The organism is Pseudomonas violetae, assembly GCF_023072615.1.
Taxonomy (GTDB): domain Bacteria; phylum Pseudomonadota; class Gammaproteobacteria; order Pseudomonadales; family Pseudomonadaceae; genus Aquipseudomonas; species Aquipseudomonas violetae.
Map to the genome: position 1 here is coordinate 57,239 of NZ_JAKNRW010000016.1, position 52,932 is coordinate 110,170.

The 52,932-nt window shown below is 59.7% G+C and carries 49 protein-coding genes and 1 pseudogene (1 of these 50 running past the window's edge); 26 read left to right on the forward strand and 24 right to left on the reverse strand.

Annotation, left to right across the window (positions count from 1 at the left end):
• The 3 genes from L9059_RS18380 to L9059_RS18390 all read left to right on the forward strand — a co-directional run.
• Positions 1-1,050, forward strand: the 3' portion of a protein-coding gene (locus L9059_RS18380) for a DUF3999 domain-containing protein (protein ID WP_247292371.1). It extends 324 nt beyond the left edge of the window; the window shows 1,050 of its 1,374 coding nt (coding positions 325-1,374); the start codon falls outside the window, past its left edge; it ends in the stop codon at positions 1,048-1,050.
• A gap of 236 nt (positions 1,051-1,286) precedes the next feature.
• Positions 1,287-2,297, forward strand: coding sequence for a class 1 fructose-bisphosphatase (locus tag L9059_RS18385; protein ID WP_247292372.1), 1,011 nt, complete (start codon positions 1,287-1,289; stop codon positions 2,295-2,297).
• A gap of 2 nt (positions 2,298-2,299) precedes the next feature.
• Positions 2,300-2,902: a DUF924 family protein gene (locus L9059_RS18390; RefSeq protein WP_247292373.1), complete on the forward strand. Its 603-nt coding sequence runs from the start codon at positions 2,300-2,302 to the stop codon at positions 2,900-2,902.
• A 116-nt stretch (positions 2,903-3,018) separates the two neighbouring features.
• Here the strand turns inward: L9059_RS18390 and L9059_RS31030 are convergent, their stop codons facing one another.
• The 3 genes and pseudogenes from L9059_RS31030 to L9059_RS18400 all read right to left on the reverse strand — a co-directional run bounded on the left by L9059_RS31030 (position 3,019) and on the right by L9059_RS18400 (position 5,219).
• Entirely contained in the window at positions 3,019-3,783 is a 765-nt protein-coding gene (locus L9059_RS31030) for a methyl-accepting chemotaxis protein (protein ID WP_416236011.1), read from the reverse strand.
• 93 nt (positions 3,784-3,876) lie between these two features.
• A pseudogene (locus L9059_RS31035) lies at positions 3,877-5,016 on the reverse strand (HAMP domain-containing protein); the annotation flags it as partial.
• A gap of 50 nt (positions 5,017-5,066) precedes the next feature.
• Positions 5,067-5,219, reverse strand: coding sequence for a hypothetical protein (locus tag L9059_RS18400; protein WP_247292375.1), 153 nt, complete (start codon positions 5,217-5,219; stop codon positions 5,067-5,069).
• Between the two features lie 30 nt (positions 5,220-5,249).
• On the opposite strand from L9059_RS18400, the gene L9059_RS18405 reads away from it, so the two are divergent.
• Positions 5,250-5,504, forward strand: coding sequence for an outer membrane protein assembly factor BamE (locus L9059_RS18405; protein ID WP_247292376.1), 255 nt, complete (start codon positions 5,250-5,252; stop codon positions 5,502-5,504).
• Positions 5,505-5,535: 31 nt separating this feature from the next.
• Entirely contained in the window at positions 5,536-6,105 is a 570-nt protein-coding gene (locus tag L9059_RS18410; RefSeq protein ID WP_247292377.1) for a lipocalin family protein, read from the forward strand.
• A gap of 55 nt (positions 6,106-6,160) precedes the next feature.
• Here the strand turns inward: L9059_RS18410 and L9059_RS18415 are convergent, their stop codons facing one another.
• On the reverse strand, positions 6,161-7,525 hold the full coding sequence (locus tag L9059_RS18415; protein WP_247292378.1) for a formimidoylglutamate deiminase: 1,365 nt from the start codon (positions 7,523-7,525) through the stop codon (positions 6,161-6,163).
• Positions 7,526-7,671: 146 nt separating this feature from the next.
• Between L9059_RS18415 and hutC the strand changes: the two genes are divergently transcribed.
• The 18 genes from hutC (at position 7,672) to L9059_RS18505 (ending at position 30,098) form a co-directional block, all read left to right on the forward strand.
• A complete protein-coding gene (gene hutC, locus L9059_RS18420; protein WP_247292416.1) occupies positions 7,672-8,382 on the forward strand; it encodes a histidine utilization transcriptional repressor HutC in 711 nt (236 codons plus the stop codon).
• 10 nt (positions 8,383-8,392) lie between these two features.
• Positions 8,393-8,962: a HutD/Ves family protein gene (locus tag L9059_RS18425; protein ID WP_247292379.1), complete on the forward strand. Its 570-nt coding sequence runs from the start codon at positions 8,393-8,395 to the stop codon at positions 8,960-8,962.
• Positions 8,963-9,448: 486 nt separating this feature from the next.
• Positions 9,449-11,131, forward strand: coding sequence for a urocanate hydratase (gene hutU / locus L9059_RS18430; protein WP_247292380.1), 1,683 nt, complete (start codon positions 9,449-9,451; stop codon positions 11,129-11,131).
• An 86-nt stretch (positions 11,132-11,217) separates the two neighbouring features.
• Positions 11,218-12,690, forward strand: coding sequence for a purine-cytosine permease family protein (locus tag L9059_RS18435; protein WP_247292381.1), 1,473 nt, complete (start codon positions 11,218-11,220; stop codon positions 12,688-12,690).
• 69 nt (positions 12,691-12,759) lie between these two features.
• Positions 12,760-13,728, forward strand: a complete 969-nt coding sequence (locus L9059_RS18440) for an ABC transporter substrate-binding protein (RefSeq protein WP_247292382.1) — start codon at positions 12,760-12,762, stop codon at positions 13,726-13,728.
• Between the two features lie 71 nt (positions 13,729-13,799).
• Positions 13,800-14,651, forward strand: coding sequence for an ABC transporter permease (locus tag L9059_RS18445; RefSeq protein ID WP_010464518.1), 852 nt, complete (start codon positions 13,800-13,802; stop codon positions 14,649-14,651).
• The gene (locus L9059_RS18450; protein ID WP_247292383.1) at positions 14,648-15,478 is read left to right on the forward strand and encodes a quaternary amine ABC transporter ATP-binding protein; all 831 of its coding nucleotides are present in this window, start codon (positions 14,648-14,650) and stop codon (positions 15,476-15,478) included. The genes L9059_RS18445 and L9059_RS18450 overlap by 4 nt, the downstream gene beginning before the upstream one ends.
• Before the next feature lie 153 nt (positions 15,479-15,631).
• On the forward strand, positions 15,632-17,155 hold the full coding sequence (gene hutH, locus L9059_RS18455) for a histidine ammonia-lyase (RefSeq protein ID WP_247292384.1): 1,524 nt from the start codon (positions 15,632-15,634) through the stop codon (positions 17,153-17,155).
• Between the two features lie 117 nt (positions 17,156-17,272).
• Complete coding sequence (hutH, locus tag L9059_RS18460) at positions 17,273-18,805, forward strand: histidine ammonia-lyase (protein ID WP_247292385.1); 1,533 nt, start codon at positions 17,273-17,275, stop codon at positions 18,803-18,805.
• 125 nt (positions 18,806-18,930) lie between these two features.
• Complete coding sequence (gene hutI / locus L9059_RS18465) at positions 18,931-20,136, forward strand: imidazolonepropionase (protein ID WP_247292386.1); 1,206 nt, start codon at positions 18,931-18,933, stop codon at positions 20,134-20,136.
• Positions 20,137-20,146: 10 nt separating this feature from the next.
• Positions 20,147-20,947 (forward strand): N-formylglutamate deformylase, encoded by an 801-nt coding sequence (hutG, locus tag L9059_RS18470; protein ID WP_247292387.1) that lies wholly within the window; start codon positions 20,147-20,149, stop codon positions 20,945-20,947.
• Between the two features lie 223 nt (positions 20,948-21,170).
• A complete protein-coding gene (pip, locus tag L9059_RS18475; RefSeq protein ID WP_247292388.1) occupies positions 21,171-22,142 on the forward strand; it encodes a prolyl aminopeptidase in 972 nt (323 codons plus the stop codon).
• Positions 22,139-22,576, forward strand: coding sequence for a D-aminoacyl-tRNA deacylase (dtd, locus tag L9059_RS18480; RefSeq protein WP_247292389.1), 438 nt, complete (start codon positions 22,139-22,141; stop codon positions 22,574-22,576). The genes pip and dtd overlap by 4 nt, the downstream gene beginning before the upstream one ends.
• Before the next feature lie 276 nt (positions 22,577-22,852).
• Positions 22,853-24,667 (forward strand): glucan biosynthesis protein G, encoded by a 1,815-nt coding sequence (locus L9059_RS18485; RefSeq protein ID WP_247292390.1) that lies wholly within the window; start codon positions 22,853-22,855, stop codon positions 24,665-24,667.
• Positions 24,660-27,230 carry a glucans biosynthesis glucosyltransferase MdoH gene (gene mdoH / locus L9059_RS18490; protein ID WP_247292391.1) on the forward strand — a complete coding sequence of 857 codons (2,571 nt, stop codon included), beginning with the start codon at positions 24,660-24,662 and terminating at the stop codon, positions 27,228-27,230. The genes L9059_RS18485 and mdoH overlap by 8 nt, the downstream gene beginning before the upstream one ends.
• A 257-nt stretch (positions 27,231-27,487) precedes the next feature.
• Entirely contained in the window at positions 27,488-28,285 is a 798-nt protein-coding gene (locus tag L9059_RS18495; RefSeq protein ID WP_247292392.1) for a transporter substrate-binding domain-containing protein, read from the forward strand.
• Positions 28,286-28,411: 126 nt separating this feature from the next.
• Positions 28,412-29,371: an amino acid ABC transporter permease gene (locus tag L9059_RS18500; RefSeq protein ID WP_247292393.1), complete on the forward strand. Its 960-nt coding sequence runs from the start codon at positions 28,412-28,414 to the stop codon at positions 29,369-29,371.
• Positions 29,364-30,098, forward strand: a complete 735-nt coding sequence (locus L9059_RS18505) for an amino acid ABC transporter ATP-binding protein (RefSeq protein WP_247292394.1) — start codon at positions 29,364-29,366, stop codon at positions 30,096-30,098. Before L9059_RS18500 ends, L9059_RS18505 begins: the two co-directional genes overlap by 8 nt.
• 50 nt (positions 30,099-30,148) lie before the next feature.
• Here L9059_RS18505 and L9059_RS18510 read toward each other — a convergent pair whose 3' ends face one another.
• The 10 genes from L9059_RS18510 to ubiE all read right to left on the reverse strand — a co-directional run bounded on the left by L9059_RS18510 (position 30,149) and on the right by ubiE (position 38,301).
• Positions 30,149-32,065, reverse strand: a complete 1,917-nt coding sequence (locus L9059_RS18510; RefSeq protein ID WP_247292395.1) for a methyl-accepting chemotaxis protein — start codon at positions 32,063-32,065, stop codon at positions 30,149-30,151.
• 106 nt (positions 32,066-32,171) lie between these two features.
• Positions 32,172-32,879: a 16S rRNA (uracil(1498)-N(3))-methyltransferase gene (locus L9059_RS18515; RefSeq protein WP_247292396.1), complete on the reverse strand. Its 708-nt coding sequence runs from the start codon at positions 32,877-32,879 to the stop codon at positions 32,172-32,174.
• Entirely contained in the window at positions 32,876-33,670 is a 795-nt protein-coding gene (gene tatC, locus L9059_RS18520) for a twin-arginine translocase subunit TatC (protein WP_247292397.1), read from the reverse strand. The genes L9059_RS18515 and tatC overlap by 4 nt, the downstream gene beginning before the upstream one ends.
• Complete coding sequence (gene tatB, locus L9059_RS18525) at positions 33,667-34,101, reverse strand: Sec-independent protein translocase protein TatB (RefSeq protein WP_247292398.1); 435 nt, start codon at positions 34,099-34,101, stop codon at positions 33,667-33,669. Before tatB ends, tatC begins: the two co-directional genes overlap by 4 nt.
• Positions 34,102-34,111: 10 nt before the next feature.
• Complete coding sequence (locus L9059_RS18530; RefSeq protein ID WP_247292399.1) at positions 34,112-34,387, reverse strand: twin-arginine translocase TatA/TatE family subunit; 276 nt, start codon at positions 34,385-34,387, stop codon at positions 34,112-34,114.
• Between the two features lie 25 nt (positions 34,388-34,412).
• Positions 34,413-34,745 (reverse strand): phosphoribosyl-ATP diphosphatase, encoded by a 333-nt coding sequence (locus L9059_RS18535; protein ID WP_008047820.1) that lies wholly within the window; start codon positions 34,743-34,745, stop codon positions 34,413-34,415.
• Entirely contained in the window at positions 34,738-35,139 is a 402-nt protein-coding gene (hisI, locus tag L9059_RS18540; RefSeq protein WP_247292400.1) for a phosphoribosyl-AMP cyclohydrolase, read from the reverse strand. The genes L9059_RS18535 and hisI overlap by 8 nt, the downstream gene beginning before the upstream one ends.
• A 167-nt stretch (positions 35,140-35,306) precedes the next feature.
• Positions 35,307-36,911, reverse strand: coding sequence for a ubiquinone biosynthesis regulatory protein kinase UbiB (ubiB, locus tag L9059_RS18545; protein ID WP_247292401.1), 1,605 nt, complete (start codon positions 36,909-36,911; stop codon positions 35,307-35,309).
• Positions 36,908-37,531 carry a ubiquinone biosynthesis accessory factor UbiJ gene (locus L9059_RS18550; protein ID WP_247292402.1) on the reverse strand — a complete coding sequence of 208 codons (624 nt, stop codon included), beginning with the start codon at positions 37,529-37,531 and terminating at the stop codon, positions 36,908-36,910. Before L9059_RS18550 ends, ubiB begins: the two co-directional genes overlap by 4 nt.
• On the reverse strand, positions 37,531-38,301 hold the full coding sequence (gene ubiE, locus L9059_RS18555; protein WP_247292403.1) for a bifunctional demethylmenaquinone methyltransferase/2-methoxy-6-polyprenyl-1,4-benzoquinol methylase UbiE: 771 nt from the start codon (positions 38,299-38,301) through the stop codon (positions 37,531-37,533). Before ubiE ends, L9059_RS18550 begins: the two co-directional genes overlap by 1 nt.
• A gap of 154 nt (positions 38,302-38,455) precedes the next feature.
• On the opposite strand from ubiE, the gene L9059_RS18560 reads away from it, so the two are divergent.
• The 3 genes from L9059_RS18560 (at position 38,456) to L9059_RS18570 (ending at position 40,163) form a co-directional block, all read left to right on the forward strand.
• On the forward strand, positions 38,456-38,731 hold the full coding sequence (locus tag L9059_RS18560) for a polyhydroxyalkanoic acid system family protein (RefSeq protein ID WP_247292404.1): 276 nt from the start codon (positions 38,456-38,458) through the stop codon (positions 38,729-38,731).
• A gap of 171 nt (positions 38,732-38,902) precedes the next feature.
• Positions 38,903-39,325, forward strand: coding sequence for a phasin family protein (locus tag L9059_RS18565; RefSeq protein WP_045061956.1), 423 nt, complete (start codon positions 38,903-38,905; stop codon positions 39,323-39,325).
• 10 nt (positions 39,326-39,335) lie between these two features.
• Positions 39,336-40,163, forward strand: coding sequence for a phasin family protein (locus tag L9059_RS18570; RefSeq protein WP_247292405.1), 828 nt, complete (start codon positions 39,336-39,338; stop codon positions 40,161-40,163).
• Positions 40,164-40,272: 109 nt separating this feature from the next.
• On the opposite strand, the gene L9059_RS18575 is transcribed toward L9059_RS18570, so the two are convergent.
• The 10 genes from L9059_RS18575 to L9059_RS18620 form a co-directional block, all read right to left on the reverse strand.
• The gene (locus L9059_RS18575; protein WP_247292406.1) at positions 40,273-40,893 is read right to left on the reverse strand and encodes a TetR/AcrR family transcriptional regulator; all 621 of its coding nucleotides are present in this window, start codon (positions 40,891-40,893) and stop codon (positions 40,273-40,275) included.
• Between the two features lie 27 nt (positions 40,894-40,920).
• On the reverse strand, positions 40,921-42,603 hold the full coding sequence (gene phaC, locus L9059_RS18580) for a class II poly(R)-hydroxyalkanoic acid synthase (protein WP_247292407.1): 1,683 nt from the start codon (positions 42,601-42,603) through the stop codon (positions 40,921-40,923).
• 129 nt (positions 42,604-42,732) lie between these two features.
• Positions 42,733-43,587, reverse strand: a complete 855-nt coding sequence (gene phaZ, locus L9059_RS18585) for a poly(3-hydroxyalkanoate) depolymerase (protein WP_247292408.1) — start codon at positions 43,585-43,587, stop codon at positions 42,733-42,735.
• A gap of 157 nt (positions 43,588-43,744) precedes the next feature.
• Entirely contained in the window at positions 43,745-45,424 is a 1,680-nt protein-coding gene (gene phaC, locus L9059_RS18590) for a class II poly(R)-hydroxyalkanoic acid synthase (RefSeq protein ID WP_247292409.1), read from the reverse strand.
• Positions 45,425-45,679: 255 nt separating this feature from the next.
• Positions 45,680-46,057, reverse strand: coding sequence for a gamma-butyrobetaine hydroxylase family protein (locus L9059_RS18595; protein ID WP_247292410.1), 378 nt, complete (start codon positions 46,055-46,057; stop codon positions 45,680-45,682).
• Between the two features lie 155 nt (positions 46,058-46,212).
• Positions 46,213-47,553: an ATP-dependent protease ATPase subunit HslU gene (hslU, locus tag L9059_RS18600; RefSeq protein WP_247292411.1), complete on the reverse strand. Its 1,341-nt coding sequence runs from the start codon at positions 47,551-47,553 to the stop codon at positions 46,213-46,215.
• 55 nt (positions 47,554-47,608) lie between these two features.
• A complete protein-coding gene (hslV, locus tag L9059_RS18605) occupies positions 47,609-48,139 on the reverse strand; it encodes an ATP-dependent protease subunit HslV (protein ID WP_020801247.1) in 531 nt (176 codons plus the stop codon).
• Between the two features lie 275 nt (positions 48,140-48,414).
• Positions 48,415-49,122, reverse strand: coding sequence for an SPOR domain-containing protein (locus tag L9059_RS18610; RefSeq protein WP_247292412.1), 708 nt, complete (start codon positions 49,120-49,122; stop codon positions 48,415-48,417).
• A gap of 1 nt (position 49,123) precedes the next feature.
• Positions 49,124-50,860 (reverse strand): arginine--tRNA ligase, encoded by a 1,737-nt coding sequence (gene argS / locus L9059_RS18615; RefSeq protein ID WP_247292413.1) that lies wholly within the window; start codon positions 50,858-50,860, stop codon positions 49,124-49,126.
• A gap of 209 nt (positions 50,861-51,069) precedes the next feature.
• Positions 51,070-52,932, reverse strand: a 1,863-nt coding sequence (locus L9059_RS18620) for a primosomal protein N' (protein WP_247292414.1), incomplete at its 5' end; no start/stop codon positions are given.

The following is a 52,932-nucleotide window of genomic DNA, read 5'->3' on the forward strand; positions in this document are numbered from 1 at the left end:
CGAGCCCCGAGCGTGAAGGTGCAATCGAGCGCTAACGGCACGCTGGTGGAAGTGCAACCGTCCAGTCAACTCGAAGTGGGCGAAGAAGTGTTGCGCGGCTGGTTGCTGGATGCCAGCGGAATCAAGGCACCCCTGCAGCAGTTAGTCCTCGACTGGACCAGCGAGCGCGACGGCTTTCAGCGTTTCACCATCGAAGCCAGCGACGACTTGCAGCATTGGCAATCCTGGGGAGAAGGGCAGGTGGCTCGCCTGACCTTTGCCGACGAACGGGTGGAGCAACATGAAGTCGGGTTGCCGGGGCAATCGGCGCGTTACTTGCGTCTGCTCTGGAGCGCCGGGCAAGCGGCGCCCATCTTGACCGCGGCGCAGCTGGAAAGCGCCAGCCGGCGCAGCCTGCCGCTGCCGCTGGTGTGGTCGCAGCCGTTGGGCGCCAGCAGCACCAAGGCCGGTGAGTACATCTGGCAGTTGCCGACGGCGCTGAACGTGGAGCGCATCCAGGTCAGCCTGGATCAGGCCAACAGCCTCGCGCCGGTGACTGTGTCCGGGCGTCGGGACAGCAGCCTGCCCTGGCAGCCGCTGAGCAGCGGTTTGCTGTACCGCCTGACCCAGAGTGGCCAGGACGTGCTGCAGAACGAATTGCAGTTGTCGGGGCAGACCGTGCAGCAGTTGAAGCTGGTCGTCGACGAGCGGGGCGGTGGTTTGGGCGCACAGGCACCAACCCTGACATTTGCCGTGCGCGCCACGCAACTGGTGTTCCTGGCGCGCGGAGCGGGGCCTTATACCCTGGCGCTGGGGAGTGCGACGGCGAAGGCGGCGAACCTGCCGTTGTCGACGCTGATCCCGGATTACAGCGCGCAACAGTTGGCGGCGCTGGGCAAGGCGGCGGTGGATGGCGGTGCGGTAGTGGCGCCGATGTCTACCGTCACCACTGCGGCCACGGCCGCCACCAACTGGAAGAAGTTCGGGTTGTGGGCGGTGTTGCTGTTGAGTGTGTTGTTTCTAGCGGCGATGGCATTCAGCCTGCTGCGCAAACCGCCAACCAACTCCTGAGAATGGCCGGCGCAGCACCCATGTGTGAGCGGGCTTGCTCGCGAAGACTGACTTTCTGGCAAAGAAATTATCTAAACTGCCAGCCTGTCCAAGCTCACATCCCCACCCGTTTCGAACTACGCTAAACACGGCGCATGAACTCTATTCAGCATCTCACGTCTGATAGGAGGAAATGCGCCCCGACTCGCGTTAAACTGCGCGGGTTTCCAGCCCCCCCCATTCCACCGGAGCCTTCCATGTCCCGCGTTACCCTGAGTCGCTATCTGATTGAGCAGACCCGTAGCAACAATACCCCTGCCGATCTGCGTTTCCTGATTGAAGTGGTGGCGCGCGCTTGTAAAGAAATCAGCCACGCCGTGTCCAAAGGCGCCCTGGGTGGTGTTCTAGGCAGCATGGGCACTGAAAACGTCCAAGGCGAAGTGCAGAAGAAACTCGACGTGATCTCCAACGAAATCCTGCTCGAAGCCAACGAATGGGGCGGTCACTTGGCCGGCATGGCGTCCGAGGAAATGGACAATGCCTACCAGATCCCGGGCAAATACCCGAAAGGCGCCTACCTGCTGGTTTTCGACCCGCTGGACGGCTCGTCGAACATCGATATCAACGCACCGGTCGGTACTATCTTCTCGGTACTGCGTTGCCCAAGCGAATACCTGAGCCAGAACGAAGCCTTGAACGAAAAGGCCTTCCTGCAGCCAGGCACCGAGCAGGTAGCTGCCGGTTACGCTATCTACGGCCCGCAAACCATGCTGGTGTTGACCCTGGGTGATGGCGTCAAGGGCTTTACCCTGGACCGTGAAATGGGCAGCTTCGTGCTGACTCACGAAGACATCAAGATTCCGGAGTCCACCCAGGAGTTCGCAATCAATGCGTCAAACCAGCGTCACTGGGAAGCTCCGGTACAGCGCTACGTCGATGAACTGCTGGCTGGTGATGAAGGCCCGCTGAAAAAGAACTACAACATGCGTTGGGTCGCCGCGATGGTTGCTGATGTGCATCGTATCCTGACTCGTGGCGGTCTGTTCATGTACCCACGTGACAGCCGCGAGCCGTCGAAGCCGGGCAAACTGCGCTTGATGTATGAAGCCAACCCGATGTCGTTCCTGGTAGAACAGGCCGGCGGCGCTTCCACCGATGGTCACCAGCGTATTCTCGACATTCAGCCTGAAGGCCTGCACCAGCGCGTAGCGGTTTTCCTCGGTTCGAAAGAAGAAGTCGCACGCGTCACGGCTTACCACAAGCAATAAACATGACAGCGCCTTGGCAGTCGTTGCTCGAATGGTGGTTTGGCTCAGCCCAAGCCCCCAACGATGTAGCGGTTGACAAGGGCAAGTTATGGTTCGGCAAGCACGACAGCCAGGACCTCGAGGCGCAGACGCGTTTCGGGGGCTGGGTCGAGCAGGCACTGGCCGGTGGATTGACTGACTGGGCGCAACGCCCCGACGGTTGGCTGGCTCTGGTGCTGTTGCTCGATCAGTTGCCACGAATGATCTATCGCGACTCTCCCCAATCTTTTTCCGGTGACCTCAGGGCCCAGGCGCTGGTAGCCCAAGGCATTGCTGCGGATTTCGATCGGCAATTGCAGCCGATTCAGCGGGTTTTCATCTACTTGGTGTTTGAGCATTGCGAGAATCTGGCGGTGCAGAATGAGGCGGTTTCGCGGTACATCGATCTGGTTAACCAACAACCGGAGGGTGATCAGGCGTTGTTTACCGATTACCTGAATTACGCCGAAAAGCATCAGAAGGTGATTGCGCGGTTTGGGCGGTTTCCGCATCGCAATGCAGTGTTGGGAAGGGATTCGACGGCTGAAGAGTTGGCGTTTCTTTCGGGGCCTGGTTCAAGGTTCTAGATTTTCCTTGCGGCTGATGCCGTCATCGCCAGCAGGCTGGCTCCCACATTGGGTTTGTGTCGTTCACAATCCCCTGTGGGAGCCAGCCTGCTGGCGATGGGGCCAGTGAAAGCAGTTTAAATCCTGAAGCTACCCACCAACTGTTTAAGCCGCGCCGCCTGCTGCTCCAGATCCGAGCATGCCCGCAACGTCGACTGCAAATTCTCCACCCCTTCCTGATTCAGCATGTTGATCTCGGTAATGTCGACGTTGATCGACTCCACCACCGCCGTCTGCTCCTCGGTCGCCGTCGCCACCGACTGGTTCATGCCGTCGATTTCACCGATACGCTGAGTCACACTGCCCAGGCGCTCGCCCGCCTGGTTGGCGATGCCGACACTGCTTTCACTCTGGCGCTGGCTGTCGGTCATGGTGCTCACCGCTTCCCGGGCGCCGACTTGCAGCTCCTCGATCATCTTCTGCACTTGCTGCGCCGAGTCCTGGGTGCGGTGCGCCAGATTGCGTACCTCATCGGCGACCACAGCAAACCCACGCCCTGCTTCACCGGCACGGGCCGCTTCGATCGCGGCATTCAGGGCCAGCAAATTAGTCTGCTGGGAGATGCTGGTGATCACTTCCAGAATCTGCCCGATGTTCACCGTGTTGCTGTTGAGCGTTTCGATGTTGCCGCAGGAATCGCTGATCTTCGCCGACAACTGCTGCATCGCGGCGATGGTCTTGTCGACCACCTGCTGACCGTCTTCTGCCAGGGCACGGGCATCGCTCGAATGTTGCGAGGCGAGGGCGGCATTCTGGGCGATTTCCTGGGCGGCGGCCCCCAGTTCATTGATCGCCGCGGCCACGCTGCTGGTGCGCGATGCTTGCTGGTCGGAATTAAACATCGAAGAGTTCGAAGCTGCCACTACGCGCAGGGCGACTTCGTTGACCTGGCCGGTGGCGGACGCCACTTCAGTGATTGAAGTATGAATACGTTCCACGAAGCGGTTGAAAGAAGTGCCCAGCGCGCCGAATTCATCATGGCCGTGGATGATCAGGCGCCTGGTAAGGTCGCCTTCACCTTCGGCAATGTCATGCATTGCGCGGCCCATGGTCAGCAGCGGTTGCATCAGGAAGCTGATGAGCACGCCCAGCAGCGCAATGATGATCACCACCGCAATCACCATGGCGATGATCGCCGAGGTGCGGAATTCGCTGAGCATCGAGAACGCGGTTTCCTGGTCGAGCACCAGCGCCACGTACCAGTCCGCTGAAGGCACACCGTTGACGTGGGTGAAGGAGATGAACTGGCTTTTGCCATCGATTTCGACTTCTTTCATACCCGGGGTCACGGTTGGCGCGCCATTCGGGTAGGCGTCTGTCAGGCTCTTGAGGACAAATTTGCTGTCCGGGTGAATCAGGATCTTGCCCTCGGCGCTGACGATGAACGCATGGCCGTGGCCACCGAAGTTCAGCGAGTTGATGATTGCGCTGACGCTGGACAGATCGATGTCTGCACCGGCGACGCCGATCATCTGGCCCTGGCGCTGCACCGGAGTCGCGACCGTGATTACCAGTTTGCCCGAGGACGCAGCAATGTAGGGTTCGGTGACGACCGTCTGTTGCGCACTGTTGGCCGCTTTGTACCAGCCACGGGCGCGGGGGTCATAGTCTGCGGCGCGATTGCCGGCCGGGACCGAGAACATCACCCCGTCATTGCCCCCGAAATAGCTCAGCTGGAAGTTGCTGGTATAGGCCGGCAGGTCGATGGCACGCCCGAGGCTGGCCGGAGCGGAGCCGTCCACCGCGATCTGCTGGGACAGCGATTGCAGCAACTGAATGCGGCTTTCCAGCCAGGTTTGTATGTTGCTGGTGGTCAGGCTGCCCAGCTCCTGCATCGACGCGTCGGTACTGCTGCGCAGGGTCTGGCGCTGGCGATAGTCGTTGAACAGGATGAAACAGGCGAATGCGACAGCTACCACGAGGGCAGCAGCCAGCAGAATCTTGTGGCTGAACTTCATGTTTCTGGTCATTAAGTGAGCTACCGCGGAGGGGGCTGTTGTGATGGGGATTTGCCCGTGCGAAGGGTTTTGAAGACCGCGTGCAGTCAGTAGACCCGCGTTATCGTTGACGTCCATCGCGAGCGAGCTCGCTCCTACAGGATGTGTCGACCGTGCGGCGCCAAAGATTAGGCGTCTTGGTGTAAATTCGGTGAAATGATGGATGGCGCTGCAAAGTCACTGATTTTTCGGAAAATGGCAGACGAATGGCTCGACAAATAGCCTGCCTGCTGGGGAACCAGATTGGGGTTTTCTCTTCTAAGCTTCTGCTTGGCAGCCATGCCAACCCCCTTCGCCCCAGGAGCTACACCATGTCGCTGCGCTCTATCGCCCTGCTTTCGTTCTGCGTGTTGTTGGCCGCATGCAGCAAGGTCAATCAGGAAAACTATTCGAAGCTGTCCACCGGCATGCCCAAGGCTGAGGTTGAATCCTTGCTGGGTAAGCCCGCCGATTGCTCCGGCGCGCTCGGCATGTCCAGTTGCACCTGGGGCGACAAGAATAGCTTTATCAGCGTGCAGTACGCCGGTGACAAAGTGTTGATGTTTTCTGGCCAAGGCCTGAAATAAACCGGGGCTTCGCGCCCACGGGAGAAAAACAATGAAGCGGTTATTATTTGTTCTTTTGGCCGGCCTGGTATTGGCCGGCTGCGCCACTTCTGGCGATGATTCGTTGGCACCGAAGACGGTGGATAGCGTCAACCTTAAGAAGTATCAAGGCACCTGGTATGAGCTGGCGCGCTTGCCGATGTATTTCCAGCGCAACTGTGCGCAATCCGAAGCCCATTACACCCTCAAGCCCGACGGTAATGTGCTGGTACTAAACCGCTGCCTGACGGCGGACTGGCAATGGGAAGAGGCCAAGGGCACCGCTCGGCCGCAGGTCCCAGGCAAGACCGACAAGCTTTGGGTCGAGTTCGACAACTGGTTTTCGCGCTTGCTGCCGGGTGTAGCGAAGGGCGAGTACTGGGTGCTGTACGTCAGCGATGACTACAAGACCGCCATTGTCGGCGATCCGAGCCGTCGTTACCTGTGGCTGCTGTCACGCAGCCCCACCGTCAACGGCGTCGTGCGTGAAGAGCTGCTGAGCAAGGCGCGACAGCAGGGGTATGACACCACGCGTTTGATCTGGCGTGCTTCTGATACGCAGATGGCCAAGACTTCGAACTAGCGGCCAATTCACCACCCATGTGGGAGCGGGCTTGCTCCCACATTTTGCTTCCGGTCTAGCCCAAGAGATCGCGCAGGACTTGAGTGAACGCACGGCTGCTTTCTTCTTCGCCAGCATGACGCCCGTCGCGCACAACCCACTGGCCATTGACCAGCACATCCCGCACCTGGCGATCGCCACCGGCAAACAACCAACGATTGAGAATGGCGTCACCGCTGGCCGTTGCCAGGTATGGATCATTACCATCCAGCACCAGCCAGTCCGCTCGCTTGCCGACTGCCAACGCGCCAATCGGCTGACCCAGCGCCTGGGCGCCGCCGTCCAGCGCCGCGTCATACAGCGTGCGGCCAACCATCGGTTGGTCCGCGCCGTACAAACGATTACGTCGTTGATCGCGCAGACGCTGGCCGTACTCCAGCCACCGCAACTCCTCCACCACGCTCAACGACACATGGCTGTCTGAGCCGATTCCCATACGCCCGCCTTGAGCGAGAAAATCCACCGCCGGGAAAATTCCGTCGCCCAGGTTGGCTTCAGTCGTCAGGCACAGGCCGGCAATGGCGCGACTCCTGGCCATCAACGTAACCTCTTCCGGGTTGGCGTGGGTCGCGTGGACCAGGCACCAGCGTTGGTCGACTTCGGTGTTTTCGTATAGCCATTGCAGTGGTCGACGACCGCTCCAGGCCAGGCAGTCATCGACTTCCTTCTGCTGCTCGGCAATATGAATGTGCACCGGGCATTGGGTGTCGCTGGCCGCCAGTACTTCGCTGATCTGCTGGGGCGTGACGGCGCGTAACGAGTGGAAACACAAACCCAGGGACTGCGCCGGCTGTCCGGCCAGGATCGGCTGCAGGCGCGACTGTAGCTTGAGGTAGTTCTCGGTGCTGTTGATAAAGCGCCGCTGACCCTCGTTCGGCGCCTGGCCGCCGAAGCCGGAATGGCTGTAGAGCACGGGCAGCAGCGTCAGGCCTATGCCGGCAGACGCCGCCGCCTGGCTGATACGCAGCGCCAGTTCTGCAGGATCGGCATACGCCTGGCCGCTGGTGTCGTGGTGCACGTAATGAAACTCGGCGACCGACGTATAGCCCGCCTTGAGCATTTCGATGTACAGCTGACGCGCGATCACACCGAGCTGGTCCGGGCTGATTTTTCCGACGAGGCGGTACATCAGGTCGCGCCAAGTCCAGAAACTGTCGCTTGGATTACCCGCCACTTCCGCCAGCCCGGCCATTGCCCGCTGGAATGCATGGGAGTGCAGATTCGGCATGCCCGGCAGCAACGGCCCCTTTATCTGTTCGGCGCCATCCGCATGAGAATTGGCCTGGACATGGGTCAGCACGCCATCTGCGCTGACCTCAAGACGTACATCAATGGCCCATCCGTTAGGCAGCAGCGCGCGTTCGGCAAAGAAGGCGGACATGGTTCAGCACCCCATCGTGTGTTATTTGTATATACATATACAGACGTTTGCCTGCTCGGTAAACTCCGGCAAGCTAGCAATCTCTATTCAACAGACAAGGATTAACCGTGCCGACTCCGCCTGCAGTCTCTCCGTTGGCCGCGAACATGGGCGACAGTCCGGCGCCCTTGTACGCCCGCGTCAAACAGATGATCACCCAGCAAATCGACAGTGGAAACTGGCCGCCGCATTACCGTGTGCCGTCGGAAAGCGAGCTGGTCAGCCAACTGGGTTTCAGCCGCATGACCATCAACCGTGCCCTGCGCGAGATGACGGCCGACGGCCTGTTGGTGCGTATGCAGGGCGTGGGTACGTTCGTTGCCGAGCCCAAAAGCCAGTCGGCCCTGTTTGAAGTGCACAACATCGCCGACGAAATTGCCTCTCGCGGCCATCGTCACACCTGCAAGGTGGTCACCCTTGAAGAAGAAGCGGCCGGCTCCGAGCGCGCTCTGGCGCTGGACATGCGCGAAGGCCAGAAGGTCTTCCACTCGCTGATCGTGCACTTCGAAAATGATATCCCGGTGCAAATCGAAGACCGCTTCGTCAACGCGCTGGTGGCTCCGGATTACCTCAAGCAGGACTTCACCCTGCAAACGCCTTACGCCTACCTGAACCAGGTCGCACCGCTGACCGAAGGCGAGCACGTGGTCGAGGCAATTCTGGCTGAGGCCAGCGAATGCAAATTGCTGCAAATTGAAAAGGGTGAGCCGTGCCTGCTGATTCGTCGCCGAACCTGGTCAGGGCGTCAGCCGGTGACTGCCGCCCGTTTGATCCACCCTGGTTCCCGTCATCGCCTGGAAGGGCGGTTTCATAAATAGAGAGCCATAAATGAATGAGTTGAAGGTTTTACGCGCGGCCGATTACCCACGCATGCCGTGGAAAAACGGCGGTGGCAGCACTGAGGAAATCACCCGCGACGCGGGTGATGGCCTGGATGGTTTTGGCTGGCGCCTGTCGATTGCCGATATTGGTGAGTCGGGCGGTTTTTCTACCTTCGCCGGTTACCAGCGGATCATTACCGTGCTGCAGGGCGAGGGCATGACCTTGTCGGTGGATGGCCAGGCCACGCGGGCGTTGTTACCGCTGGACCCGTTTGCCTTCAGCGGTAAGAGCCTGGTGTCCTGCACTTTGCTCGGCGGGCCGATTCGCGACTTCAACCTGATTTACGCGCCGCAGCGGTATAGCGCGCGGTTGCAGTGGCTGGCGGGGGAGCAGCGGTTTTTCAGTGCGGCGGGGACTGTGCTGGTGTTCAGTGTCACCGAATCGCTGGAAGTGAGGGTCGGTAACATTGCACAGCAATTGGGCCAACATGATTGCCTGCAACTTGATGGTAGTGCCGGTCTGCTCGAAGTCTCCGTCAGAGGCCAATGCTGCCTGATTGAGCTGAGCGCACGCTGAGATTGCAACGCAAAACCCTGGAGCGAGCTTGCTCGCGATGAGCGCTAACGATCACGCTGGTTGTCTAAATGTACGCGTTGTCCTTGCGATTTTCGCGAGCGAGCTCGCTCCTACAGGGATGGCGCCGTTCCCTGATTCTTGTTTCTCTCTGCGCACCACTTTGTTACCGAACGCCCCAGCGTGGCGCAAAATTCCGCCCAAGTAACAAGGCCTCCGATCTACATAAGATCCCCTCCGAAAAATTCATATCCCGTAGAACCCCTGATTTAAAAGCCTCCCAGCACTCCACGAACTTTTCTTGAACGCCTATCCAACAAGTTGGCCGCTTGATTGCATATGCTTGTATGTACAAGTAAAGACGTATGCGTATGAGTCGATCAGGACTCCTCGCAGCGTCAACTGATTCGCTTGTGGCGCAACGACGCGCACAGGCTGGCTTGCCCACCGCCAGGGTTGGTTTGAATTGATCGCTGAGGAGTCTTTTTCGTGACTGACAACAAAACCACTAAGTTTCGTGACGTAGAAATCCGTGCCGCCCGCGGTAACAAGCTGACCGCCAAGAGCTGGCTGACTGAAGCGCCGCTGCGCATGTTGATGAACAACCTCGACCCGGAAGTTGCCGAGAACCCTAAAGAACTGGTGGTTTACGGTGGTATCGGTCGCGCAGCGCGTAACTGGGAGTGTTACGACAAGATCGTCGAGAGCCTGACCAACCTGAACGACGATGAGACCCTGCTGGTGCAATCCGGCAAGCCGGTCGGCGTGTTCAAGACCCACAGCAACGCGCCACGCGTACTGATCGCCAACTCCAACCTGGTGCCACACTGGGCGAGCTGGGAGCACTTCAACGAACTCGACGCCAAAGGCTTGGCCATGTACGGCCAGATGACCGCCGGCAGCTGGATTTACATCGGCAGCCAGGGCATCGTCCAGGGCACCTACGAAACCTTCGTCGAAGCCGGTCGCCAACATTACAACGACGACCTCAAGGGTCGTTGGGTCCTGACCGCAGGCTTGGGTGGCATGGGCGGCGCTCAACCTCTGGCCGCTACCCTGGCCGGCGCTTGCTCGCTGAATATCGAATGCCAGCAGGTCAGCATTGATTTCCGCCTGAACAGCCGTTATGTCGACGAGCAGGCTACCGACCTCGACGACGCGCTGGCGCGCATCGACAAATACACCAAGGAAGGCAAGGCGATTTCCATTGCACTGCTGGGTAACGCTGCCGAGATTCTGCCGGAACTGGTCCGTCGCGGCGTGCGTCCGGACATGGTCACCGACCAGACCAGCGCCCACGACCCGCTCAACGGTTACCTGCCAGCCGGCTGGACTTGGGAAGAGTACCGCGCTCGCGCCAAGACCGAGCCTGCTGCAGTGGTCAAAGCCGCCAAGCAGTCGATGGCCGTGCACGTCAAAGCGATGCTCGAATTCCAGAAGCAAGGCATTCCAACCTTCGACTACGGCAACAACATCCGCCAGATGGCCCAGGAAGAGGGCGTGGAAAACGCCTTTGACTTCCCGGGTTTCGTGCCCGCTTACATCCGTCCGCTGTTCTGCCGCGGCATCGGCCCTTTCCGTTGGGCGGCGCTGTCGGGCAACGCCGAAGACATCTACAAGACCGACGCCAAAGTAAAAGAACTGATCCCGGACGACGCCCACCTGCACAACTGGCTGGACATGGCGCGCGAGCGCATCAGCTTCCAGGGTCTGCCGGCTCGTATCTGCTGGGTTGGCCTGGGCCTGCGCGCCAAGCTCGGTCTGGCATTCAACGAAATGGTGCGTAGCGGCGAGTTGTCGGCACCGATCGTGATCGGTCGTGACCACCTGGACTCTGGCTCCGTTGCCAGCCCGAACCGCGAAACCGAATCGATGCAGGACGGTTCCGACGCCGTGTCCGACTGGCCACTGCTTAACGCTCTGCTGAACACCGCGAGCGGCGCTACCTGGGTTTCCCTGCACCACGGCGGCGGCGTCGGCATGGGTTTCTCCCAGCACTCGGGCATGGTGATTGTCTGCGACGGTACTGACGAAGCGGCCGAGCGAATTGCTCGCGTGCTGCACAACGACCCGGCGACCGGGGTGATGCGTCACGCCGATGCGGGTTATCAGATTGCGATCGACTGCGCCAAGGAGCAGGGACTGAACCTGCCGATGATTACCGGTAAATAACCACATACCTGTAGGAGCCCGCTCCCACAGGAAAACGGTTTCCACAGTTGCACCAACCCAGAATAACAATCCACAGAGGTTGAATCATGGCTGTTAACAGTGATCGTGCAAGCAGTAAACCGTTGATCGAGAGGCGTTCGATCGACTACATCCCGGAAGCGGAAAGACACGGTCGTCTGTTGAGCCAGTTCACCCTTTGGATGGGTGCCAACCTGCAAATCACCGCAATTGTCACCGGGGCCCTGGCCGTGGTGTTGGGCGGTGACGTGTTCTGGTCGTTGATCGGTTTGTTGATCGGTCAACTGCTCGGCGGTGGGGTAATGGCGCTGCATGCCGCGCAAGGGCCCAAGCTTGGCCTGCCGCAGATGATCTCCAGCCGTGTACAGTTCGGCGTTTATGGCGCGGCCATCCCGATCGTGCTGGTGTGCCTGATGTACTTGGGTTTCACGGCTACGGGAACCGTACTTTCCGGCCAGGCGCTGGGCCAGTTGTTTGGCGTCAGCGACAGCGTCGGTATTCTTATCTTCGCCAGTGTCATCGTGCTGGTCACGGTGCTCGGTTATCGGGTGATCCACTGGATTGGCCGTGTCGCCAGCGTCATTGGCGTGGTTGCCTTTGTCTACCTGTTCTACCGTCTGATGAGCCAGACAGACGTTGGTGCACTCCTGCAAATCCGCCACTTCAGCTGGAGCAGTTTCCTGCTGGCGGTGTCGCTCGCGGCGTCCTGGCAGATCGCTTTCGGCCCTTATGTAGCAGACTATTCTCGCTACCTGCCAAGCCGCACGTCTTCGGTGAAAACCTTTTTCGCCGCGGGTGCAGGTTCGGTGATTGGCGCACAGGTGGCGATGATCCTCGGCGTGTTTGCCGCCGCTTCGGCCAACGGGCAATTCGCCGGTCACGAAGTGGCCTTCATTGTTGGTCTGGGCGGTACCGGCGCCACCGCTGCGCTGCTTTACTTCAGCATCGCGTTCGGCAAGATCACCATCTCCACGCTGAACTCCTATGGCAGCTTCATGTGCATTGCGACCGTGATCAGCGGTTTCCGTGGTCATCTGCAGGTCTCGCGCTTGCAGCGTCTGGTCTTCGTGCTGGTCATCGTCGGCACCGCAACCCTGATCGCGTTGCTTGGTCAGCACTCGTTCCTCGGAGCTTTCAAGTCCTTCATCCTGTTCTTGCTGGCGTTCTTTACGCCATGGAGCGCGATCAACCTGGTGGACTACTACTGCATCACCCGTGAGCGCTATGACGTGCCGGCGCTGTCCGATCCGAAGGGTCGTTACGGCCGTTGGAACGTCCTCGGTATCAGCGTCTATGTCTTTGGTGTGCTGGTGCAATTGCCGTTCATCTCCACAAAGTTCTACACCGGTCCGCTGGTGGCAGCTCTGGGTGATGTGGATATTTCCTGGATCATCGGTCTGGTGATTCCCGCAGCCCTGTATTACGTGTGCGCAAAAAAATGGCACAGCGCAGTACCCGATCACCTGATTCTGCCGGTCGAGCAGGACAGTGTTGCAGCACCTAAAACAAGCGGAACCGGTCGCGCTGCGGCGCAGGCCTGATTGGACGTGGACAGGGCTGGATGCCTCTTGACTGCCGTAAGCCAATTCATGATTAGGAGCGTCATTACAATGAAATCGAATAAGACCCTGCTGACCACATTGCTTTCCATGGGCCTGCTGGCCGGTGCCGGCGCCACTCAGGCAGCGGGTTGGTGCGAGTCGGGCAAGCCGGTGAAATTTGCCGGCCTGAACTGGGAAAGCGGCATGTTGCTGACCGACGTGATGCAAGTCGTGCTGGAGAAAGGCTATGACTGCAAGACCGACAGCCTGCCGGGCAACTCCATCACCATGGAAAACGCCCTGGGCAGCAACGATATCCAGGTTTTCGCTGAGGAGTGGGTGGGCCGTAGCGAGGTCTGGAACAAGGCCGAGAAGGCTGGCAAGGTCGTCGGTGTCGGCGCTCCGATTACCGGCGCCATCGAAGGTTGGTATGTGCCGCGTTACGTCATCGAGGGCGATGCCAGCCGCAAGCTGGAAGCCAAGGCCCCGGACCTGAAGAATATTGCCGACCTCGCCAAGTACGCTGCCGTGTTCAAGGATCAGGAAGAGCCGTCCAAAGGCCGTTTCTACAATTGCCCTGCCGGCTGGACATGCGAGCTGGATAACAGTGAGATGCTCAAGAGCTACGGCCTGGAAAGCACCTACACCAACTTCCGCCCAGGCACCGGCCCGGCGCTGGATGCGGCGGTGCTGTCGAGCTACAAGCGCGGCGAGCCGATCCTGTTCTACTACTGGTCTCCAACGCCGCTGATGGGCCAGGTCGACCTGGTCAAGCTTGAAGAAAAGCCAGGCGTGGACAAGACCGTGACCATCAAGGTTGGCCTGTCCAAGACCTTCCACGACGAAGCACCGGAACTGGTGGCAGTGTTGGAAAAGGTCAACTTGCCAATTGACTTGCTGAACCAGAACCTCGGACGCATGGCCAAGGAGCGGATCAGTTCGCCGAAGCTGGCGAAAATCTTCCTCAAGGAACATCCTGAAGTCTGGCATGCGTGGGTGAGCGAAGACGCAGCCAAGAAAATCGACGCGGCCTTGTAGGTCCAGTTGCCCGACTGTCGACCTCGGCAGTCGGGTGCTGCATCTCAACCCCCCTTGATTGAGAGTTTCTTATGTTTCCCGAAAGCTTTACCTTTTCCATCGCCGACTGGGTCAACGGTTGGGTCGATTCGCTGGTCACCAACTACGGCGATGTATTCCGGCACATCTCCGACACCCTGTTGTGGGCCATCGTCAATCTTGAGGGCTTGCTGCGTGCCGCGCCCTGGTGGCTGATGCTGGCGATCGTGGCAGGCGTGGCCTGGCACGCGACTCGCAAGGTCGTGACCACCGCCGTTATTGTCGGCTTGCTGTTCCTGGTAGGCGCTGTCGGTCTCTGGGACAAGCTGATGCAAACCCTCGCGCTGATGATGGTCGCGACGGTTATTTCGGTGCTGATCGGCATTCCGCTGGGCATCCTCTCGGCGCGCAGCAATCGCCTGCGTTCGGTACTGATGCCGTTGCTCGACATCATGCAAACCATGCCAAGTTTCGTGTACCTGATCCCGGTACTGATGTTGTTCGGCCTAGGCAAGGTTCCGGCGATTTTCGCCACAGTCATCTACGCTGCGCCGCCGCTGATCCGACTGACCGACCTGGGCATTCGCCAGGTCGACGGTGAAGTGATGGAGGCGATCAACGCCTTCGGTGCCAACCGCTGGCAGCAACTGTTCGGAGTGCAACTGCCGCTGGCCCTGCCGAGCATTATGGCCGGGATCAACCAGACCACCATGATGGCCCTGTCGATGGTCGTGATTGCCTCGATGATCGGTGCCCGTGGCCTGGGCGAAGACGTGCTGGTGGGGATTCAGACCCTCAACGTCGGACGAGGCCTGGAGGCCGGTCTGGCGATCGTGATTCTGGCAGTGGTCATTGACCGCATTACTCAGGCGTATGGTCGGCCACGGCATGAGGTGAGCAAATGAGCAACGAAGCCATTAGCAAGATCGAAGTCAAAAATGTCTTCAAGATTTTCGGCAACCGGGCCAAGGATGCGCTGGCCCTGGTCGGTCAAGGCAAGACCAAGGACCAGGTGCTGGCCGAAACCGGCTGTGTAGTCGGCGTCAACGACCTGTCGTTGAGCATCGGCACTGGCGAGATTTTCGTGATCATGGGCCTGTCCGGCTCCGGTAAGTCGACTCTGGTGCGTCACTTCAATCGTCTGATCGATCCCACCAGCGGCGCGATCCTGGTGGACGGCGTGGACATCCTGCAATACGACATGGAAGCCCTGCGCGAATTTCGTCGGCACAAGATCAGCATGGTGTTCCAGAGCTTCGGTTTGCTGCCGCACAAGACCGTGGTGGAGAACGTAGCCTACGGCCTGAAAGTGCGTGGCGAGAGCAAGCAGATGTGCTCCGAGCGCGCGCTGCACTGGATTAACACCGTGGGCCTCAAGGGCTACGAAAACAAATACCCGCACCAGCTTTCCGGCGGCATGCGCCAGCGGGTGGGCCTGGCCCGGGCACTGGCCGCTGACACTGACATCATCCTGATGGACGAAGCGTTCAGCGCCCTCGACCCACTGATACGCGCCGAGATGCAGGATCAGTTGCTGGAGCTGCAGAAGACTTTGCACAAGACCATCGTGTTCATCACCCATGATCTTGATGAAGCGGTGCGGATTGGTAACCGGATTGCGATTCTCAAGGATGGGCGGTTGATTCAGGTGGGTACTCCGCGCGAGATCCTCCATTCGCCGGCGGATGAGTATGTCGACCGGTTCGTGCAGCGGCGGGCTGTGGTGGTTTAAACAGATTTGCGGCGGGACCGCTTTTGTGGCGAGGGAGCTTGCTCCCGCTCGAGCGCAGCGGTCGCAAAATTTTGGGGCCGCTACGCAGCCCAGCGGGAGCAAGCTCCCTCGCCACAGGTGTCACATGTCCATGAATTTTGTATGAGGCTCCAGATGTCCCAGGCTGAAAAAGTCGTTATCGCCGACGCCCCATTGCGTTGGCAGGATGTGGTCGCGGTAGCTCGTCACGGCGCGCAGCTTGAGCTCTCGGCGCAAGTCTGGGCGCGCATAGAGAATGCCCAGGCCATCGTCCAGCGCATCGTCGCCAGCGGCGAACGCGCCTATGGCGTCAACACTGGCCTGGGTGCGCTGTGCAATGTTTCACTCAAGGACGAGCAGCTCAGCCAACTGTCGCGCAACACCTTGCTCAGTCACGCTTGTGGCGTCGGCGCTCCACTGACCGACGAGCAGACCCGCGCGATCATGTGTGCGGCGATCCGCAATTACAGTCATGGCAAATCCGGCATTCATCGCCGAGTGATCGAAGCGCTGCTGGCGCTGCTCAATCGTGGCATCACCCCGCAAGTGCCGTCCCAGGGTTCAGTCGGTTACCTGACCCACATGGCGCACATCGGCATCGTGCTGTTGGGTGTCGGCAATGTGAGCTATCGCGGGCAAGTTGTTCCTGCGCAACAAGCCCTGGCCGAAGAAGGTTTGCAACCGGTCCTGCTCGGTGCCAAAGATGGCCTGTGCCTGGTCAACGGCACGCCGTGTATGACCGGTCTCAGCTGCCTGGCGATCGCTGATGCCACGCGTTTGGTGCAATGGGCTGATGTGATCGGTGCGATGAGCTTTGAAGCCCAGCGTGGCCAGATCGCGGCGTTCGATGCCGAGATCATCGCGCTCAAACCGCACCCGGGCATGCAGCAAGTCGGGCTCAACTTGCGAGCGTTGCTTGATGGCAGTGAAGTGATTGCGTCGAGCAAAGGCATCCGTACGCAGGACGCGCTAAGCATCCGCTCGATACCGCAGGTTCACGGCGCCGCGCGCGATCAGCTTGAACACGCCAGAAAGCAGATTGAAACCGAACTCAACTCTGTCACCGATAACCCTATGTTACTGGGCACACCGGACAATTTCCGCATCATGTCCCAAGCCAACCCGCACGGTCAGTCAGTGGCCCTGGCGGCTGATTTACTGGCTATCGCCATGGCGGAAATCGGCTCCATCGCCGAACGGCGGCTGGACCGCTTGATCAACCCGCATGTCAGCGGTTTGCCGGCATTCCTGGTGGCCAATCCCGGGGTGAACTCCGGGATGATGATCGTCCAGTACGTCGCCGCTTCGCTGTGCGCGGAAAATCGCCAGTTGGCGCAACCGGCGGTGCTCGACAACTACGTCACGTCGGGTCTGCAGGAAGATCACCTGAGCATGGGCACCCATGCCGCGCTGAAGCTGCATCGCGCGCTGGAAAACTGCACGCAGATCCTGGCGATTGAATATTTGCTGGCGGCCCAGGCGTTCGAATTCCTCAAGCAGCAGCGTTTTGGTGCCGGAACCGATATTGCCTGGCGACTGCTGCGTGGACAGGTTCCGGCTTACGATCAGGACCGTTGGCTGGCTCCGGACATTGCCGCCGCCGCCAGCGTGCTGAAAGATCCGGACCGGCTGCACAACGCATTACCGAATTTGCACTGACCAGTACCCATACCAGCGTGCCAAGGCGCGGATCGTCCAAAAGACGGGAGGCGACGGATAACGGAATGCTCCGGAGCGACTGGTAGTTAATAACAAACTCTCAAAAGGAGCATTTGAATGACTGCGCTAAACTTAATTCCCGGCCAACTGAGCCTTGCCCAACTGCGTGATATTTATCAGCAGCCGGTCAAAATCAGCCTCGACAACAGCGCCTCGGCGCAGATCGAGGCCAGCGTCGCCTGCGTGGAGCAGATCCTCGCCGAGAACCGCACCGCCTACGGTATCAACACCGGTTTCGGCCTGCTGGCCTCGACCCGAATTGCCAGCGAAGACCTGGAAAACCTGCAGCGCTCGCTGGTGCTGTCCCATGCCGCCGGTGTGGGCGAGCCGATCAGCGACGCCCTGGTGCGCCTGGTCATGGTGCTCAAGGTCAACAGCCTGAGTCGTGGCTTCTCCGGTATTCGCCGGGTGGTGATCGACGCATTGATCGCGCTGATCAACGCCGAGGTTTACCCGCACATTCCATTGAAAGGTTCTGTCGGTGCTTCGGGTGACCTGGCGCCGCTGGCGCATATGTCCCTGGTGCTGCTGGGTGAGGGCAAGGCGCGCTACAAGGGCGAATGGCTGGAAGCGACTGAAGCGCTGAAAGTCGCCGGCCTGGCCCCGCTGACCTTGGCGGCGAAAGAAGGCCTGGCGCTGCTCAACGGTACCCAGGTGTCCACCGCTTACGCTTTGCGCGGTCTGTTCGAAGGTGAAGACCTGTTCGCCGGCGCTGTGGCGCTGGGAGCCCTGACGGTAGAAGCGGTACTGGGCTCACGCTCGCCATTCGACGCACGCATCCACGCCGCTCGCGGCCAGAAAGGCCAAATTGACGCCGCTGCCGCTTACCGCCACCTGCTGGGCGAGCGCAGTGAAGTGTCCGACTCGCACCAAAACTGCGAGAAGGTCCAGGACCCTTACTCCCTGCGCTGCCAGCCTCAAGTCATGGGCGCCTGCCTGACGCAGTTCCGCCAGGCTGCCGAGGTGCTGGCCGTCGAAGCTAACGCAGTGTCGGATAACCCGCTGGTGTTCGCCGCCGAAGGCGACGTGATTTCCGGTGGCAACTTCCATGCCGAGCCGGTGGCAATGGCCGCTGACAATATGGCCCTAGCCATCGCTGAAATCGGCTCCCTGAGCGAGCGCCGCATTTCGCTGATGATGGACAAGCACATGTCACAACTGCCGCCGTTCCTGGTGGCCAATGGCGGCGTCAACTCCGGCTTCATGATCGCCCAGGTAACGGCGGCTGCATTGGCCAGCGAGAACAAGGCGCTGTCCCATCCGCACTCGGTAGACAGCCTGCCGACTTCGGCGAACCAGGAAGACCACGTGTCGATGGCACCGGCTGCGGGCAAGCGCCTGTGGGAAATGGCGGAAAACACGCGCGGTGTTCTGGCGGTGGAATGGCTGGCGGCATGCCAGGGTCTGGATTTGCGTGAAGGATTGAAGACCTCGGCGAAGCTGGAAAAAGCTCGCGCCATTTTGCGTGCTGAAGTGCCGTTTTATGAGAAGGACCGGTTCTTTGCGCCGGACATCAACGCGGCGACTGAATTGTTGGCGACGCGTTGCTTGAATGATCTGGTCACGGTGAAGTTGTTGCCGAGCCTGTAAGGGCCTCATCGCTGGCAAGCCAGCTCCCACAGGGATTTGTGTCGTGTGCATGTTATGTATCCACCACCGTTCCTGTGGGGGCTGGCTTGCCAGCGATTCGATTTTGAATTTGATGGAGATTTTGGATGAAAACTCTCTGGCAGCACTGCCACGTCGCAACGATGGCACAAGGTGTCTACTCGGTCATCGAAGACGCGGCCATCGTGACGTCCGGTGCGCTCATTGAGTGGATTGGCCCACGTGCCGACCTGCCGGTGGGCGACTACCCGGCGGTCAACGATTTGAACGGGGCCTGGGTCACTCCGGGCCTGATTGACTGCCACACCCATACGGTGTTCGGCGGTAATCGCAGCGACGAATTCGAACAACGCCTGCAAGGCGTGAGCTACGCCGAAATCGCCAACAACGGTGGCGGCATCGCCAGCACCGTGCGCGCCACCCGTGCCGCCAGTGAAGACGAACTGTTCGCCAGCGCTGCCAAGCGACTCAAGAGCCTGATGCGCGACGGCGTTACCACGGTGGAGATGAAATCCGGCTATGGTCTGGACCTGGCCAGCGAACGCAAGATCCTGCGGGTAATCCGCCGCCTGGGTGCCGAATTGCCAATCAGCGTGCGCAGCACCTGCCTGGCCGCCCATGCATTGCCACCTGAATACACCAATCGCGCCGACGCCTACATCGAGCACATCTGCGCCGAAATGCTCCCGGCCCTGGCGGCGGAGGGCCTGGTAGATGCGGTCGACGCATTCTGCGAATACCTGGCGTTCTCGCCGGAGCAGGTCGAGCGGGTATTCGTCACGGCACAGGAACTCGGTTTGCCAGTAAAGCTGCATGCCGAGCAATTGTCGTCTCTTCACGGATCGAGCCTGGCGGCGCGCTACCAAGCACTGTCTGCCGATCACCTGGAATTCATGGACGAAGACGACGCCATCGCTATGGCCGCTTCCGGCACCGTCGCGGTTTTGCTGCCCGGTGCTTTCTACTTTCTGCGTGAAACCCAGTTGCCGCCAATGGAGGCCCTGCGCAAGCACGGGGTAAAAATCGCCATCGCCACCGATCTCAACCCCGGCACTTCGCCAGCGCTGTCGTTACGCCTGATGCTGAACATGGCCTGTACATGTTTGCGCATGACCCCGGAAGAGGCCCTGGCTGGCGCGACGATTCATGCCGCCACGGCACTGGGCATGGCCGACACCCATGGCTCGCTGGAAGCCGGCAAGTTCGCGGACTTTGTCGCCTGGCAAATTGATCGTCCCGCCGACCTGTCATACTGGCTGGGCGGTGACCTGGAAAAACGCATCGTGCGCCACGGCGTCGAAACGAGTGTATAGGAGAGCAGTTGTGGACAAGGTTCTGAATTTCCAACAAGGCCGAGTGCCGCTGCTGATCAGCATGCCTCATGCCGGGCTGCGCCTGACTCCGGCGGTCGAGGCCGGGTTGATTCCAGACGCACGCAGCCTGCCGGATACCGACTGGCATATTCCCCAGCTCTATGAGTTCGCAGCTGAATTGGGCGCCAGCACGCTGGCGGCCGAGTACTCGCGCTTCGTCATTGACCTGAATCGCCCGTCCGACGACAAGCCGTTGTACGCCGGGGCTACTACCGGTTTGTATCCGGCCACGCTGTTCGACGGCATCCCGCTGTTTCGCGACGGCATGGAGCCGTCAGCGGCAGAGCGGGCGAGCTATCTGGAAAAGATCTGGACGCCGTATCACAGCACCTTGCAAAACGAACTGGCGCGCCTCAAGGCCGAGTTCGGCTACGCCTTGCTGTTCGATGCGCACTCGATTCGCTCGATCATCCCGCACCTGTTCGAAGGCAAGCTACCGGACTTCAACCTCGGCACCTTCAACGGCGCCAGTTGCGAGCCACAACTGGCCATTCAATTGGAAGCGATCTGCGCCCGCCACACCGATTACAGCCATGTGCTCAATGGTCGTTTCAAGGGCGGCCATATCACCCGGCATTACGGCAGTCCGGCGCAAAACATTCATGCGGTGCAGCTGGAATTGGGCCAATGCACGTACATGGAAGAGTTTGAGCCGTTCCGTTACCGTGCGGACCTGGCGGCGCCGACTCAAGTGGTGCTCAAGGAGTTGTTGCAAGGGTTGTTGGCGTGGGGCGAAAAGCACTACGGATAATACGGTTCGCCGCGATCGCCGATCGCAGTAGGAGCTAGCTTGCTCGCGAAAAACCTGAGAGCACCGCGCGGTGTCTGACTTGACGCGTTATTGTTGAAGATGTTCGCGAGCAGGCTCGCTCCTACACAGACATGCTCAATCACGTAATTCGGGTTTATGATGCCGGACGGCAGAATAATAGAAGTCCCCCCAGGGATGACCTCGACCCCTTACGGAGTGCGCAATGCAGACTTTGTACCCGCAGATCAAACCCTACGCCCGGCACGATCTGGCCGTCGATGGAACCCACACGCTGTATGTCGACGAAAGTGGTTCGCCGCAAGGGTTGCCCGTGGTGTTCATTCACGGTGGCCCTGGCGCCGGGTGTGATGCCCAGAGCCGTCGGTACTTCGACCCGAATCTGTATCGCATTGTCACCTTCGACCAGCGCGGCTGTGGTCGCTCCACTCCCCACGCCAGCCTGGAAAACAACACCACCTGGGATCTGGTCGCCGACCTTGAGCGGATTCGCAAACACTTGGGCATCGACAAATGGGTTATGTTCGGTGGCTCCTGGGGCTCGACCCTGGCCCTGGCCTATGCGCAGACCCATCCGGAACGTGTTCACGGCCTGATCCTGCGCGGGATTTTTCTCTGCCGACCGCAGGAAATCGAATGGTTCTATCAGGCGGGCGCCAGCCGGCTGTTCCCCGATTACTGGCAGGATTACATCGCGCCCATCCCGCTGGACGAGCGTGAGGATTTGCTCGGTGCATTCCACCGGCGCCTCACCGGCAATGACCAGATTGCCCAGATGCACGCGGCGAAGGCCTGGTCCACCTGGGAAGGGCGGACCGCGACCCTGCGCCCGAACCCGTTGGTCGTCGACCGCTTCTCCGAACCCCAGCGAGCCTTGTCGATAGCCCGGATCGAGTGCCATTATTTCACTAATAACGCTTTCCTCGAGCCTAACCAGCTGATCCGCGACATGGGCAAGATCGCCCATCTGCCCGGCGTGATCGTCCATGGTCGCTACGACGTGATCTGTCCACTCGACAACGCTTGGGAATTGCACCAGAACTGGCCGAACAGTGAGCTGCAGGTGATCCGTGACGCCGGCCATGCCGCCTCCGAGCCGGGCATTACCGATGCGCTCGTGCGTGCCGCCGATCTGATGGCGCGGCGCATGCTCGACCTGTCGCCTGAAGAAGCATGAAGGCTCTGCTGCAACGCGTGAGCAGCGCGCGAGTCGAGGTGGAATGCGAGGTGGTCGGCGCTATTGACCAAGGATTGCTGGTGCTGTTGGCGGTCGAACCCGACGATACGCGGGCCAGCGCCGACAAACTTCTGCATAAGCTGCTTAACTATCGGGTGTTCGGTGACGCCGAGGGTAAGATGAACCTGTCCTTGGTGGATGTGGGCGGTGGGTTGCTGCTGGTCTCTCAGTTCACCCTGGCCGCTGATACCAAAAGCGGGTTGCGCCCGAGCTTCTCGAAGGCTGCCTCTCCGGCACTGGGCGAAGAGCTTTTCGACTATCTATTAGCCAAAGCGAAACAAGTGCATGGCACAGTGACATCAGGTAGATTCGGCGCGGATATGCAGGTGCATCTGGTCAATGATGGCCCGGTTACCTTCCTGTTACAGGTCTGAAAGCGCTTGAAACAACTTTTTAAGCGCTTTTCGAGCGGAAACAGGGGTTTTTCGCGATAAATACTTTGTTACCCCTGATGCGTTGTAACGCGGCCTACTAGATAATCGCGCGCTACGGGGATCAGCATTCGTTGATCCATTTTGACTTAGGTAGAGACTTGTCCTGGACCTGTTGGGGAATCATTTTGCCCCATGGGAGTCGGAACAATGCTCGCCAACCTGGCATATAGATAGCTGGCCGTTGGTTTTTTGATCTGTTTTCGGCGAGGGTTGCTCGTGATTGTTAGTCCCTGTATTGCACCAAAATTGTCTGCCAAACGACTACGAAGCGCTCTGGTAGCGGGCTCTGCACTGCTTTGCCTGCTCAGCGCCGGCCAGCTTTGGGCATTCAGTCTGGATGATGTGTCGGTCAAAGCAAAAGAGCTGGCCGGGCAGAAATACGAAGCCCCGCGCAGTAATCTGCCGAACGAATTCCGCGAGATGAAGTTCGCGGACTATCAAAAAATTCGTTTCCGTACCGAAAAAGCCGAATGGGCAGATCAGAAGACCCCGTTCAAGCTGTCGTTCTATCACCAGGGCATGCACTTCGATACTCCGGTGAAAATCAACGAAATCACGGCCAACACCGTCGAAGAGATCAAGTACGACCCGAGTCGTTTCGATTTCGGCGATGTCAAGTTCGATGCCAAGGCCACTGATCAGCTCGGTTACGCTGGCTTTCGCGTGCTGTACCCGATCAACAAGGCCGATAAGCAGGACGAAATCATGACCATGCTGGGCGCGAGCTACTTCCGCGTCGTTGGCAAGGGGCACACCTATGGCTTGTCCGCCCGTGGCATGGCCATCGACACCGCTTTGCCATCGGGCGAAGAATTCCCGCGTTTCACCGAGTTCTGGATTCAACAGCCAAAACCGGGTGACAAGCACCTGGTGATCTTCGCGCTGCTCGACTCCCCGCGTGCGACGGGTGCCTACCGCCTGATCCTGCGTCCGGGCAGCGATACCGTCGTTGACGTCAAGGCGCAGATGTTCCTGCGCGACAAGGTCACCAAGTTGGGCATTGCTCCACTGACCAGCATGTTCCTGTTTGGCGCCAACCAGCCATCCAAAGTGCTTAACTACCGTCGCGAACTGCACGACTCCAGCGGCCTGGCGATCCACGCCGGCAACGGCGAGTGGATCTGGCGTCCGCTGAACAACCCTAAACACCTGGCCGTCAGTAACTTCGCAGTCGAGAACCCGCGCGGTTTTGGTTTGCTGCAACGTGGCCGCGACTTCAGCCACTATGAGGATCTCGACGACCGCTACGACAAGCGCCCAAGTGCCTGGATCGAGCCAAAAGGCGATTGGGGCAAGGGTTCTGTAGACCTGGTCGAAATCCCGACTGCCGATGAAACCAACGACAACATCGTGGCTTTCTGGAGTCCGGAAAAACTGCCTGAGCCTGGCCAACCGCTGGACGTCGCCTATCGCATGCACTGGACTATCGACGAAGCGGCGCTGCACGCTCCAGACAGCGCCTGGGTCAGCCAGACCCTGCGTTCCACCGGTGACGTCAAGCAGTCCAATCTGATCCGTCAACCGGACGGCAGCGTTGCTTACCTGGTGGATTTCGAAGGCCCGTCCCTGGCAGCCCTGGCGCCTGAGACTGATGTTCGCAGTCAGGTCAGCGTCGGTGAAAACGCCGAACTGGTCGAGAATAGTGTGCGTTACAATCCTGAAACCAAGGGCTGGCGCCTGACCCTGCGGATGAAGATCAAGGATCCGAGTAAATCCACCGAGATGCGCGCTGCACTGGTGCAGAACATCGTACCTGCGGACCTCGCGAAGACTTCGCTGCCTGTTTCCAACTCCTCCGTGGCCAAGGCCGACAAGATTGCCGCCAAGCAGCAGGAGAAGGCGGACAAGGAAGCCAAGCTGGCAGAGGCCAAGCAGGCTGATGCCAAGCCAGCGGCAGATACTTCCAACAAGGACAACAAAGTCGCCAAGCAGCCTGCCGCTGCCGATGCGGCCCCAGCCACACCGGAATCGTCACCGACTGAAGAAGTCCTGACCGAGACCTGGAGCTACCAGTTGCCTGCCGATGAGTAATTCTCACGTACAGCCAGAGACTCTTGCCGAGTATCTGGCGCATCTGCCGATGACCGACCAGCAGCGCGCGGAACTCGCGGGCTGCCAGTCTTTCAGCGAACTGCACCAGCGTCTGTCGTCCTCGACGTTCGACGCGCCGAGCGAGGCCGCCCAGGCCTCGGTCGGTAAGCGTTTGGCCCTGAGTACGGCCGAAGAGCTGGAAGACGCGCAAATGCTGGCGCTCGACGCCAGCGGTCGGGTTTGCCTCAAGGCGACCCCGCCGATCCGTCGGACCAAAGTCGTGCCGGAGCCATGGCGCACCAATATTCTGGTGCGTGGCTGGCGGCGACTGACCGGCCGCACCAATCCACCGGCCCCGCCGAAGGATGAGCGTGTGCTGCCGGCAGCTCGCTGGCGCACCGTCGGTTCGATCCGTCGTTACATCCTGCTGGTGCTGATGCTCGGCCAGACCATCGTTGCCGGCTGGTACATGAAAGGCATCATGCCGTATCAGGGCTGGGCGTTCGTCGACCTCAACGAAGTCCTGCACCAACCGCTGCTGCAGACGGCTACGCAAGTGCTGCCGTATGCGCTGCAAACCAGCATCCTGATTCTGTTCGGTATTCTGTTCTGTTGGGTGTCTGCCGGGTTCTGGACGGCGCTGATGGGCTTCCTCGAACTGCTCACCGGTCATGACAAATACCGTATTTCCGGTAAAAGCGCTGGTAATGAGCCGATCGCCAAGGATGCGCGCACTGCGCTGGTAATGCCGATTTGCAACGAAGACGTGCCTCGGGTATTTGCCGGGTTGCGGGCGACCTTCGAGTCGGTAGCGGCTACGGGTGACCTCGATCGCTTCGACTTCTTCGTGCTCAGCGACAGTAACGATGCCGATATCTGTATCGCGGAACAGCAGGCCTGGCTGGATGTCTGCCGTGAAGCCAAGGGCTTTGGCAAGATTTTCTATCGCCGCCGCCGCCGTCGCGTCAAGCGCAAGAGCGGTAACCTCGACGACTTCTGCCGTCGCTGGGGCGGTGACTACAAGTATATGGTCGTGCTCGACGCGGACTCCGTGATGAGCGGTGAATGCCTGACCAGCCTGGTACGCCTGATGGAAGCTACGCCGGACGCCGGGATCATCCAGACCGCGCCGCGCGCATCGGGCATGGACACTCTGTATGCACGCATGCAGCAGTTCGCGACCCGGGTTTACGGGCCGCTGTTCACCGCCGGCCTGCACTTCTGGCAGCTGGGCGAATCCCACTATTGGGGCCACAACGCGATCATTCGCATGAAGCCGTTCATCGAGCACTGCGCCCTGGCGCCGTTGCCGGGTAAAGGTGCGTTTGCGGGTGCGATTCTGTCCCACGACTTCGTCGAAGCTGCGCTGATGCGCCGTGCCGGCTGGGGTGTGTGGATTGCCTACGACTTGCCGGGCAGCTACGAAGAACTGCCGCCGAACCTGCTGGACGAACTCAAGCGTGACCGTCGCTGGTGCCACGGTAACCTGATGAACTTCCGGCTGTTCCTGGTCAAGGGTATGCACCCGGTGCACCGGGCGGTGTTCCTCACCGGCGTGATGTCTTACCTGTCGGCGCCGCTGTGGTTCTTCTTCCTCGTGCTGTCGACGGCGCTGCTGGCGGTCAACACGCTGATGGAGCCGCAATACTTCATGGAGCCGCGACAACTGTATCCGTTGTGGCCACAGTGGCATCCGGACAAGGCCGTCGCGCTGTTTTCGACCACCATCGTGCTGCTATTCCTGCCGAAGCTGCTGAGCATCATCCTGATCTGGGCCAAAGGCGCGAAAGAGTTCGGAGGCAAGTTCAAGGTGACCTTGTCGATGCTGCTGGAGATGTTGTTCTCCATGCTGCTGGCGCCGGTACGGATGATTTTCCATACGCGTTTCGTGCTCGCCGCGTTCCTCGGCTGGGCCGCGACCTGGAACTCGCCGCAGCGTGACGACGACTCGACGCCATGGAGTGAGGCGGTCAAGCGCCACGGCCCGCAAACGCTACTTGGCTTCCTTTGGGCGTTGCTGGTGATCTGGCTGAACCCGAGTTTCCTTTGGTGGTTGGTGCCGATCGTTGGTTCATTGATGTTGTCGATTCCGGTGTCGGTGATTTCCAGCCGGATTGGCCTGGGCCTCAAATCCCGTGACGAGAGCCTGTTCCTGATCCCTGAGGAATACAATCCGCCACAAGCGTTGCTGGCTACTGACCAGTACACCCACGAAAACCGCTATCACGCACTGAACGACGGCTTTGTTCGGGCAGTGGTGGACCCGCAGCAGAACGCCCTGGCGTGTTCGTTGGCGACTTCCCGTCACGGTCAGGCGGAGCCGATCGAATGGCTACGTATCGAGCGGGTGCGGCACGCGTTGAAAGTCGGGCCGGACGGCCTGAACAACAACGAGCGGGTGCAGCTGCTGAGTGATCCGGTGGCCTTGGGCCGCTTGCACGAGCAGATCTGGGACGAAGGTCATTCCGAGTGGCTGGGAGCGTGGCGTAAATCAGTGAAAGCCGATCCCCATGCTCCGTTGTTGCCGCTTAAACCGTTGAGTGCACAGCCTCAGTTGGCATAAAGCAATTCCTCGGCGGGATATCAGCTGGGGGAGCTTCTAAAGATCGCTGCCTCCGGCAGCTTCTACAGGGTGTATATCTGTAGGAGCTGCCGGAGGCTGCGATCTTTTGCTTTTGCGTCTAACAAATCCCACAAGGCTGCGATAGCATCCGTCCCCGAATTGGTGCGCCCGGACAACTTTCTGTTCGTATCTGCCGGTTTCTCAAGGGAAACCCGCTGTTTGCGCGCCTCATAACGCAATGGTTTGGGGACTTGATGATGAAGAAGTATCTTTCGATGCTGCTGGTAGGCGTCACGGCACTGGTTGCAGTCAGCACGGTGCAGGCCGGCGCCATCGATGACGCGGTCAAGCGCGGCACGCTGAAAGTCGGGATGGACCCGACCTACATGCCGTTCGAAATGACCAACAAGCGTGGCGAGATCATTGGTTTCGAAGTCGACATCCTCAAAGCCATGACCAAGGCCATGGGCGTCAAGCTGGAGCTGGTGTCCACCGGCTACGACGGCATTATCCCAGCCCTGATGACCGACAAGTTCGACATGATCGGCAGCGGCATGACCCTGACCCAGGAACGTAACCTGCGCCTGAACTTCAGCGACCCCTTCATTGTGGTCGGCCAGACGCTGCTGATCCGCAAGGAGCTGGAAGGCACCATAAAGTCCTATAAAGACCTGAATACCGCCGATTACCGCATCACCTCCAAGTTGGGCACCACGGGGGAGATGGTCGCGAAGAAGCTGATCTCCAAGGCCAAGTACCACGGCTACGACAACGAGCAGGAAGCCGTGCTTGACGTGGTCAATGGCAAGGCTGATGCATTCATCTATGACGCGCCCTACAACGTCGTGGCCGTGAACAAGGTCGGTGCCGGCAAACTGGTGTTCCTCGACAAGCCGTTCACCTACGAGCCGCTGGCCTTTGGCCTGAAGAAGGGCGACTACGACAGCCTCAATTTCATCAATAACTTCCTGCACCAGATTCACGAAGACGGCACATACGATCGCATTCATGACAAGTGGTTTAAAGACACCGCTTGGCTCAAGGACATGGAATAACGGTCTGACAGACCGCGCCGCGCCCATCGCCAGCAGGCTGGCTCCCACACTGAAACGCATTCCCCTGTGGGAGCCAGCCTGCTGGCGATTAAGGCCTTCAAGGCACCACAAATTCCGGAACCCGCAATGAAACAGAAAAATGCGCAATGGCCCTGGCATGTCCTGACCGTGCTGGTGCTTATAGGCCTGGCCGGCGCCTTGTACTACGCCACCTCGCTGATGTCCTACGAATGGCGCTGGAACCGTGTACCGCAGTACTTCGTCTACCACGCCGAAGAGTCCGAGCGCGCGGCCGACATTTCCACTGTCAGTGAGCTGGTACGCAAGGGCGACAAGGCTGAAGTCACGCTGCGCAACGACGCTGGGGATGAACAACGCCTGGTCGTCGACGACAACAGCCTGCAAGTCGCTCAAGGCGATGACGTGGCTGAAGGCGATGTCATTGGTGTCACCCGCCATTGGGCCGCCGGGCCGCTGTTGTGGGGCCTGTGGACGACGTTGTGGTTGTCGGTGGTGTCGGGTGTGCTCGGCCTGCTGATTGGTCTTGCCACGGGTTTGTGCCGGCTGTCGAACAACCCGACTTTGCGTGAACTCTCGACCATTTACGTCGAACTCGTGCGCGGCACGCCACTGCTAGTGCAGATATTCATTTTCTACTTCTTCATCGGCACCGTGATGAACCTGTCCCGGGAATTCGCCGGGATCGCCGCGCTGTCGCTGTTCACTGGCGCTTATGTGGCGGAGATTATTCGTTCGGGTGTGCAGTCGATCGCCCGCGGCCAGAACGAAGCCGCACGTTCACTGGGCTTGAGCGCCGGTCAATCGATGCGCCATGTCGTGCTGCCTCAAGCTTTAAAACGCGTGCTGCCACCCTTGGCCGGGCAGTTCATCAGCCTGGTGAAAGACACGTCGCTGGTGTCGGTGATCGCGATTACCGAACTGCTCAAAAGCGGTCGCGAAGTGATCACGACCTCGTTCTCGCCGTTCGAAATCCTGTTCTGCGTGGCCGGGTTGTACCTATTGATCAACCTGCCGCTGTCGAAAATCGCCAGCCGGCTAGAGCGGAGGCTCGCGCAAAGTGATTGAAGTCCGCGATCTGGTAAAAGTCTTCGACACCCGGGGCCAGGTGGTTCGTGCGGTGGATAACGTCACCACCCAGGTGGCCAGGGGCGAAGTGTTGGTGGTGATCGGGCCGTCCGGCTCGGGCAAGTCGACGTTCCTGCGCTGCCTCAATGGCCTGGAAGAGTTCGATTCTGGCTCGGTGAGCATCGACGGCCTGCAACTGGCCGACCCAAAAACCGACGTGAATGCTTACCGCCGCGAAGTCGGTATGGTGTTCCAGCACTTCAACCTGTTCCCGCACATGACCGTACTGGAAAACCTCTGTCTGGCGCAGAAGGTCGTACGTAAGCGGGGCAAGAAGGAGCGCGAGGCCAAGGCCATGGTGTTGCTGGAAAAGGTCGGTATTGCGCAGAAAGCCAACGAATTTCCGTCACGTCTTTCCGGTGGTCAGCAGCAGCGTGTGGCCATTGCCAGGGCGTTGGCGATGGAGCCCAAGGTCATGTTGTTCGACGAACCCACTTCGGCGCTCGATCCGGAAATGGTCGGCGAAGTGCTGGATGTGATGAAAACCCTGGCCGTGGAAGGCATGACCATGGTCTGCGTGACTCACGAGATGGGTTTTGCTCGCGAGGTGGCGGACAGGGTGTTGTTCTTCGATCACGGAAAGTTGCTGGAGGATGCTGCGCCTGCCGATTTCTTCGATGCGCCGAAGGATCCGCGGGCACAAGCTTTTTTACGCCAGGTTCTCTGACGGCGATGGCATCACCTCGGTCGCAGGTGGACCGAGGCATGCGCATCAGTCTAGACCTTGAACCGGCCTACAAGCGTCTGCAAATGGGTACCGAGTCGCGCCAGTTCGACACTGGACGCGGCCGTCTCTTCACTGGCGGCCGAGGTCTGTTCGGACACGTCTCGCACATTCAGCACGCTGCGATTGATCTCTTCCGCCACCGCGCTCTGTTGCTCGGCTGCCGCGGCAATCTGCTGGTTCATCGACTGAATCGCTGAAACCGTGCGGGTTATGCTTTCCAGCGAGCCACCGGCGCGGCGGGTCAGTTCGACGCTGCTGTCGGTCAGGCTGCGGCTATTGTCCATGATGGTCGCCACCTTCTGGGTGCCGGCTTGCAGGCCTACGATCAGCTCTTCGATTTCCTCGGTGGACTTCTGGGTGCGCTGGGCGAGGCTGCGGACTTCATCGGCAACCACGGCAAACCCGCGGCCTGCTTCACCGGCACGGGCGGCTTCGATGGCGGCGTTGAGGGCCAGCAGGTTGGTTTGCTGGGCTACGGACTTGATCACATCGAGCACACTGCCGATCTTGTCGCTCTCGCGCTTGAGATGACCCATGGCCTCGGTCGAGTTGCCCACTTCGAGCGCCAGGCGCTCGATCTGGGCGATGGCTTCACCCACTACCTTGTCACCTTCGCGGGCCTGCTGGTCGGCAGCCACAGCGGCCTCTGAGGCCTCTTCAGCATTGCGTGCGACTTCCTGTACGGTTGCGGTCATCTCGTTCATGGCAGTTGCGACCTGATCGGTCTCGACCTTCTGGCTGTTGACCCCGGCGCTGGTCTGCTCGGTGACGGCGGACAACTCCTCGGCGGCGCTGGCGATTTGGGTGACGCCGTCGCTGATGCCGCCAATCAATTCGCGCAAGCCCTGGGTCATGCTCTGGATGGCGCGCTGCAACTGGCCCAGTTCGTCCTGGCGGCGAGACACAAGATTGTGGGTCAGGTCGCCGGCTGCGATGCGTTCGGCGACTTTGAGGGTCTCGCCCAGGGGTATCACGATCTGGCGGGTGATGGCCCAAGCCGCCAGCAGGCCGAACGCCAGGGCGAGCAGAGTGGCCAGCAGCAGCATGTTCTTGGCGTGCGCAGCATCGGTATCACGGACGATGGTCTGCGAAGCCGTCAGTTTTTTGCTGAGGTCAATCAGGATGTCACCCTGGGCGCTCATGTGTTTGAGCGCAGTGGCGTTCGCCACTTGGGAGTCGCGGAACTGGCTGACGGCGGCGCGGTAAGCCTTCAATGACTCGCTGGCCTGCTGCAGGTTGACGAGGTGCTGCTCTGGCAGTTTGGCAGGCAGGCTGTCGAGGCTTTTCAAGGCGGCGTCGATGGCGTCCATTGCCGGTTGCTGGGCTTCGACCTTGCCGCTGTAGGTGTAGCCGCGAACCTGGTAGCGCGCTTGCTGGAGCAGCTTGCTCAGTTCGATTACCTGGCTGTAGTCGGCAACACTCTCGCCTTGCAGCAAGGATTTCTCGACTGCGCTCACCTGTGCCACGGCGTTGTCGGCGGTTGCCCCGAGTTTGCTCCGGGCGTCTTCGCGAGCAGTGGTCGCCTGAGTCATGTCGGTGAAGGCGCGTTTGTATTCCGCGACGGCGACCAGTTGCTGATCAACCATGGCTGCATCGGCCGGCTGTTCGATGAGGGTGCGGGCGGTTTTCAGGCCGGTTTCCAGTTGGTCGAGCAACTCGTTGACCGCCCCGGGGCCCTGTTCGCCGCGATGCATGTCGTAATCTAGGCGGGCGATGCGCAGGTCTTTGCTCAGCTCGATCAGACCGGAGATGAAGCCGAGCTTGTCGCCCCGATTCATCACGCCGCTGAGGCCCGTCCAGCCGGTGAAGGTGATCAGGCAGGTCAGCAGCAGCACCAAACCGAAACCGACTCCCAGTTTACGATTGACGCTGACGTTTCCCAGTTTATCGGCTAGTGATTGGTACATGCTGCAACTCCCTTGAACCACACGTAGGTTTTATGGGAGTTATATCGGCAGGTGTCCCGGAACCTGTAGCTGCCTTCGGCAGCTCCTACCAGGGGGATCGCAGGATTTAGAAGAGTCGTGCCAGCAGGGCAGTGACGGCGGTTTCCACTCGCAGGATGCGGTCGCCCAGTTGCACCGGTTGCAGGCCGGACTTGGCTAGCAAGTCGATCTCGTAAGGGATCCAGCCACCTTCCGGACCGATGGCCAGTGTCACCGGTTGATCCAGGCCGCGAGGACAGGGCGGGTAATTGCCGGGATGGCCGACCAGGCCGAGGGTCCCTTCGGTGATCGCTGGAAGCCTGTCTTCGACGAACGGCTTGAAGCGCTTCTCGATGATGATTTGCGGCAACACGGTATCCCGCGCCTGTTCGAGGCCGAGGATCAATTGCTCGCGAATCGCGTCAGGTTCCAGGAACGGTGTTTGCCAGAAGCTCTTTTCGACGCGATAGCTGTTCACCAGGACGATCCGCGGCACTCCCATTGCCGCAACGGTCTGAAACACCCTGCGGAGCATTTTCGGGCGTGGCAGAGCCAATACCATGGTCAGGGGCAGCTTGTTCGGAGGCGGTTGGTCGAGGGTGACCCGCAACTCGGCTTCGGTGGTGTCCAGGCGCAGCAGCTCGGCAGACCCCATGAGGCCGCCAATCTTGCCGACCCGCAGGCTGTCACCGACTTGCGAACGGTGGACTTCCTGCATGTGGGTCAGGCGGCGATCACGCAGGATTACCCGGTCGGCCGCTATGAAATCGGCTTCTTCGAGAAGCAGCAGGTTCACGGCTGGGTCGCTGGCGGCTGGTCGTTGGGATCGTCAACCGGCTGGTCGTCCGGGTGCGCGCTGCGCTTGCTGATCAGACTGCCGAACAGAATGCCGATTTCAAACAGTAGCCACATCGGAACGGCCAGCAGGGTCTGCGAGAAAATGTCCGGTGGGGTCAGGATCATGCCGACCACGAAGCAGCCAATGATTACGTAGGGGCGGATTTTCTTCAGGTATTTGACGTCGACCACGCCGATCCACACCAGCAGTACCACGGCTACCGGGATTTCGAAGGCCACGCCGAAGGCGAAGAACAGGGTCATGACGAAATCGAGGTAGCTGGTGATGTCGGTCATCATTTCCACACCGGCCGGAGTAGCGGCAGCGAAGAATTTGAAGATCAGCGGGAACACCAGGTAATAGGCGAATGCCATGCCGGCGTAGAACAGCAGGATGCTGGACATCAGCAGCGGCACGGCGATGCGCTTCTCGTGCTTGTACAGGCCTGGCGCGATAAAGCCCCAGATCTGATGCAGGATCACCGGGATCGACAGGAACAGCGAAACCATCATCGTCAACTTGAGCGGCGTCAGGAAGGGCGACGACACATCGGTGGCGATCATCGTCGCGCCTTCTGGCAAGTACTGGCGCAGCGGCGTGGAGACGAAGGTATAGATTTGCTGGGTGAAAGCGAACAACCCGGCGAAGACGATGAATATCGCCGCTACACAGCGCAGCAGGCGGGTGCGCAACTCGGTGAGGTGCGAAACCAGCGGCATGTGCTGGTCATTTTCTGGAAGATCGCTCATGGGGCTCGCGGCGGCAGTGTTGGGTCATGAGGGGTCGGCGCAACAGGCGCCGCCGCAGGTGTTGCAGGTTCAGCCAGGGGAGCGGCGACAGGGGCAGGTTCAGCACCGGCAGTCGGCTCAACTACCGACGCCTGGGCATGAACAGTCTGCTGCGCGACAGCCTGCACCGGGGTCGGCTCCTGCTGGGTCGGCGTGAAGATCTTCCGCGCCTCCTGCTCTAAAGACAGGATATGTTCGTTGTGCAGCTGCCGACGAATCTCGTCGGCACCGATTTCACGTTCAACTTCCTGTTTGATCGCGTTGAAGCTGCGCTTCAGGCGACCGACCCACAGGCCGGCGGTGCGCGCAGCGCCCGGCAGACGCTCGGGGCCCAGCACCAGCAGAGCGACGAGGCCGACGAGCAGCAGTTCAGTGAAGCTGATACCAAACATTAGTCAGTGCTCACACGTCTTTGCGGATCGGCTCTTCGACTTTTTGTGCCTGCACGTCGATGGTGTGCGGCGGGTTGACCGGGGTGGCCTGTGGCTGCGCGGGAGGCACCGGTTGTGCCGGGGTCGCGCTCGGATCAGCGGGCTTTTCGTCATCGTTCATGGCTTTGCGGAAGCCCTTGATCGACTCACCGACGTCAGTGCCGAGGTTTTTCAGCTTCTTGGTGCCGAATACCAGCACGACAACAACCAGGATGACGATCCAGTGTTTCCAGTCAAAAATACCCATGTTGCTGCTCCTCTCTAATAGTTGTTCAGGCGGACGGGCGCGAGGCTTTCTCGGCGTGTCCGGACAGACCGAAGCGACGGTCCAGTTCATCGAGTACAGCCTGTGGATGCTGCCCCAGTTGGGCAAGCATGACCATGCTGTGGAACCACAAATCGGCGGTCTCGTAGATTACATCGCTGCAGTCGCCGCTGATGGCGGCGTCCTTGGCGGCAATGATGGTCTCGACCGACTCTTCGCCGACTTTTTCCAGAATCTTGTTCAGGCCCTTGTGGTACAGGCTGGCAACATACGAGCTGTCGGCAGCGGCGCCTTTGCGCTCTTCCAGCACTTCGGCCAGGCGGGTCAGAGTGTCACTCATGGGTGTGTCCTGCGGAATAAATGGCGTGCGGATCTTTAAGGACCGGGTCGACGATTTTCCAGTCGCCGTTCTCGAAGACTCGGTAGAAGCAGCTCTGGCGTCCGGTATGACAGGCGATGTCGCCGATCTGCTCGACCATCAGGATGATCACGTCGGCGTCACAGTCCAGGCGCATCTCATGCAGGGTCTGCACATGCCCGGACTCCTCGCCCTTGCGCCACAGTTTGCCTCGGGAACGTGACCAGTAGATGGCACGATTCTCGGCGGCCGTCAGTTGCAGCGCTTCGCGGTTCATCCAGGCCATCATCAGGACGCGCCCGGTCTTGTGATCCTGGGCAATCGCGGGCACCAGGCCATCGGCGTCCCACTTGATTTCGTCCAGCCAGTTGTTCATCTTCAGTTCCTGAAGTAGCTCCAAGCTTTAAGCTTCAAGCTGCGAGTAAAAGCCAGTGCGCTTCGGTCTTTCGTCATGTGCAACGTGCAATCTGCAAGCGTAAATCAGACGTGAATATTGCGGGCAACGCTTGCAGCTTGCAGCTTATAACTTACAGCTGATTCGTGCTATCGACGAACGACCAGATACAAACCGACCACCATCATGATTCCGGCTGGCCAATAAGCCAGGTCGTTCAAAGGTCCGCCAATCGCGAGTACCGCGCCGCCCGCCAGGTGAGCGGTGCCGAGCAGTCGCAGGAACCAGTCGTCACGCCGTTGGTGCCAGGGTGGAGGGGGATCGTAGGCGTGAGGCTGTGACATGCGTTCGAGCAGGTCGCGGGCCATGTTGGCCAGGTGCGGCAGCTGTTCGAATTGACTCTGCACGTTGCCCAGCAAGGTTTTGGGGCTGACGCGCTCGCGCATCCAGCGCTCGAGGAACGGCTGAGCGGTGTTCCACAGGTCGAGGTCCGGGTACAACTGGCGGCCCAGGCCTTCGATGTTCAGCAGGGTTTTCTGCAACAGAACAAGCTGCGGCTGCACTTCCATGTTGAATCGTCGAGCAGTCTGGAACAGGCGCATCAGCACCTGGCCGAATGAAATATCTTTTAACGGTTTTTCGAAGATCGGCTCGCAGACTGTGCGGATCGCCGCTTCGAATTCGTTGAGTTTGGTTTCCGCCGGCACCCAGCCCGAATCGATATGCAGTTGGGCCACTCGCCGATAGTCGCGTTTGAAGAAAGCGAACAGGTTGCGGGCCAGATAGTCCTGGTCTTCCGGGGTCAGGCTGCCGACGATGCCGCAGTCGATCGCAATGTACTGTGGGCTCCACGGATTGACGGTGCTGACGAAGATGTTCCCCGGGTGCATGTCGGCATGGAAAAAACTGTCGCGGAACACCTGGGTGAAGAAGATCTCGACGCCGCGCTCGGCGAGCATCTTCATGTCGGTGCGCTGGTCGGCCAGGGTCGCCAGGTCGGTGACCTGGATGCCGTAGATACGTTCCATTACCAGCACCTTTGGCCGGCACCAATCCCAATAGACTTGCGGCACGTAGAGCAGCGGCGAGTCTTGGAAGTTGCGCTTCAGCTGGCTGGCATTGGCGGCTTCGCGCAGCAGGTCGAGTTCGTCGTAGATGGTTTTCTCGTAGTCCTGGACTACGTCCACCGGGTGCAGCAGACGGGCGTCGGCCGAGAGCTTTTCTGCCGCGCGAGCCAGGATGAACAGCCACGCCAGATCCTGGGCGATGATCGGCTTGAGACCCGGGCGGATCACCTTGACCACGACTTCTTCACCGGTTTTCAGCTGCGCGGCATGCACCTGTGCCACCGAAGCCGAAGCCAGCGGTTCGACGTCGAAACGGCTGAACACTTCGCTGATCTTCTTGCCTAGCTGCTCTTCGATCAGCTTGATCGACACTTGCGAATCGAACGGTGGGACACGGTCCTGCAGCAGCATCAATTGATCGGCGATGTCTTCCGGCAGCAGGTCGCGGCGGGTGGAAAGGATCTGACCGAACTTGATGAAAATCGGCCCCAGGTCCTGCAAGGCCAGGCGCAGTCGGGCGCCGCGGCTCAGCTCAAGAGTTTTGCGCGGGAACCAGCGCCACGGCAACGCATAACGCAGCGCCAGCAAGAACCAGGGCAGCGGCAGGGCGAATAGCAGGTCATCGAGGCGGTAGCGAATCACAACGCGCTGGATGCGCAACAAACGGCGGACGGCAAGCAGCTTCATGCGTTATCGCTTGGGTCGAGGGATCGGGAAAGGCGCTCGAAACGCGCCTCGATACGTTCCAGATCGAGTTTGATCTGGTCCAGTTCACTGAAACGGGCCTCGGCTTCGCGCAGGCCAACAAGGGTGCGCGATTCTTCGGCCAGGTACTCGCCCAGGTTTTGACCGAGGCTGATAAATCCTTGCTGGTACCAACGCGCGCGACTGCGCAAATGGCCGCCGACCAGTTGCGTTGCAACCGGTCCGAGCCAGCGCGAGAGCTCGTACTCCCAGTCCAGTTTAAGGTCCTGGAGGATCGCCGCCAGTTCCAGCAGTACGCCGCTGTCTCCGTCGAGCTCGACTTGCGGGCCGTGCAACACGGAGGTCTTGTCCTTGCTCAAGGCCAGTTTCAGCAGGCTTGAAGCCGGCGCACGCAGGGTGCAGTCCGCGCCTGTTTCCCACTGGGAGGCGAGCATCAGTCCTTCGTCGCTTGGCAGGATGAATAATTGGAATGCCGGGCTGCGGCAATCGACGGCGATCACCTTGCCACTCAAATGCGCCAGGCGCGGCAACGCCGTGCTGTCGAGCCGCAGCACCCGGTTAAGACCGAGCTCAACGCTGGCGAGCAGACCGGCCAGCAACATCAGGGTTTGATGCCGCGGTGCAGGGCAACGATGCCTGCGGTCATATTGTGATAGGTCACGCGGTCGAAGCCCGCCTCGACCATCATCGACTTCAGGGTTTCCTGGTTCGGATGCATGCGGATCGATTCGGCCAGGTAGCGGTAGCTTTCCGAGTCGTTGGTGATCAGCTTGCCCATCAGCGGCATGAAGGCGAACGAGTAGGCGTCGTAGGCTTTGGACATCAGCGTGTTAGTCGGCTTGGAGAACTCCAGCACCAGCAAGCGGCCACCCGGTTTGAGGACGCGCAGCATCGAACGCAGGGCATCTTCCTTGTGCGTCACGTTGCGCAGGCCGAAGGCGATGGTCACGCAGTCAAAATGGTTGTCCGGGAAGGGCAGCTTTTCAGCATCGGCCTGGACGAATTCGACGTTGCCGGCAACGCCGAGGTCCAGCAGGCGGTCACGACCGACCTTGAGCATGGATTCGTTGATGTCGGCCAACACTACCTGGCCGGTAGGGCCTACCAGGTGCGAGAATTTTTTGGTCAGGTCGCCAGTGCCGCCAGCGATGTCGAGTACCCGGTTACCGGTGCGAACTCCCGACAGCTCGATCGCAAAACGCTTCCACAGACGGTGCATGCCGCCCGACAGGAGGTCGTTCATCAGGTCGTACTTGGCGGCTACCGAGTGGAAAACCTCAGCGACTTTTTCCGCTTTTTGGCTTTCCGGAACGTTTTTGAAACCGAAGTGAGTGGTGGGTTCGGTATCGCTACCTTTGCGCTGATCAGTCATATCGCTGTCACCAGAAGAGAATGCGGGACATTCTAATCCCGGTGGCCTGCTTTGTCTTGGAGTGGCTAAAGGTAAGATAGGCAATCACCGGGACGTTTTGCCGCAGCGGCGGTCAAGATGCTTCAGGAAGCATTCATAAAGCAGGAGTCATTTGATGGCCCGTATTAGTGTTGAACGTGCTCACGCGCTGGGCAAGGAAGCGGCCCGCGAGAAGGCCGACAAGCTGGCGCAGAAACTGTCCGATCAGTACGGCCTGGAGCCGCAGTGGGCGGGCGATACCCTTAACCTCAAGCGCTCGGGGGTCAAAGGCGCGGTGCATGTCACGGAGGATTCGATCCGGGTCGATGTCGAACTGGGCCTGTTGATGTCGGCCATGAGCGGTACGATCAAGTCGGAAATCGAGAAAGCCCTCGATAAAGCGTTGGTCTGAAGTTGGACTTATACCTGTGGCGAGGGAGCAAGCTCCCTCGCCACAGTTGATCTCTGTCATGCATCACCTGTCAGTTGTTAGGGTGCCGTTTCTAATTATTCTCACTACTTTGTGCCTGAGCCCGACTCTTTCGCGGGCAGTTCCTCAAACCTTCTGCGCGTGAGGTGCACCATGGCCAAAGTTATTTTGAAGAAAAAAATCGACGCTTCTACATCTGCTCTGGGCGACGTCAAATCCTATGCCCGCAAGATCTGGCTGGCAGGCCTTGGGGCCTATACCAAGGTTGGCCAAGAGGGCAGCGAGTACTTTCAAGAGTTGATCAAGGAAGGTCAAACTGTTGAAAAGAAAGGTAAAAAGGTAGTTGCGGAAAAACTTGAAGCCGCCAACTCCGAGATCGATGAAGCGAAGAGCGAAGTCAGTAGTTTCAAAGGCAAGGTCGAACTGCAACTCGACAAGGTCGAGAAGGCTTTTGACTCGCGTGTTGCAAGTGCCTTGAATCGTATCGGCATTCCGTCTAAACATGACGTTGAGACACTCTCTGCTAAGCTCGATGAGCTGACGGCATTGCTCGAACGCGTCGCGCGTAAATCTTAAGGAGAACGGGATGGCTGGTAAAAAGAACACCGAAAAAGAAGGCAACTCTTGGATCGGGAAAGTTGAAGACTACTCCCGCAAAATCTGGCTGGCCGGTTTAGGCGTGTACTCGAAGATCGACACTGACGGCAGCAAGCTCTTCGATACATTGGTAAAAGACGGTGAGAAAGCCGAGAAACTCGCCAAGAATGTAGTCGGCGATAAAGTCGATGCTGCAAAGGACTCCGCCACTTCGGCCAAGTCGCGCATCAGTGGCGTGAAAGATCGTGCACTGGGCAAGTGGGATGAGCTGGAAGGGGCTTTTGACAAGCGCCTGAACAGCGCCATTTCGCGTCTGGGCGTGCCGAGCCGTAATGAAGTGAAGGCGCTGCACAGCAAGGTCGATACCCTGACCAAGCAGATCGAAAAACTCACCGGGGCCAAGGTTGCGCCAGTTGCGACGAAAACCGCAGCGGCCAAGCCTGCTACCAAGCCACTGGCGAAAGCTGTCGCCAAGCCGGTAGCCAAGACTGCAGCGAAAACCGCGTCTGCCGCCAAGTCGGTGGCCAAGACTGCCGCAGCAAAACCTGCTGTAGCGAAGTCAGCCGTCAAATCGGCTGCCACGAAAGCTACCGCTAAACCTGCGGCAAAAAGCACAGCGGCCAAACCTGCTGCGGCGAAGAAGCCTGCAGTGAAGAAGCCGGCGGCACCGAAAGCCGCTGCAGCAAAACCAGCCGCGACAGCTGCCGCCAAGCCGACCCCGGCCCCGGCCAGCACGTCGAACTCGGCCGCCGCGCCGACCCCGGCTGCAACCCCGACTGTCGCGCCAGCTCCATCGACGCCAACCAGTCAGTCCTGATCCCAGGACTCGATAAAACGCCCGGCCTGCAGAGGTCGGGCGTTTTTTTTGAGTACCGTTTAATGATCACGATGGATCCCACAGGGGTAATTGTTCGTCCAGTAAACTTTCACGGGTGTTCTTCCAGGTATTGCATGGCCAGATGTTCGGTCGCCACCTTGATCGGCGGTAACAAGTGCGGCGCCACCAGCATCATGATCTGGTATACCACCAACCGGACTTCACCCTCGCGATCGAGGATCCGCTGGTAGTCCAGCGAAAACAGCAGCGTCAGTGTGATCTGTTCCACCAGTTGCCCAAGCGCCTGGGTATCACTGACCAGTTGCCCCAGGGCCTTCAGGCGCGCCAACAGTGAAGCCAGCGTACGCTTCAAGGCGTTGAGCAGGTTACGGATCCCCCTGGCCAGCTTGGGCAGGCGCCCGGCGAGATTGGACAGGTCCTGGAACAGGAACCGGTAATGCGCCAGTCGTTCGACAATCAGGTGCAGGAACAGCCAGTAATCTTCCGGTGCCAATTGCGCATCTGACGGTGGGTCGAGCAGCGGTGAAAGTTCGCTTTGAAAGCGTTCGAACAAACCCAGTATCAGCGGCTCCTTGCCGTGAAAATGGTAGTAGAGGTTGCCCGGGCTGATGCCCATTTCGTTGGCAACTTCCATGGTCGAAACGTTCGGTTCGCCCTTCTGGTTGAACAACTGCAAGGCACATTCGAGAATCCGGTCGCGGGTCTTCATCCAGTCTTCTTAATGGTTCGTTGAACGTCAGCGCACTCGCACATAGGTGCCGGGTGCTGCCTCCATCGGTGGATAGTTCTGATTGCCGAGGGCCATGTGGGTTTCCTTCTGCGCACCGGATCGTGCCTGAACCCAGCTAAGCCATTGAGTCCACCAACTGCCGTCGACTTGCTTGGCGTCGTAGTACCAGGCCCGTGGGTCGAGGCTCAGTTTGGCGCTTTCGATGAAATTGGCCTTGGGGTTGCTCGGCGGGTTGAGGATGCTCTGCACGTGGCCGCTATTGGACAGCACGAAACGCCTGTCGCCGCCCAGCAGCAGAGTGGAGCGGTACACCGCATCCCACGGCGTAATGTGATCGTTGATGCCGGCCACGCTGAAACTGTCGACCGTGACCTTCTGCAGGTCTATCGGTGTGCCACACACCTCAAGCCCGCCGGGGTGGCTCAGCGGATTGTGCTTGAAGAAGTCCAGCAGATCGCCATGCAGCGCGGCTGGCAGACGGGTGTTGTCGTTGTTCCAGTAGAGGATGTCGAACGCTGGCGGTTCTTTGCCCAGCAGGTAATTGTTGACGAAGTAGCTCCAGATCAAGTCGTTGGGACGCATCCAGGCGAACACCTTGGCCATGTCGCGTCCGTCCAGAACGCCTTTCTGGTAAGAGCGACGCTTGGCGGCCTCCAGCGTCTGTTCGTCGGCGAAAAGGGTGGCAGGAGAGTCCATCTGGCTGTCGAGAAGGCTCACCAGGTAGGTAGCGCTGGAGACGCGACGCAGCTGGCGCTTGGCCTGCAGATGACCTTGCAGCGCGGCAATGGTCAGGCCCCCGGCGCACGCACCCATGAGGTTGACCTCGCGCGCGCCGGTTATCGCCCGGCAAACGTTCATCGCTTCTTCGACGGCTTCCACATAGCTCGACAAGCCCCATTCACGGTGCCGCACGTCCGGGTTTCGCCAGCTGATCATGAAGGTCTGCAGGCCGTTTTTAAGTGCGAACTGGACAAAGCTGTTGCCGGGGCTCAGGTCGAATATGTAGTACTTGTTGATCTGCGGCGGCACGACCAGCAAGGGTTTTGAGTATTGTTTTTCACTCATCGGCCGGTACTGGATCAACTCCAGCAGCTCATTGCGAAACACCACGGACCCCGCTGTGGTCGCGACGGTTTTGCCGACTTCGAAGGCCTGTTTGGTGACTTGCCGAGGGAGGCCATCGTTGTGCAGCAGGTCGTCGACCAGATGGCTGATTCCGCGCACCAGGCTGTTACCGCCGGAGTTGAAGATCTCCTTGATTGCCAACGGGTTGAGCAACGAGTTGGAAGGTGCCACGGCGTCGTTGAGCAAGGCGAACGCGAAGTGCGCGCGGGCTCGATCATCGGGGCTCATGTTGCTCTCGTCGATCCAGCTTTTGACCTGCTTCTGCCAGCTGAGGTAGGCCTGCAGGCTGCGCCGGTAAAATGGATTGAGGCTCCACGCGGGATCGGTGAACCGACTGTCCTGCGGGTTGGTCGGGTGCAGGGTTTCACCCAGCAGCACGCGACCCAACTGGCCGCCGAACTTTAATGCGTGCCTGGCACTGTGCAGCGGATTGCGTAAGCCGTGCGCGGCCACACTGCGCAAGGTCGACAGCATATCGCGGCCACGCAAGCCGGTAATCGCACTTTGTGCGTTAATGAACGCGGCGGGAGTGGGCAGGGAATCCCGCACTGGTTTGTCGCGCATGACTCAACACTCCTTCGTCTTCAGGCCAAAAACAAACACACTGAACCAGAACACCATAGACGCACTAACGGGTTGTTGCGCGGTTCGGCGTCCTGCCGCCCCCTTTTTGTGACCCGGCGTCGAGTTCGTTTAACTGCCCAATGGCGCCGGATGCGGGTGCATCACTGCGCGCTGTCGTTCCTCTTCCAGAAATTTCATGATGATCGGCGCCACCGCTTCGGCCCTGGTGATCAGGAACAGATGCCCGTCATCGATGATGTGCAATTGAGCATTGGGAATCCGCCAGGCCAGCAGGCGCATGTTGACCAGGGGGATCAATGGATCGTCATCGCCGGCCAGTACCAGGGTCGGCTGGTGGATTTTGTGCAGCCAGTGAATGCTGGTCCAGCCAAGACCCGCGAACAGTTGCCAGTAATAGCCGAGCTTGCCCGCCGAACGGACTTTTGCTGCATGGCTCGCCGCCAGGGACGGGTCCCGGCGGAACGAGCCGCCGTAGATCATTGGTGCAATACGGATCACATGGGACGGCTGGATGTAGCGCCTGGGACTGGCCATCATCCACAGTACTTTGGGTTTGCCCGGGACCATCACCGCACCGGCCGCAGTCGCGGCCAGCACTAATTTCTTGCAGCGTTCGGGGTAGTCATAGGCAAACTGTTGGGCCAGGGCGCCGCCCCAGGACACACCGATCACATTGACCTGGCCGTAGTCGAGATAGTCGAGCATGCGTGCTGTGAGTTTCGCCAGGCCCGGAAATCGGTAGGGCCGACTTGGCGTCGACGAGCCACCCACTCCTGGAACATCGAAGGCAATGACTTCCAGATCCGGGTCCAGTGCCGCGACAAACGGAAACACCAACTCCAGGTTGGCACCGATGCCATTGAAAATCAGCAAGGGTGTCAAATGAGGCTTGCCGGGGCGTACGGCGGTCCGGAGGGTTTGGCCATCCAGGTCGACAGTACGAAAAATGAACGGTTGCGGCATGCTTCAGGCCCTGTGTGTGAATTCATCCCCGACCCCTGTAGGAGCGAGCTTGCTCGCGAAAAACGCAAGGGCAACGCATTTTACCCGCAAGGGCGCGTTATCGTTAACGTCCATCGCGAGCGAGCTCGCTCCTAGCAAGGTGACCGAGGTGTATCGGTTACCGCTCGTGTACGTAAGTGCCCGGTGCTGCTTCGCCGGCGGTGTAGGTCTTGTTGCCCAGGCTGGTCGGTGACTTCTTCAGCTTGCCCGAACGCTCGGCCTGCCAGGCCTGCCAGTGCAGCCACCAGGAATCGGTGTGCTTGGTGGAGTTCTCCTGCCATTCCTCGGCGTTCGCCGCCATTTCGCTACTGGTCATGTAACGTGACTTCGGATTGCCGGGCGGGTTCAGAATGCTTTGGATGTGGCCGCTGCTCGACAGCACGAATTCGACCTTGCCGCCAAACAGTTGCGCCGACTTGTAGCAGGACTTCCACGGTGTGATGTGGTCGTTAGTGCCGGCCAGGGAAAAGATGTCTGCAGTGACCTGCTTCAGATCAATGGCCGTGCCGCACACTTCCAGTGCATTCGGGCGGATCAGTGGATTGTTTTTGAACATCTCGATCAGGTCGCCGTGGAAGGCGGCGGGCAATCTCGTGGTGTCGTTGTTCCAGAACAGGATGTCGAACACAGGCGGCTCGTTGCCCAGCAGGTAGTTATTGACCCAGTAGTTCCAGATCAGGTCATTGGGGCGCATCCAGGCAAAGACTTTCGCCATGTCGCGCCCTTCCAGCACGCCGGCCTGATAGGAATGGCGCTTGGCGGCTTCAAGGGTTTGCTCGTCGACGAACAAGGCCACGTCGCTATCCAGCGTCGTGTCCAGGACGCTGACCAAGAGCGTCAGGGCATTGACCTTGTGCTCGCCGATCGCGGCATAGTGGCCCAGCAGGGCGGTGCAGGTAATCCCGCCGGAGCAGGCGCCGAGCATGTTGACGTCTTTGCTGCCGGTGATCGCGGTAACCACGTCGACCGCTTCCTTGAGCGCTTCGATATAGGTCGACAGACCCCACTCGCGCTGCTCCTTGGTCGGGTTGCGCCAGCTGACGATGAAGGTCTGGACGTTGTTGCGCAGGCAGAACCGCGCCAGGCTCTTGTCCGGACTGAGGTCGAATACATAGAATTTATTGATTTGCGGTGGCACCACCAGCAGCGGGCGCTCGTGCACCTGCTCGGTAATAGGCCGGTACTGGATGAGCTCCAGTACGTCGTTGCGAAACACGACTGCGCCTTCGGTCACGCCCAGGCTCTTGCCCACCTCGAACGCACCCATGTTGACCTGGCTGGGCATGCCGCCGTTGTGTACCAGGTCCTTGGCCAGATGCGAGAGGCCATCGAGCAGGCTCTTGCCACCGGTTTCGAAGAAGCGTTTGACCGCCGCCGGGTTGGCTGCACTGTTGGTCGGGGCCATTGCCTCAGTCATGAGGTTGATGACGAAGTGCCCACGCGCGACGTCCTTGGGCGAAAGACTGCTGTCATCGATCCAGTCGTGGAGTTCCTTGCGCCACGCCAGGTAGGTTTGCAGATAGCGTTTGTAGAGCGGGTTCTGGCTCCAGGCCGGGTCGGCGAAGCGACGATCATCTCCAGCAGGCTGGAGCTCGGATTTACCGAACAGAACGTTCTTGAGTTCAAGGCCAAAATGGGCAACGTGCTTGACGCTGTGAATCGGTTGTTTGATGGCTTGGGTCAGCACCATTCGAGCTGAGCCCAGAAGATCCTTTCTACGCAGTCCAACGACAGGATTCAGCCCCAAGGTATTCTCCGAGGCCTGAGATTTCAGGTCATCGTTATTCTTGTTACTCATCTACGACGCTCCATTGTCCTGAGACGAGTACCTGAGTCCAGCTGTGTAGCCACACAGCAAATGCCAGGTACTACTACTCGGGTGACCGATGTTCTGCACCACTGCTTTTATGCAGAGAGCACTGCAGGGAACTTGCCAGCTCCATTGGTTACCCGAGTTTAATTTTTTTCGCAAGCGGGCTAATCGTCGGCCCTGAAGCGGAGCATTCAAACAGATGGAATTAGAAAATGCCTTCTAATGAGCAAGAGGCCCGGGCTAGAGCATCAGCCTGACGACGGATTGGTTCGGGTCGCGGGTTTTTCCGGCAGCCTTGAGCTCGGCAAGATAATCGTTCCAGAGATCTTCCTGGCGCACGCCCAGCTGATACAGATATTCCCAGGTGAACAGGCCGCTATCGTGACCGTCATCAAAGGTCAATTTCAGTGCGTACTGACCGGCCGGTTCGACTTTGCTCAGGCCTACGCCGATCTTGCCAAATTGCAGGATGGGCTTGCCGTGGCCCTGGACCTCGGCGGAAGGGGAATGCACTCGCAGAAACTCTGAGGGCAGGTGATGTTCTTCGCCGGAGGCGTATTTCAGCGACAGGGTTTTTGAGGCTTTGTGCAGCTTGATGTCGGTGGGGAGTTGGGTCATGACCGGCAATCCATTTGTGTGGGCGAGCTCGGTTCTAATGTGGGAGCGGGCTTGCTCGCGAAAGCGGCGCAACAACCAACACTGATGTTGAATGTTGCTGCCTCTTCGCGAGCAAGCCCGCTCCCACAGGGTCCGCGTTTGCCTGTAAGTATGGCTTACAGGATATAACGGGACAGGTCCTCGTTCTGCGCCAATTCGCCCAGGTGGCTGTTGACGTATTCCGCGTCGATCATGATTACCTTGCCGTCATGGGCGCTGGCGAGGTCGCCGGCACTGAACGACACTTCTTCGAGCAGGCGCTCCAGTAGCGTGTGCAGGCGACGGGCGCCGATGTTCTCGGTCTTTTCGTTCACTTGCCAGGCGATTTCGGCGATGCGCTTGATCCCGTCCGGCTGGAACTCGATGCCCAGTCCTTCGGTTTTCAACAGCGCGCAGTATTGCTCGGTCAGGGACGCATGCGGCTCGCTGAGGATGCGCTCGAAGTCTTGCGGCGTGAGTGCCTTGAGTTCAACACGGATCGGCAGGCGACCTTGCAATTCGGGCACCAGGTCACTCGGCTTGCTTAGGTGGAACGCACCCGAGGCGATGAACAGGATGTGGTCGGTCTTGACCATGCCCAGTTTGGTATTGACGGTGCAGCCTTCGATCAGCGGCAGCAAATCGCGCTGTACGCCTTCGCGAGAGACATCGACGCCGCCGGAGTTGCCGCGTTTGGCGACCTTGTCGATTTCGTCGATGAATACGATACCGTGCTGCTCAACCGCTTCGAGGGCCTTTGCCTTGAGCTCTTCGTCGTTGACCAGGCGCCCGGCTTCTTCGTCGCGCACCAGTTTCAGCGCTTCCTTGACCTTGAGCTTGCGGGCCTTCTTTTTGCCCTTGCCCATGTTGGCAAACAGGCTCTGCAGCTGGTTGGTCATTTCTTCCATGCCCGGCGGCGCGGAGATATCGACGCCGGCCGTTTCGGCGACTTCGATTTCGATCTCCTTGTCATCCAGCTGGCCTTCACGCAGGCGCTTGCGGAACAGCTGGCGGGTGTTGGAATCGGCCGACGGAGCCGCTTCGTCACTGTTGAAGCCTGAGCGTGCCGGTGGCAGCAGGGCGTCGAGGATGCGCTCTTCGGCGGCGTCTTCGGCACGGTGGCGAACTTTGGTCATTTCCTGTTCGCGCAGCAGCTTGATCGCGGCGTCTGCCAGGTCACGAATGATTGATTCGACATCGCGACCGACGTAGCCGACTTCGGTGAACTTGGTCGCTTCGACCTTGATGAATGGCGCGTTGGCCAGCTTGGCCAGGCGACGGGCGATTTCGGTCTTGCCGACACCCGTCGGGCCGATCATCAGGATGTTCTTGGGCGTTACTTCAACGCGCAGCTCTTCAGGCAGCTGCATCCGGCGCCAGCGATTACGCAGGGCGATGGCGACGGCACGTTTGGCATCGTCCTGGCCGATGATATGGCGATTGAGTTCGTGGACGATTTCGCGGGGAGTCATGGACATAATAATTGGCGGACCTCAAGCAAGAATGAGCCGTGGCACAAAGGCCGAAACAGGCTTATTCGGCGCAGTCCTGCTCCTCAATGGTCTGAGTGTGGTTGGTGAATACACAGATGTCGCCAGCGATGCCGAGCGCAGTTTCGACGATTTCCCGGGCGGACAGGTCGGTCTTCTTCAGCAGCGCGCTCGCGGCGGCCTGGGCGTAACCGCCGCCGGAACCCATGGCGATCAGGCCTTCTTCAGGCTCGACCACGTCGCCGTTGCCGGTGATGATCAACGAAGCGTCTTTGTTGGCCACTGCCAGCATGGCTTCGAGGCGACTCAGGGAGCGGTCGGTACGCCATTCTTTAGCGAGCTCGACAGCGGCGCGAACCAGGTGACCCTGATGTTTCTCAAGCTGACCTTCAAACCGTTCGAAGAGGGTGAAGGCGTCAGCCGTAGCCCCGGCAAAACCGGCGATTACTTGACCGTGGTACAGGCGACGAACTTTTTTCGCATTGCCTTTCATCACGGTATTGCCGAGAGAAACCTGGCCGTCGCCGCCCATGACGACTTTGCCGTGGCGGCGAACTGAAACGATGGTGGTCAAGGGTGAGTCTCCACGCAGCGGGGCGAAAATGCCTTATGAAAACTCATATGGGGGTGGTGACGGGTTTTTCAACTGCACAGCGGAAGGGAAGACGAGCGGTTTCTTTGAATGGCGAAACCTCCTGTGGCGAGGTCGCTGGCTCCCGCTCGGCTGCGAAGCAGTCGTAACTCCGGCGAGCGGCGATCCGTTTGATCCACCGCATTTGCTGGTTTTGGGGCCGCTTCGCGACCCAGCGGGAGCCAACTCCCTCGCCACAGCAGGTTGTTGCTTCTGGATCAGCGGCTCTGGCGTTGTTGTAACAACAGGTTGCTGAAGCCGCTACCGGCCAGTTGTTTCTGCGCGGTAGTCAGCTGTTCACGGTTGCTGAATGGCCCGACCAGCACCCGGTACCAGGTCTCGTCCTTCACGGTGCCGGACTCAACCGCTACCGTCTGGCCCAGCAGGATGATCTGCGCACGAACCTTGTCTGCGTCAGCTTCCTTGCGGAACGAACCGGCCTGCAGGAAGAACTTGGTCACGGGTGCGGCCTTGCTCACTGGCGGCGCGGGCGGCGGGGTAATCCCGGCCAGCGCGGCCTGTGCCCGTGCAGTGTCGATCTTCGCGGCTTGTTCCGGCGTCACTGGCGTCGTCGGAACGGCTGGCACCTGTGGCGTAGGCAAGGTTTTTTCCGGCACGGCCTCAGCAGGCACTATGACTTCTGATTCCGGCAGCAAAGTGTAGAAGTCGTATTTCGGCTTCACCGGTTGCGTCGGGCTCGGCGGGGTCTTGTTGGCCTCGGCGATGCGGGAGGCTTTTTGCTGCTCGATTTTCTCGCGCTTGACGCTTTCGCTGCCTTTACCGGGCTCCAGCTTCATCAGGAATACGATGAACGCACCGACCGTCAGGCCGATGACCATCCACAGCCACCCCGGGATCGGTTGCTTGGCAGGTGCTTGGTAACGGCTGGCGCCACGTTTGGGTGCAGGTTTTTTCTTGGCAGCCAACTTACATACGCTCCAGAGTTTCCAGACCCAAGAGTTCCAGGCCTTGCTTGAGAGTGCGGCCGGTCAGCGCGGCGAGGCGCAGGCGGCTCTGCATTTGCGCCGGGGTTTCGGCGCTGAGGATCGGGCAGTTCTCATAGAAGCTGGAGAACAGGCCCGCGACATCGTACAGGTACGTGCACAGAATGTGCGGCGTGCCCTTATCGCAAACGTTATTCAGGACTTCACCGAACTGCGCCAGCTTGGCCGCCAATTCGTGCTCGTGGACGGCTTCAAGAGTGATCTGGCCTTCGACTTCGCTGAAATCCTTGCCCAGCTTGCGGAACACGCCAGCTACGCGAGTGTAGGCGTACAGCAGGTACGGCGCAGTATTGCCTTCGAAGTTCAGCATAAGGTCGAAGTTGAAGCTGTAGTCGCTGGTGCGATGCTTGGACAGGTCGGCGTATTTCACCGCGCCGATGCCCACAACCTTGGCGATGTTGCGCAACTCGGCTTCGGCCAACTCCGGGTTCTTGTCCTTGACCAGGGTATAGGCGCGTTCCTGAGCTTCGGTCAGCAAGTCGATCAGCTTCACGGTGCCGCCGTCACGGGTCTTGAATGGACGGCCGTCAGCGCCGTTCATGGTGCCGAAGCCCATGTGTTCCATTTCCATCGGGTGCGTCACGAAGCCGGCCTTGCGGGCCACTGCGAACACTTGCTGGAAGTGCAGGGCCTGGCGCTGGTCGACGAAGTACAGGGCGCGATCAGCCTTGAGCTTGCCACTGCGGTAGCGCACGGCCGCGAGGTCGGTGGTGGCGTAGAGGTAGCCGCCATCGGCCTTGACGATGATTACCGGCAGCGGGTCGCCGTCGGCGTTCTTGAATTCGTCGAGGAACACGCACTGCGCGCCATTACTCTCCACCAGCATGCCGGCGGCCTTGAGGTCGTTTACCACATTGATCAGGTCGTCGTTGTAGGCGCTTTCGCCCATCACGTCAGCCATGGTCAGCTTGACGTTCAGCAGCTCGTAGATTTTCTGGCAGTGCGACAACGAGATGTCTTTGAACTTGGTCCACAGCGCCAGGCATTCCGGGTCGCCGGCTTGCAGCTTGACCACCAGGCCGCGGGCTCGGTCAGCGAACTCTTCGGATTCGTCGAAGCGTCCCTTGGCGGCGCGATAGAAGTTCTCCAGGTCTGACAGCTCTTCGCTGGTAATCGGGTTTTCCTGCAGATAGGCCATCAGCATGCCGAACTGGGTGCCCCAGTCGCCAACGTGATTCTGACGGATCACTTCGTCGCCGAGGAACTCCAGGACGCGAGCCACGCCGTCACCGATGATGGTTGAGCGCAAATGACCGACGTGCATTTCCTTGGCGAGGTTGGGTGCAGACAGGTCGACCACGGTGCGCTGGGTCGGGCCAGCCTTGCACACACCGATGTGTTCGTCGGCCAACGCGGCGTCCAGGCGAGAGGCCAGGGCCTGGGTGTTCTGGAAGAAGTTCAGGAAGCCCGGGCCGGCGATTTCGGTCTTGGTGATGTTTTCATCGGATGGCAGCGCGGCGATGATTTTTTCCGCCAGGTCGCGGGGCTTCATGCCCGCCGGTTTGGCCAGCATCATGGCGATGTTGCTGGCAAAGTCGCCGTTTTTCTTGTCGCGCGAATTTTCCACCTGGATCGCCGGCGACAGGCCTTCAGGCAACACACCTTCGTTGACGAGTTGGGTGATGGCTTGTTGGATCAGCTGGCGAATGGTGTCTTTCATGATGCTCTCTTTCGACCGCAAGCGCGGCAGCGCCTGGATGCGCGGGTGGAAAAACTGGGCATTATCCGTGGCGAAGACGGGCTTGCCAACTATAGCGGGCAGGTTATGGATATGTGGTGGCAAAAGCGGCAAAGATCGCAGCCTTCGGCAGCTCCTACAGAAAAGCGCGATCGGGTAGGAACTGCCCAAGGCTGCGATCTTTTGATCTTTCAATATAAATCGACTGGATCGACATCAAGCGACCAGCGCACCGCTCTCCCACTCGGCATCTGCTCCAGCACCAGCAACCAACTGCTCAGCAGCCGATGCAGGGGTGCCCGGGCCGTCGCCTGTAACAATAATTGCGCACGATACCGACCTGCGCGGCGCTCCATCGGCGCAGGCACTGGCCCCAGCAGCTCGATACCGGTCAAGTTCTGCTCAGCCAGCAAACGCTCGGCCTCGCTGCAAGCTTCGTCAAGGAAGCCTTCGGCCTGCCCTGGTTTGTGCGCTTCTGCGCGCAACAGCGCCAGGTGGGAAAAGGGTGGCAGGCCCGCCGAGCGCCGCTCGCTCAATGCCTGTTCGGCAAAAGCGAAGTAACCCTGCTCGGTCAGTTGCACGAGCAGCGGATGATCGGCCAGGTGCGTCTGGATGATCACTCGGCCCGGCTCCTCAGCACGTCCCGCACGGCCGGCGACCTGTACTATCAGTTGGGCCATGCGCTCGCTGGCGCGGAAGTCGCCGGAAAACAGGCCACCGTCCGCATCCAGGATTGACACCAGTGTCACCCGCGGAAAGTGGTGACCTTTGGCAAGCATCTGCGTGCCCACCAGAATGCACGGGTGGCCTTTCTGGATGGTCGCGAACAATTGGTTCATGGCGTCCTTGCGCGAGGTGCTGTCCCGGTCCACCCGCAGCACCGGTACCTCTGGAAACAGAATCGCCAGCCGTTCCTCGGCACGCTCGGTGCCGGCCCCTACCGGGCGTAAATCCACTTTGCCGCATTTTGGGCAATGCCGAGGCACGCGCTCGACATAGCCGCAATGGTGGCAGCGCAGTTCGCCCGAGCGCTGGTGCACTGTCATCCGCGCATCACATCGCTGGCATTCGGACATCCAGCCACAGTCGTGGCACAGCAGCGTCGGGGCAAAACCGCGACGGTTGAGGAATACCAATACCTGTTGCCCGGCAGCCAGGGTTTGACCGATGGCCTGCTGCATGGGCCCGGAAATACCGCTGTCCAGTGGACGACTCTTCACGTCCAGGCGCAGGAAGCGCGGTTGCTTGGCGCCACCGGCGCGCTCGTTCAGGCGCAGCAGCCCGTAACGGCCTGTATAGGCATTGTGAAGGCTTTCGAGCGAAGGCGTGGCGGAGCCAAGGACGATCGGGATGTTTTCCTGGCGAGCTCGCACCAGCGCCAGGTCGCGGGCGTGATAACGCAGACCTTCCTGCTGTTTATAGGAGCCGTCGTGTTCTTCATCGATGATGATCAGTCCGGGGTTTTTCATCGGAGTGAACAGTGCCGAGCGGGTGCCGATGATGATGTCGGCATCGCCATCCCGGGCCGCGAGCCAGGCTTCGAGGCGCTCGCGATCATTGACGCCCGAATGAATCAGCGCGATGCGTGCATTGAAGCGTTGCTCGAAGCGCGCAAGGGTTTGTGGTCCCAGGTTTATTTCCGGGATCAGCACCAATGCCTGCTTACCGGCTTCAAGGGTTTCGCGGATCAGTTGCAGATACACTTCGGTCTTGCCGCTACCAGTGACGCCGGCCAGCAGGAACGCGTGATAACTGTCAAAGCCGGCGCGAATGGCTTCATACGCAACACGTTGCTCGGGGTTGAGCGGCAGCTCCGGCTGGGCCAGCCAGTGTTCGTGACGGGCTCCCGGGGCATGTTTGCGGACTTCCACTTGCACCAGGTCCTTGGCCAGCAGCAGATCCAGGCTGTCCTTGCTCAACATTAACTTGCTCAGCAACTGATGGGCAACGCCGTGGGGATGTTGGGCCAGGGTGGCCAGGGCTTCGCGCTGCCGCGGGGCGCGAGCGATACGCGGGTCATCGAGGCTGGCCCCGGGCACGGCGGACCAGAAACG

Coding starts and splice junctions, on each gene's coding strand:
- L9059_RS18385 (WP_247292372.1), top strand. CDS start 1,287: ATGTCCCGCGTTACCCTGAGTCGCTATCTGATTGAGCAGACCCGTAGC.
- L9059_RS18390 (WP_247292373.1), top strand. CDS start 2,300: ATGACAGCGCCTTGGCAGTCGTTGCTCGAATGGTGGTTTGGCTCAGCC.
- L9059_RS31030 (WP_416236011.1), bottom strand. CDS start 3,783: ATGTTTAATTCCGACCAGCAAGCATCGCGCACCAGCAGCGTGGCCGCG.
- L9059_RS18400 (WP_247292375.1), bottom strand. CDS start 5,219: ATGGCTGCCAAGCAGAAGCTTAGAAGAGAAAACCCCAATCTGGTTCCC.
- L9059_RS18405 (WP_247292376.1), top strand. CDS start 5,250: ATGTCGCTGCGCTCTATCGCCCTGCTTTCGTTCTGCGTGTTGTTGGCC.
- L9059_RS18410 (WP_247292377.1), top strand. CDS start 5,536: ATGAAGCGGTTATTATTTGTTCTTTTGGCCGGCCTGGTATTGGCCGGC.
- L9059_RS18415 (WP_247292378.1), bottom strand. CDS start 7,525: ATGTCCGCCTTCTTTGCCGAACGCGCGCTGCTGCCTAACGGATGGGCC.
- hutC (WP_247292416.1), top strand. CDS start 7,672: ATGGGCGACAGTCCGGCGCCCTTGTACGCCCGCGTCAAACAGATGATC.
- L9059_RS18425 (WP_247292379.1), top strand. CDS start 8,393: ATGAATGAGTTGAAGGTTTTACGCGCGGCCGATTACCCACGCATGCCG.
- L9059_RS18435 (WP_247292381.1), top strand. CDS start 11,218: ATGGCTGTTAACAGTGATCGTGCAAGCAGTAAACCGTTGATCGAGAGG.
- L9059_RS18440 (WP_247292382.1), top strand. CDS start 12,760: ATGAAATCGAATAAGACCCTGCTGACCACATTGCTTTCCATGGGCCTG.
- L9059_RS18445 (WP_010464518.1), top strand. CDS start 13,800: ATGTTTCCCGAAAGCTTTACCTTTTCCATCGCCGACTGGGTCAACGGT.
- L9059_RS18450 (WP_247292383.1), top strand. CDS start 14,648: ATGAGCAACGAAGCCATTAGCAAGATCGAAGTCAAAAATGTCTTCAAG.
- hutH (WP_247292384.1), top strand. CDS start 15,632: ATGTCCCAGGCTGAAAAAGTCGTTATCGCCGACGCCCCATTGCGTTGG.
- hutH (WP_247292385.1), top strand. CDS start 17,273: ATGACTGCGCTAAACTTAATTCCCGGCCAACTGAGCCTTGCCCAACTG.
- hutI (WP_247292386.1), top strand. CDS start 18,931: ATGAAAACTCTCTGGCAGCACTGCCACGTCGCAACGATGGCACAAGGT.
- pip (WP_247292388.1), top strand. CDS start 21,171: ATGCAGACTTTGTACCCGCAGATCAAACCCTACGCCCGGCACGATCTG.
- dtd (WP_247292389.1), top strand. CDS start 22,139: ATGAAGGCTCTGCTGCAACGCGTGAGCAGCGCGCGAGTCGAGGTGGAA.
- mdoH (WP_247292391.1), top strand. CDS start 24,660: ATGAGTAATTCTCACGTACAGCCAGAGACTCTTGCCGAGTATCTGGCG.
- L9059_RS18495 (WP_247292392.1), top strand. CDS start 27,488: ATGAAGAAGTATCTTTCGATGCTGCTGGTAGGCGTCACGGCACTGGTT.
- L9059_RS18500 (WP_247292393.1), top strand. CDS start 28,412: ATGAAACAGAAAAATGCGCAATGGCCCTGGCATGTCCTGACCGTGCTG.
- L9059_RS18510 (WP_247292395.1), bottom strand. CDS start 32,065: ATGTACCAATCACTAGCCGATAAACTGGGAAACGTCAGCGTCAATCGT.
- tatC (WP_247292397.1), bottom strand. CDS start 33,670: ATGAGCGATCTTCCAGAAAATGACCAGCACATGCCGCTGGTTTCGCAC.
- tatB (WP_247292398.1), bottom strand. CDS start 34,101: ATGTTTGGTATCAGCTTCACTGAACTGCTGCTCGTCGGCCTCGTCGCT.
- L9059_RS18530 (WP_247292399.1), bottom strand. CDS start 34,387: ATGGGTATTTTTGACTGGAAACACTGGATCGTCATCCTGGTTGTTGTC.
- L9059_RS18535 (WP_008047820.1), bottom strand. CDS start 34,745: ATGAGTGACACTCTGACCCGCCTGGCCGAAGTGCTGGAAGAGCGCAAA.
- hisI (WP_247292400.1), bottom strand. CDS start 35,139: ATGAACAACTGGCTGGACGAAATCAAGTGGGACGCCGATGGCCTGGTG.
- ubiB (WP_247292401.1), bottom strand. CDS start 36,911: ATGAAGCTGCTTGCCGTCCGCCGTTTGTTGCGCATCCAGCGCGTTGTG.
- L9059_RS18550 (WP_247292402.1), bottom strand. CDS start 37,531: ATGTTGCTGGCCGGTCTGCTCGCCAGCGTTGAGCTCGGTCTTAACCGG.
- ubiE (WP_247292403.1), bottom strand. CDS start 38,301: ATGACTGATCAGCGCAAAGGTAGCGATACCGAACCCACCACTCACTTC.
- L9059_RS18560 (WP_247292404.1), top strand. CDS start 38,456: ATGGCCCGTATTAGTGTTGAACGTGCTCACGCGCTGGGCAAGGAAGCG.
- L9059_RS18565 (WP_045061956.1), top strand. CDS start 38,903: ATGGCCAAAGTTATTTTGAAGAAAAAAATCGACGCTTCTACATCTGCT.
- L9059_RS18570 (WP_247292405.1), top strand. CDS start 39,336: ATGGCTGGTAAAAAGAACACCGAAAAAGAAGGCAACTCTTGGATCGGG.
- L9059_RS18575 (WP_247292406.1), bottom strand. CDS start 40,893: ATGAAGACCCGCGACCGGATTCTCGAATGTGCCTTGCAGTTGTTCAAC.
- phaC (WP_247292407.1), bottom strand. CDS start 42,603: ATGCGCGACAAACCAGTGCGGGATTCCCTGCCCACTCCCGCCGCGTTC.
- phaZ (WP_247292408.1), bottom strand. CDS start 43,587: ATGCCGCAACCGTTCATTTTTCGTACTGTCGACCTGGATGGCCAAACC.
- phaC (WP_247292409.1), bottom strand. CDS start 45,424: ATGAGTAACAAGAATAACGATGACCTGAAATCTCAGGCCTCGGAGAAT.
- L9059_RS18595 (WP_247292410.1), bottom strand. CDS start 46,057: ATGACCCAACTCCCCACCGACATCAAGCTGCACAAAGCCTCAAAAACC.
- hslU (WP_247292411.1), bottom strand. CDS start 47,553: ATGTCCATGACTCCCCGCGAAATCGTCCACGAACTCAATCGCCATATC.
- argS (WP_247292413.1), bottom strand. CDS start 50,860: ATGAAAGACACCATTCGCCAGCTGATCCAACAAGCCATCACCCAACTC.